Genomic DNA, 45,677 nt, shown 5'->3' with positions numbered 1-45,677 from the left:
AAGATGCCCGAAAACAACATCCACAACGTGAAGCAGAAACCCTTCACACCCCCAACAAGCCCACCCGCGGAGTTGACAACCTATATAGGAACACCCCCTAAAGCAGGAGCAACTTGAGTGTTAGGCCGATCATGATGACGCCGATGCCGAAGTTGATCCAGCGCCATACCGTGGGCCGGGACAACACGTGGGAAAAACGCGCGGCACCGAAGCCGATAAACGGAAACCAAGAGAAGCTGGCACAGATTGCACCCACGGCGAAAAGCCAGCGTCCCGATTCGCCATATTGATTAGCAATGCTGCCGAGCATGACCACTACGTCCACGTAGGCGCCTGGGTTAAGCCACGTTAAGGCCAGGGCGGTCAATAGCGGCTTAACCCACGAAGGGGAGCGCTTGATCTCGACGCGAGCTGCGGTCTTGGTCGTGCTGCGTGCCTGAGAGCCATCGAAGGAAGCGACTTCCTGCGGAGATTTCGGCTCTGTCGATTCCACCTCGATGGCCTCGCCTTTGGTCTTGACCGCATCGCGGAAGCAGGTAAAGGTGAAATACGCCAGGTAAGCGGCGCCAACATATTTCAGAACCTTAAGGGCGTTGGGGAATTTTTCTACCAGGTACCCCACTCCGGCCGTGCCGGCGGTAATCAGGAGGACGTCGGAAAGCGCGCAGACGGCAATGATGAGGCCAATGTGGTCGCGGCGAATGCCGTACTTGAGCAGCATGGCATTTTGCGGGCCAACGGCCACGATGAGCGATAATCCCAGGAAGAAACCAGCAAGCACGATGGACATGCCTTCCAGTGTGAATTCTCGGCCTGAATTAGTCCAGTTAATGAATCTACAGTTGGTTTAGAATAGCTTCATGAACCCGGTGCACTTAGAAACATTGCTCGCCATCGTGGACGAAGGCAGCTTCGATGTCGCCGCTGCTGTACTCGGTATATCGCCGTCTGCGGTAAGCCAAAGAATTAAGGCCCTAGAATCGAGCACCGGTCGCGTGCTCCTTCGCCGTGCTACCCCGGTAACCGCCACGGAAGCGGGGGAGATCCTGGTTCAATCCGCACGCCGCATGGCGTTGGTGCAGGCGGAGACGGATGCCCGCCTAGGCCACCGCTTGGCCCGGGTCCCGCTCTCTGTCGCGGTGAACTCGGATTCTCTAGCGACATGGTTTCGTAGGGTGCTTAGCGATACCGCGCGGCAGGGTGATGTCGCCCTGCGCATCCGGATTGAGGATGAGGCCCGCACCTTAGCCATGCTGCGGCGGGGCGATGTGCTTGGCGCGGTAACGAGGGAAGCCACGCCGGTCTCGGGCTGCGAGTCTAGCTTTTTGGGTACGATGCGGTATTTCCCAGTCGCGGCACCACATATTGCAGAAAGCTTCCATAGTGGCCGCCTGACCTGGGAAACTATGCCCCTTGTAGGCTATGGGCCCAACGATCAAGTACTGGATGATGCGATGCGCGAGCGCTTCATTGATTCGGCCGTGGTGCGTGCACGGGTATCACAGATTCCCTCTTCCGAGGGCTACCTGGAGGCCGTTCGCGTTGGCCTGGGGTGGGGATTGTTGCCCCAGGCCCAAGCGCTGCCCCTATTGGCGGCAAAAGAGCTGGTGCTTCTCGACGACTCGCCGCTCGATATTGACCTTTATTGGCAGCGTTGGCGCTTGGAGTCAGAGGTTTTGAGCGAACTTACGCGTTCGGTAATCGAGGCTGCGGCCGATCTAGTGGCGACGTAGTACGCGTGCTCGCGCGGCGCGCCGTGGTGGGTACCACAAAAGTGCAGGCACGTCCCCTAAGTTGGAGCTATGAGCGATAAGCAGCAACCGGATAAAGCCACCCCGTTTGATGAGGATATGGACGTCCCTACCTACAACGCGAAGCCCGCTAGTAAGGATTCTGTCTCCGGCCAGGGAAAGTCGAAGCCTGGCCTCTTCGAGCGCGCCGGCCGCGCTGAGCCGCAGGAGATCAAGCCGTCCCAGGCGCAGCAGGACCACCCGGAAACCGAGGTACTGTCCTATTCCAGTGCTAATGAAGCTGCACGTCAGGACAGTGACGCCGGCGAGGAGACCGTAGCCTTCGCGCAACCGGAGTCCACCACGCCGGCTAGCGTGGAGCAGGAGACGGCACTTGCTACTGCCGACGCCCCCGTGGACAGTACCCTCGGCACCGAAACCGCAGAGGAGCGCGAGGCACGCCTACGGGCGGAACAAGAAGAAAAGGAAGGCTATCAACGCTATGGCCGCCGTGGCACCATCGATTTTGGTCTGCTATTCATTCGCATCGCACTGAGCGCCTACCTGATCATTGCCGGTGCAAAAACCTTTTTCGAGCTCGGTGATAGTCAGGGCTTGTCCGGTCTAGAGGGCGACTTTGCTAACTATGCCTGGGATACCGCACTATCCATTGCGGTTCCGACCATGCAGCTTATCGCTGGTGTATTCCTGTTGCTGGGTCTCATTACGCCTCTGGCTGCCATGCTCGGATTGGTAGTGACCGGCTTTACCGCTGTGCATGAACTAGCGCAGGCCGGCGCCGGCTTGGACGTCTTTAGCTGGCCAGATTCGGTCTGGCTTTCCTTGGTCCTCTTTGTCATCGCAGTAGGCCTGCAGTTTACTGGCCCGGGCTTTATTTCCCTAGACTTCAAGCGCTCCTGGGCACGCCGCCCGCTGGGCACCTCCTGGGTCTTTGTGCTTATCGGCGTAGCGATTCTCGTAGGACTCTGGTTCTTCGGTGCGGGAGTTAATCCGCTGAACTAATCGCCAGTAGATTATCCGTCGCACTCGCGGCGGATTTTCTTTTACCCCTTGCTTTCTCGAGTGGAAAGTATGATACTTTCTAAAGTGGAAAATAACGGAGAACCGAGGACGAAAGGGATGGCGACTATGGGTGACAGCGTGCACGAGGCACTGGCCTTCAATGAAGAAATGGAGCAGGACCAGGGCGCCAAGCGGAAGACTGGGCTTAATGCTTTGTTTGCTGCGGCGCTAGCGGGACTGTGGTTTGTCCTGAGTCAATTTGGGAAAGGCATGCCGCTGTGGTTATCCCTCGGAGTCATAATTGCCTGCCTGGGTGTAGGCCTCTGGGTAGGCGCTAAAAAGCGTGACGTGCGTGCAGGCTATAGACAAAATCCTTTTGACCAGCCGCAGCCGGATAAGAAATACTATTTCGGATTTTTTCTAATATTTGCCCCTACGTTTTTCCAGACCTTTCTCGAAGGGCATATGGTAATTGCGGGCATCGTATTCACGCTGTGGGGCTTGGGTGTGTTTTGGGCTCTCAATTCGGGAGCAATGGATATGTCCACGCGTGATCATGGAGATGACAAGCAGGCGAGCGGTGATGAGTGAGCTTGATCCAGTAATTCACCCGCTCAACCGATTTAAGATTTGTGCGGTGCTCAACGCGGCTGGGGCACTGGAAGGCGCCATCAACAAAGAGATGCGCTTTGCCGCGATTCGAGACAAGGTGAATCAATCCGATGCCACGCTGTCTAAGCAGCTAAGCGCACTGGAAAAAGAGGGATATGTCAGTCGCTTTCGTGAGTATGGATCCTCGCGCGGCAAGGACACGGTGTGGGTGATGCTCACGGCCAAAGGCAAGGCCGCATTCGATTCGCACCTTGCAGCGCTTAAGACGTTAGCAGGGCAGGAGTAGCGGTATTCGCGTTCCGGTTATTGTGCTGGGAGGCATAGAAAGCGGCTGCGAAAAGTGCGCCGGTCACTATGGTTAGCCACACGAAGTCATCCACCCAGAACTTCTGGTAGCGCTCCATGGCGTGGACATCAACTTGATCGCCCCACCACCACTTGGGAGGTACGGTCAGCAACATGCCTGTCCAGGCGAGGAGGACAGCAAGCAGGCTGCCCGCGGCCCATCCAGACGGCAACCAGGTCCAGGCGCGGTAAACAAGGACCGGGATGATGAGCGTGAGCCAGACCCAATGGTGCGACCAGGAAACAGGGGAGATGAGCAGGAGGGTGAGGGCGGTGACCATTTGGGCGTCGACAAGCAGATGCTCCTCGCACAGTCGCTTGGTAAGCCACGCCGCGAATGCAATAACCACGAGGGAGGCGGCGATCCACGCAATATTGATGGTCAGTCCATTTGCGTCCATGGCTTCCGTAGAGGAATACATGCGCTGAATGGCTCCTTTGATGGAACTATTGGACTGGTACTCGGTTGCGACGCCGAAGTCGCCGCCAGAGCCCATATCGAGCAATTTAGAGCTGAAGAACTCTACGAATGCGTCCCAGCGGAAGGCTGCGGCGAGGAGAGTGGCAGCGACTGCGGAAAGGAAAGCCGTGGCAATCTGCTTCCATTCCTTGCGCACGAGGAAATAGAGCAGCATCGCCAGTGGGGTAATTTTGATAGCGGCGGCCAAGCCAATCAAGACGCCTTGCGGCAGTAAGCGCTTACGCGGAACGAGGTCGAGGATAACCAGCGCCATCACCACGATATTGATCTGTGCAAAACCATTGTTGAGGTCAACCGGTTCGAAGCGCAAGGCAATGGCCCAAGCAATGGTGGTAATTGGCAAGAGAAAATCCGGCTTCTTTAGCACCGCCTTGAAGACAAAGTAGAGGCAGACAAGCAGGAGTAGATCGGACACGACGATCATGATGTCGCCCGCCATATCGTGGTCAATGCCGTCAAAGGCCGTGATCGGAACCATGACGAGCGCGCCAAAGGGCGGATAAATGAAGGGAAGTTCAATGTCCCCGGCCAGCATGGGCTCGCTATAGACAGAGCGATGCTCAAGGAAGGCCTTGACGCCTTCGCGGTAGATCACCATATCGATGGGGAAGTCCGTGATGCGGGTGTCCTGAACAACCTTCCGGGCGCCACAGAGGAGCCCCAGCAGAGCTAAGGCATAACGGAAAAATGGGGTGCGCGCGAGTTTCATCGCAGTACACTTTATGCGATCTCCAGGTAAACGGGCGTGCACCCCATCGAGGCACAGCAATTTAGCAGCTATCTCCTGCTAATTCACATAACCGTCAACCACGCGTACCGCGCCGCGGTCGGCAGAGGTTGCCATGGCCGCATACGCGCGCAGCGCCTTGGTGATCGGTCGGTTGCGGCTCACTGGAGTCCAGGGGTGCTCGCGCAGTTCTTGGGCGGCTCGGCGGCGCTCCAGCACGTCCTCGTCCACATCCAGGGTGAGTTGGCGCTCGTGGATGTCGATGGTGATGGTGTCGCCATTTTCGATGAGCCCGATAAGGCCCTGGTGGGCCGCCTCGGGGGAGATGTGGCCGATGGAAAGGCCGGAGGTGCCGCCGGAAAAGCGGCCGTCGGTAATCAGGGCGCATGCCTTGCCCAGCCCGGCGCCCTTGAGGAAAGAGGTTGGGTGGAGCATCTCCTGCATGCCAGGGCCGCCGGACGGGCCTTCATAGCGAATGACCACCACGTCGCCCGGCTGAACTTCCTTGTTCAGGATTATCGATACGGCCTCTTCCTGGGATTCGACCACACGAGCAGGTCCAGAGAAGGTCCACAGCTCTTCATCGACGCCCGCTGCCTTTACGATGGCCCCGTCGGGGGCCAGGTTTCCGCGCAGGACAACGAGGCCGCCGTCGGAAGAAAAGGCATGATCGGCGTCGTGAATGCAGCCATTAGCGGCGTCAGTATCGAGCTCGTCCCAGCGGTTGGATTGGGAAAATGGTTCGGTGGTGCGCACGCCGCCGGGGGCGGCGAGATAAAGCTCACGGGCCTCATCGGTGGCGTGCGGGTTGCGGATATCCCAATCATCGAGCCACTGCTCGGCGTTATCGTACAGCGCCGTATGCACCTTCAAGTTCAGGTGCCCGGCGCGGCGAAGTTCTCCCAAGATGGCGGGGATGCCGCCGGCGCGGTGGACATCCTCAATGTGGTAGGTGCCATTGGGCGCGACCTTGGACAGGCAAGGCACGCGGTAGGAGATGTCATTAATGTCATCGAGGGTGAAATCCACCTCGCCTTCCTGTGCGGCTGCAAGCGTGTGCAGGATGGTGTTGGTGGATCCGCCCATGGCCATGTCTAGCGCCATGGCGTTGGTGAAGGCTTCCTTGGTGGCGATATTGCGGGGGAGAACGGATTTGTCCTCCTCGCCGTAATAGCGGCGGCACATATCGACGATGGTGGAGCCGGCCTTTTCAAATAGGCTGCGCCGAGCCGTGTGGGTGGCCAAGGTGGTGCCGTTGCCGGGCAGCGCCAGGCCAAGGGCCTCTGTCAGGCAGTTCATCGAATTGGCGGTAAACATGCCAGAACAGGACCCGCAGGTGGGGCAGGCGGATTCCTCTACCTGGGACAAGCCTTCATCAGATACCGCGTCATTGGCGGAGGCGGTAATGGCAGTGATGAGGTCAGTGGGGGCGTGGGCTACGCCATCAACCACGACGGCTTTGCCGGCCTCCATCGGTCCGCCGGAGACGAAAATGGTGGGAATGTTCAGGCGCAGCGCCGCATTGAGCATGCCCGGGGTGATTTTATCGCAGTTGGAGATGCACACCAGGGCGTCGGCAGTGTGGGCATTGGCCATGTACTCGATGGAATCGGAGATGATTTCGCGCGAAGGCAGCGAGTAGAGCATGCCGCTGTGTCCCATGGCGATGCCATCATCGACAGCAATGGTATTGAATTCCTTCGGTACGCCGCCGGCCTCGCGTACGGCGTCGGCGACGATATCGCCAACGTTTTTAAGGTGTACGTGGCCGGGGACGAATTGGGTATAGGAGTTGGCAATGGCGACGATCGGCTTGCCAAAGTCATTTTCCTTGGTGCCGGTGGCCCGCCAGAGGGCGCGGGCTCCAGAGGCTTGGCGGCCGACGGTAGTTACTTTTGAACGCAGCGGGAACATGGTTTTCAGTCACCATTCCTTCAAGGATGTGGGGGAGTGTAGGCGGCGTATTTAGTTTTCGGCCGAAGGCTTGAGCTCGGGGTGGCGCTCGAGGTAGTCCTCATACTCTTCTTTGCTGAGGAGGACTTGTTGGCCGTCACGGTGGACAATTACCACCTTGTCATCTGCCGCTTCACGGCCCTGGGTAAGGGCGTCAGGGATGCGGCCGCGGGAGGCCTCCGAAAGTCGCGGGAGCGAGTTAAAGGTAACGCCGGGCAGGCTGTGCTCCGCGCCGGCCTTGGTGCGGGCGAAGGCGCGGGCGCGTTGGAAGCCGATTCCGGCAAAATCGTCCCATGCGATCTGGATATTTTTCCGGAATGCGTAAGAGATAGCGATTCCAGACTCGGAGACTTTGGTACGGGATTTTATGACCCACCACAATCCGAGGATGGGGATTATGAACAGCCATGCGAGGTATTTGGGGGCCCATCCGATGCTCAGCAGAGCAATGGCGGACAGGATGAGGATGCCCAAGATGTGGTCGCGGGATGGCTTGAAAACCTCTGCCTGGGTGGTGGACTGACGAGGTTTGTTGTCCTTAGGTGGTGGAGTCATAGTGTGCAAGCCTAATTCACTAAGGCCGGCAAGGGCGAACCTATTTTTCAGGCGTGTCCCACCAGGTGGGAATGCGATCTCAAAAGGGGGTAATCTCCACGAGTGTAATACCTATCAAGGTATAGTCATGCCCATGATCATTATTCGACTTCAGGTAGGACCAACGCGGTGGTGACCGCGACGCCTCATGACGTCGACGCATTTCGCCCCCGCAGACAGAAAAGCCCGCGGGGGCTTCGTTCATATCTGGAGCCGGTGCCAATGATGATCAGGACCACTAATAGACCATTTCAAGGAGCACATTAACCGTGGTTACGACAACTTCGCCCACGCCCGCTTCGGTGGCTGCAGCCTCACGCGCCCACGCTCCGGAGCGGATGAGTGGTGCCCACGCCATTGTCCGCACTCTCGAAGACTTGGGAACCGATCTCGTCTTCGGCATTCCAGGCGGTGCCGTGCTTCCTCTATACGATGCCTTGCACACCTCGACCAAGCTGCGCCATGTGCTCACCCGCCATGAACAGGGTGCCGGCCACGCCGCCGAAGGCTACGCCCAAGCTTCCGGCAAGGTAGGCGTATGCATTGCCACCTCCGGGCCGGGTGCGACCAACTTGGTGACAGCGCTTGCCGACGCCAACCTGGACTCCGTTCCCATCGTTGCCATCACCGGCCAGGTGGGTAGCAACCTCTTGGGAACCGATGCCTTCCAAGAGGCCGATATTCGCGGCGTGACGATGCCGATTACCAAGCACAACTACATCGTGACAGAACCGAGACAGATTCCAGCTGCCATTGCAGCCGCATTCCATCTGGCGTCTACGGGCCGTCCGGGGCCGGTCTTGGTGGATATCCCGAAGGACGTGCAAAACGGTGAATTGGAATATTCCTTCCCGGCTACGTTTGATCTGCCTGGATATAAACCGACGACCAAGCCACACCATCGCCAGATCGCGCAAGCGGTTGAGCTCATTGCACAGGCAGAAAAGCCGGTCATCTATGCCGGCGGCGGTGTCATCAAGGCCGAGGCGGCCAAGGAGCTGCGCGAGTTTGCGGAATTCTCCGGAATCCCTGTTGTTACTACGCTCATGGCCTTGGGGGCCTTCCCAGAATCTCATCCGCTCCACATGGGCATGCCGGGCATGCATGGCACCGTCCCTGCAGTTGCGGCCATGCAGCGAGCTGACCTGTTGATTACTATCGGCGCGCGATTTGATGATCGAGTAACCGGTGATACCTCCACTTTTGCCCCTGAGGCCCAGGTAATTCATGCTGATATTGACCCGGCTGAAATTGGGAAAATCCGCGACGTTGCCGTGCCAATCGTGGGTGATGCCCGCAACGTGTTGGCAGGTCTCTTAAAGGAGTACCGTAAGAACTCCGCGGTGAAATCTCCGGAAGTAGGCCCATGGCGGGATTACCTCGATGGGCTCAAGGAACGGTTCCCCCGTGGCTATGATCCCACTCCGGATGGGCAGCTCAATCCCCAATTTGTGTTGGAAAAGCTGAGTGAAACCGTAGGTCCTGAGGCTATTTACTGTGCCGGTGTGGGACAGCACCAGATGTGGTCGGCACAGTTCATTGATTTTGAGCATCCACGCTCTTGGATCAACTCCGGCGGTGCCGGAACCATGGGCTATGCCGTGCCGGCGGCCCTCGGCGCCAAGGCAGCGTGCCCGGATAAAGAAGTGTGGGCGATTGACGGTGACGGTTGCTTCCAAATGACCAACCAGGAGCTCACCACCGCGGCATTGGAGGGCTTTCCGTTTAAGGTTGCCGTCATTAATAACGGCAACCTCGGTATGGTCCGTCAGTGGCAGACACTGTTCTTTAATGAGAACTACTCCAATACCAAGCTGCGAGAACGAGATGTCTATACCCCAGACTTCGTCCGCTTGGCAGAGGCGCTGGGATGCGAGGCCATCCGAGTCACCTGTGAGGAAGAAGTAGTGCCGGCTATTGAACGGGCCCGCGCAATCAATGACCGCCCAGTGGTCCTTGACTTCATCGTTGGTGAGGATGCCCAGGTCTGGCCAATGATTGGCGGTGCGGCGTCCAACGAAGAAATTCAATATGCCCGTGGCTTGCGCCCGCTGTTTGATGACAATGAATCGGCAGCAGAAGCTCCTGCCGATATCGACGAGACTATCCAGGAGGTATAGGCATGGCACCCAGTGACGTTTCCCGGCATACTCTGTCGGTCCTGGTAGAAGACGTCGAAGGGATCCTGTCCCGTGTGACCGGCATGTTTTCCCGGCGTGGGTACAGCATTATTTCGCTGGTTTCTGCCCAGACGGAAAATCCAGGGATTAACCGGCTGACCATCGTGGTCGATGCGTCCGAAAGGATTATGGAGCAGGTAACCAAGCAGCTCAACAAGATTGTGCCGGTCATCAAGGTGGTGGAGCTCGAGCCGGACTCGACCGTGGCGCGTGCCCTGATGCTGGTCAAGGTGGCTGCGAATAACGCCAACCGGCCGCAGGTGGTCGATGCCGTTAATATCTTCCGTGCCCGCGTGGTAGACGTGGCACAAGAATCCGTGGTGGTGGAGGCTACCGGTACTCCTGGAAAGCTAGCGGCGCTTCTCGACGTCCTGGAGCCATTCGGTGTGCTCGAGCTGGTGCAGTCTGGTGACGTGGCCTTGGGGCGTGGTCCCAAGGCGATGGCACCCCCGCGAAATTAAATCCCACTATATGGTCACTGCGTCTCGCACGGTGGTATAGTGCTAGGTGGGACGTTAACTCATTGAACTTACAATCACTACAGAATTGAGGACTACGACATGGCTATTGAAACCTTCTACGACGATGATGCGGAGTCGCAAGGTAGCCGTTATTGGTTACGGCTCCCAGGGGCATGCACACTCGCAGAACCTGCGCGATTCCGGCGTCGAGGTTGTTATTGGTCTGCGTGAAGGTTCCAAGTCGGCGGCCAAGGCTGAGGAAGCAGGCTTTGCGGTCAAGACCGTTGCAGAGGCCGCCAAGTGGGCAGACGTAATCATGCTGCTGGCACCAGATACCTCTCAGAAGCAGATCTTTGAAGATGAAATTGCCCCCAACTTGGAAGACGGCAATGCGCTGCTGTTTGGGCACGGCTTGAATATCCACTTTAAGCTGATTGAACCGCAAGCCAATGTCACCGTTGGCATGGTTGCACCTAAGGGGCCTGGCCATCTGGTTCGCCGCCAGTTCGTTGATGGCAAGGGCGTTCCGTGCCTCATCGCTACCGAACAGGACCCTAAGGGCGAAGGCCACGATCTGACCCTGTCTTATGCAGCAGCCATCGGTGGTGCGCGTGCTGGCGTTATCCCGACGACCTTCGAAGCAGAGACGGTTACTGACCTCTTTGGCGAGCAGGCTGTCCTGTGCGGTGGCGTAGAGTTCCTGATTCGCGCCGGCTTCGAGGTTCTGACTGAGGCTGGATACGAGCCAGAAATGGCCTACTTTGAGGTGCTGCACGAGATGAAGCTCATCGTGGACCTGATGTTTGAGGGCGGCATCGCCAACATGAACTACTCGGTATCTGATACCGCCGAGTTTGGCGGCTACATTTCTGGCCCTCGCGTAATTGATGCTGATGCCAAGCAGCGCATGAAGGATATCTTGTCCGATATCCAGGACGGCACCTTCACCAAGCGCCTGCTGGCCAATATTGAGGGCGGCAACAAGGAGCTGGAGAGTCTGCGTGAGGAATTTGCGCAGCACGAAATTGAAAAGACCGGCACCAAGTTGCGCGATTTGATGAGCTGGGTCAAGAACCCGCTGGATGCTACTGCCTAGGAATAAAAGGCGGTGTCCGTAACGCACCCCACGGTGAACAGGCATGTTTACCGTGGGTTTAGCTTTATTTGCTTCAGGTAAAACTCCAGTGCGGGGAGTAGGATGAGGGCCATGGGTTTTACGACGCCAAGCTATGACCTCAAAGACCTCTTTGCACGAATTGATCGCGGGGATATCCAGTTACCTGACTTCCAGCGCAGCTATGCCTGGGATGAAGATCGTATCCGTTCTCTCATTGTCTCCGTGCTGCGCGGCTATCCCATCGGCGCGCTCATGGCTCTTAATACCCGAAACGAAAAGATGCGCTTCCGTCCCCGTGCCCTTGCGGGCGCACCTGAAACCGGCGTCGACCCCGGCTTGCTCCTTTTGGACGGGCAGCAGCGCCTGACCACCCTGTATCACTGCTTCAACGGCGAGGGCTTTGTAGACACCACTGACTTCCGCAAGAAGAAGATTCACCGCCGCTTCTTTATCGATATTCGCGCGGCCGTTCGCGGCGATCTAATGCCGGATGATGCCATCTTCGCGGTCAATCAAGACGGTAAGATTCGCTCGCACTTTGCACCAGCAATTGAGGGCGATGTCCTAACGCGCGAAGATGCACTAGAGAATATGTGCATTCCCGTGGCTTCTTTGCTCAGTGAAGACGGCGTCGGCATGCTTTTTGAACTTGCGGCGACCAAGCAGGAATACAGCGCGGAACTGGCTGCCTTTAATAATCGCATCATTCGACCATTGTCCGGCTATGACCTGCCAATGATTCGACTTTCCCGCGAGACGGAGAGAGCCGGAATAGGCTCGATTTTCGCTCAAGCGAACTCGGCCGGTTTGCAGATGGACGTATTCGATCTGCTAACTGCCGTCTTTGCCTCTGAGGACCCCAGCTTCCACTTGGCCGCTGATTGGCACGAAGTGGAAAAGGACCTGCGGAAGTCTCCAGCCTTGGACGGAATTGGCCGCACCGAGTTTCTCTCCGCAGTATCGCTTCTGGTCTCCGGTGAAAAGGGCTGTGCCGGTGGCCAGCGCGAGGATATTTTGAAATTGTCATTGGCGGAGTACAAGTCGGCAGCCAACGATCTGCGCATCACCTTCCGCGAGGTATCAGAGTTCTTGGCGCAGCGCTGCATCCTTAGCATGGATCAGGTTCCGTTTAATGAGCAGATTGTTCCCCTGGCAGTCATTATCGCCCGCTTGGCCAAGCGCGGGGGAGCGCTTTCTACCGAGCAGTCCTGGAACCGCATCAACCAATGGTTCTGGTGTGGCGTCTTTGGCGAGCTCTACGGCTCTTCTGCAGTACAACTGCGTGCAGCTCGCGACGTGGATGAGGTCACCGAATGGGTAGCCGGTGCAACGGATGAGGTGCCGAAGACCGTTACCGATGCCACCTTCCGTGAATCCCGTTTGCTTTCCGTAGATGACAAAGATGGCGTATGGCACGGACTCTATGCCCTCCTCATGGCGCGCGGCGCGAAGGACTGGCGCACCGGAAAAGCCTTTACCCGGCATACGTTTGAAGAGCTCAAGCCAGGCTTTTTCCCTGTGTTCCCGCTCAATTGGTGCAAGCGCCACGGCGTCGATCCCGTCTTGGCTGAGTCGGTGATGAACTACACCCCGATGGGCAAACGAACCGAGGTAGTGCTCGACGGTTTCGCCCCCAACCGCTACCTTCCCCGCGTTCAGTCCAAGTCCATCATGGAAGATGCGCAATTTGATGAGGTGCTAGCATCCCACGAAATGAACCTGGACTATCTGCGCGCATCCCAGCCGCGTGAATTCCTCGCAGACCGCCGTCGCCGGTTCTTGGACATCGTGGAATATGCTTTAGGCAAACCCGTTATCCGCGATGTGGATGAAGCAAACCTGTGTGGTGGAGAGGAAGGTCCGCAAGCTTTTGATCGCTAAATCTGTGCGCTTGGCCGCTACAGTGCTTGTTGCTTCCCTAGCGCTAGCAGCCTGTGGCACTCCGGTCACAGAATCCAAGCTGGTCAGGCGTGGTCTGTCCGATTTGGATGAGTCCGAAATCGATCTCAGCAAGGCCAAGGCGGAAAACCAAAACCGTCTTATTGATCCGAAATTTGATGGCAAGTTGGTCATTGTTAATGACCCCATTGGAATTGAAGCCAGTCGCCTATTTTTTGAAGATTCGGATTCGCTGGTCCTTTTTTCCCCGGATGATAAATCCATTCTTCGTGCAGCAACCTTGGCGGTAAACCAGCATTTGCCGGCGGTGCAGTATGACGATGCTAGGCGTTTGGAAATCCATAAGCTGCTCACGGACTTGGGAGTAAGTCGCCTGGTGGTAATCGGTGACGTGCCGTGGACGGAAACCTCTGGTGAATTCAGCGTGATCAAGGATCCAGGAACGCATAGGGCACTAGGGGAGTTCACGGCATTCCAGTATGGTTCCAAGGTGGTAGCCTCGCCGGAGCAGATGGTAAAGGATATTGCACGGCTGGATAAGACTCCCCATATGGAGCTGCGTCCTGCCTGGGTGCCGTATGAAGGCGAACTTGATGCTGGCGAGGAAAAGAATCAACCCATCCCAGCACAGTCCCGCAGGGACGGCCAGATGGCGCCAAATATCGTTGCCACTAAGGATAGCCCCATCGCAAACGTCATTACTGCGGCAGCCTACGGTGGAAGAGTTTTGGTCATGCCGACTGCCGATCCGCTAGCGGATAAGCACAGCATGGCTGCTGTAGCGGGCCTGGAGGACGGCGCCTTAGTAGCCTTGGGGCCGGAATTCGGTCGAGTGAAAGAATTTAAGACAAAAATCAAGCAGGGCACTCCTGACTGAACTACACTTCCTTGACACGCGGACAACCCGCGTGCACCGCATTTCACTTAAGCGAAGGAAGATATGTCGAAGCCGGTAGTCCTTATTGCCGATAAATTAGCCCAGTCCACGGTTACGGCCTTGGGGGACTCTGTTGAGGTCCGCTGGGTGGATGGGCCGAATCGCGCCGAGCTCCTTGCCGCGGTTCCGGAAGCCGAGGCTTTGCTGGTGCGCTCTGCCACAACCGTTGATGCAGAGGTATTGGAAGCGGCCACAAAGCTCAAAATTGTGGGCCGGGCCGGAGTAGGACTGGACAATGTCGATATTCCGGCAGCCACAGACAAGGGCATCATGGTGGTCAATGCGCCAACATCGAATATTCACTCTGCGTGTGAACAGGCCATCGCACTGCTCTTAGCGACGGCGCGCCAGGTACCAGCGGCCGACCGGTCCCTGCGCGAAGGGGAGTGGAAGCGCTCTTCTTTCAAGGGCGTAGAGGTCTACGGAAAGACCATCGGCATTGTTGGCTTTGGGCACATTGGCCAGCTTTTTGCCCAGCGTATGAAGTCCTTTGAGACGACCATTATCGCGCACGATCCCTATGCCAACCCAGCTCGCGCGGCAGCGTTGGGCGTGGAATTAGTTGAGCTAGAAGAGCTGATGTCGCGTTCGGATTTCGTGACCATTCACCTGCCAAAGACTCCGGAGACGGCCGGAATGTTTGATAGGGAACTTTTGGCCAAGGCGAAGCCAGGACAGATTCTCATTAACGCAGCGCGAGGAGGTTTGGTAGATGAAGCGGCTCTGGCTGAGTCTATCGAGTCGGGACATCATCGAGGTGCGGGCTTTGACGTTTATGCCACGGAACCGTGCACTGATTCTCCGCTCTTTAAGCTGCCGCAAGTCACCGTGTCCCCGCACCTAGGCGCCTCCACTGTAGAGGCCCAGGACCGTGCGGGAACCGATGTAGCGGAGTCTGTCTTGAAGGCGCTTGAAGGAGAGTTTGTGCCGGATGCGGTCAATGTCTCCGGTGGGGCAGTGAGAGAAGAGGTTGCTGGTTGGTTGGACCTCGCCCGCAAGCTAGGACTTACTGCTGGCCGCCTTTTGGGTCAGGCCCCCGTTGCCGTCGAGGTGGAGGCCTGTGGCGAGTTGTCTACCGAAGACGTGGAGGTGCTAGGACTTTCTGCCGTCCGAGGTCTGTTTAGCGGCGTGACTTCGGAGCCGGTGACCTTTGTCAATGCAATGCAGATCGCGAATAGTCGTGGGGTAGAGGTGGAGGTTTCTACTAATGCGGAGTCCAAGGGGCACCGCTCTTCCCTGCAGGTGAAGGTTATTGGTGCCGATGGCGAGATCTCCTCGCTCACCGGCGCACTTATCGGCATCGATGGAACCGAAAAGTTCATTCGCATCAACGGCCGCGGCGTAGATATGCGTGCTAGCGGCCGCAACCTCTTCTTCCGCTATGCGGATGCCCCAGGTGCATTGGGAACGGTAGGCACCAAGTTGGGGGCTGCGGGAATCAACATCGTGGCGGCCGCTCTTACACACGGTAAACAGGAATCTGATGCTGTGTTAATTCTGCGCGTGGAAGCCGAGGTGCCAGAGCATCTCATCGCCGAAATTAATGCGGCCTTGGGGGCTGAATGCGAACAGCTGAACATGGAAGCATAAGGCTGCGGACTATAACAGAATCTCAACCCGCGTGGTGCTAGGTAATTTCCTGCGCTACGCGGGTTTGTTTTGGTAAGGTAATTTCATATCCACTCTGTGAGAAAGGGATCTTACATAATGAAACTTGCGGTGATTGGCGGCGACGGAATTGGGCCAGAAGTGACGGCCGAAGCGCTCAAGGTGCTGCGAGCCGTTCGCTCCGATGTCGAGACTACCGAGTATGACCTCGGTGCGCGGCGTTATCTGCGCAATGGGGAGCTTCTCACGGACGCCGATGTGAAAAGCCTGCGCGAGCACGATGCGATCCTATTGGGAGCGATCGGCGCTCCAGGTGAGGTGCCACCAGGTGTGCTGGAGCGGGGACTGTTGCTTAAGATGCGGTTTGCGCTGGATCATCACGTGAACCTGCGCCCCTCCAGGCTCTATCCCACCGCTTCCTCGCCGCTCGCTGAACCGGGCGATATCGATTTCGTTGTGGTGCGCGAAGGTACCGAGGGTTTGTACTGTGGAAACGGCGGTACCTTGCGAGAGGGAACTGAGTACGAGGTGGCCAGCGAGGTATCGCAAAATACTCGTTTCGGCGTGGAGCGTGTAGTACGCGATGCGTTTGCGCGGGCAGCGCAGCGCCGTAAGCATCTGACCTTGGTGCACAAGACAAATGTCTTGGTCAATGCTGGTGGGTTGTGGCAGCGCACCGTTAATGAAGTCGCCGCCGAGTTTCCAGAGGTTCGGGTGGATTACCAGCATATTGATGCTGCGACTATTTATATGGTGACAGAGCCGGCGCGCTATGACGTTATTGTCACCGATAACCTTTTTGGAGACATTCTGACCGATTTGGCGGGCGCGGTAACTGGCGGTATTGGCCTTGCTGCCTCCGGAAACATCGATGCCTCTGGCACGAATCCTTCCATGTTCGAGCCGGTGCATGGTTCTGCGCCAGATATTGCGGGTAAGGGGATTGCAGACCCAACGGCGGCAATCTTGTCCGTCGCCATGCTTCTTCGTCACCTGGGTGATGAGTCTAATGCGCAGCGGATTGAGGATGTGGTGGCACAGGATGTTGCGCACCGCGATGCCGAACCAATAAAGACCGTTGAAGTCGGTGACCGGATCGCCAAGCTTCTCGTCACATAGAGGTGGGCCTCTTGTGCCAGGCGCTTGCCGACGCCCCGGGCGCCCAGCGTTTCCTGGTGTAGTCCGCAGTAGGGCCAGCAATGGCAATTAAAAGGTAAAGGAAATTTACTCAAATTAACTAATTAACACCGTATCCTTTGCACACATGTGAAGGTGGCTATTGAGTAGGATTACCGCTATGCGTTTAGGACGAATTGCACACCCAGAAGGAATCTGTTTCGCCATTATCGATGGGCCCAAAGACGCCCCAATGGAAGAGCTAGTAGCAAAGGAAATTGCCGGCACGCCCTTCACCCCACCGGAGCCGACCGGCCGCGAGTGGAAACTTAACGAGGTTCGCCTGTTGGCGCCGACCCTTCCCACCAAGGTGGTAGCGCTTGGACGCAACTATGCGGACCACGTTGCCGAGGTTTTCAAAAAGTCTGCTGATAGCCTGCCTCCCACTATTTTTATCAAGCCATCTACCGCGGTCATTGGCCCAGATGCCGCGATCAAGATCCCGGACTACGCCACCAACGTCGAGTAAAGACCACGTGTTGGGATACACCATCTGTAACGACGTTTCCTCCCGCGACCTGCAGTTCAAAGACGGTCAATGGGCTCGTGCCAAGGGCATTGACACCTTCTGCCCGCTCGGCCCGTGGATCGAAACCGATCTGGATAGCTTGAATCTAGACGATCAGAAGATTAATGCTTATCTGACGCACGAGGGTTCTCGCGAGCAAAAGCAGGATTCCAATACGGACCAGATGATCGTGAAGATGGGCGGAATTTTGGAGGAGATCTCCGCTGCCTACACCTTGCTGCCCGGCGATGTCATCACCACCGGGTCCCCAGCCGGCACCGCTCCTATGGTTCCAGGAGACACCATCGAAATCGAGATCCCAGGCCTCGGCACCCTGCGCAATTCCATTCACCGTGCATAACCCATGCCACCAAGAACACCGCGCCTACGTACCCACCTCCGAGGAAATAGAGGCACGCTACCAGAGTACTGAGCGGCTGTGGTCGGCCAATCCCAATGAGACCCTTGTCGATTATGCTGCGAAGCTGACCCCTGGCACGGCCCTTGATATCGGGTGTGGAGAAGGCGCGGATGCGCTCTGGCTAAAGAACCACGGCTGGGAGGTGTTGGGCATTGATTTCGCTCCGACTGCTGTGGCGCGCACCAACGCCCACGGCGTCGCAGCGCGGGGCACAACGTTTAATGACTTTAGCCATGAGCCCTTTGACTTGGTCAGCGTCCATTATGGTGGGGTAGGCGCCACGCCAAAAGAGGTGGAAGAGCTAGAGCGATTGGTGGCTCCAGGCGGAACACTGCTCTTTGTCCATCACGATATGGAGTCGGCAGAGGTAGCGATGCCGGAATGGTTAGCGGAAAACCTGCGCGAGCTGGAGACGGTCGAGCTAACTCGTCGTGAGCGTCACCTGACGGAAGGCGCGGGTGCGCACCACCAAAGCGATGTCGTGCTCGTCGCCAAGCGTGCAGCCTAGAGGCTGAGCGCCTTCAAAATGGTGCGCAGTTTAGCGGTGGTTTCTTCCAACTCCGCTTGGGCATCAGAATCGCCGACGATGCCTCCACCGGCCCAGGCGCGCGCCGATAGCCCATCGCCGGCCACTTCTGCGCAGCGGATGGCTACCATGTACTCGCCGTCGCCGGAGCTATCGCACCAGCCGACCGCTCCGGCATAGAATCCACGGTCCGTTTCTGCAGTCTCAATGAGGGCTTGGGCGGCCTCTGCAGGGGTGCCACAGATGGCTGGTGTGGGGTGTGCTGCCAGGGCAAGCTCAAGAGCAGTCAAGTCTTTATCCTTGAGCGTTCCGAAAATTGGCGTGCCAAGGTGCCACATCTCATTGGTGCTAATGAGCTGCGGGGTGTCCGGAATGTCTAGCCGCTCGCATAGCGGGCTAAGCACCCTGCGCAGGTGTTCCACTACGAAGGAGTGCTCGTGGAGATCCTTGGCAGAATGCAAGAGATCTTGACCTGCGATGTGGTCCTCAGCTGCTGCGGCGCGGCGCGGTGACGATCCGGCCAAGGGAAAGGCAGAAACGGTCGAGCCCTGACGCTTGACCAAAACCTCTGGAGAAGAACCAACCAGCATCGCGCCCGGCCGGCCAGCGGGGGAGAGATCAGCAATGAAGCCATCGCGGTTGGCGGAAAGATCGATAAGGCGCGCCGCCACGAGGCGTGGATCAATAGCCTCAGGGAATTCGATTTCTACGGCACGGGCCAAAACCACCTTTTCCAGCTTGGAGGTCTCGATCGTGCCGATGGCCGCCTCTACTCGGCGCAGGTGCTCTTCGGGTTCTGGATCGAATCCGACCACTCGGGAGTTCAGGCTCTTATTGCGGTAGTAGGCGTGCGGCTCCAAAGGGCCCTCTTCGCGGATGATGGCCTCCGGCACCGTTAGCGCGGCGGGTGTGTCAGAGTCGAACGGAATCGCACCGACGACCATGTCAATATCCTTGCTGCGAAGGGCGGAAATCGCCGCGTCGGTGTCATTGAAAGTGTGGCGCGCACCTTGGGTACGGACAGACCCCGTTGCTCGCGAGAGCAAAAAATCGGGGGCGGTGCTTGGTCTGTCTTCGTGCATGAAAATATAGCTTAATGCCTTGGGCTTTTCTTACAGAATTGGGTGTGCACTGGGCGTGTAAACAGTGAATTAAGTGAATGATGTGGTTAATTTTAACCTTGTGGCTAATGTTACTAAGTTTCTTCACTATTCCCTGTACCTGATCCTTGTTGGTGTGCTGGCTAGCGGGGCGTTGCTGAGCGCTTCTCCTGCCCGCGCTCAAGAAGCGCCTGCTCCTGCACCGGCTCCAGCGCCAGCGCCAGCACCGGCCCCAGCTCCGGCACCCGAAAACGCGAAGCCGGTTATTCCGCAGCCAGATGGATCCCACCTTGTTCCAGAAGGCGCTAAAGAATCTACCCCGGCGCCAGCAGGAAAAGGTAGCGGAGAAGACAACCCAGCACCTGCGCCTGAGGGTTCATCGCTGCCGGAGCCGGCGCCGCGGCCAGCGATGGTAGATACCAGCATTAATCCCAACCCCCCGTTTAAGCCGGGTTCCATACAGTCGCTCAATATGGAGCATGAAGGAAAGACCCGCAGGTATCTATTGCGTATTCCCAATAACTATTCGCCGGATAAGGCTGCGCCTGTTCTCTTCGGCTTCGGTGGGTGGGGAGATTCCCCGGAGAACTACTCCAGCTACGCGCGCATGCAGACCACCGAGGCCAATAACGAGGCCATCATCGTCTATCCAGAGGGATTTGAGCGAGCTTGGGAGGCAGCGCCCTATGCCAAGACCCGCGATGGGGAGGACATCCGCTTCATCAAGCGCATTCTTGACTCTGTGGACAAGGACTACCATGTTGACCGCAACCGCGTATACGCCATGGGCATGTCCAACGGCGGCGGCTTTACCTCTGTGCTCGGCTGCCACGCCCAAGATACCTTCGCCGCTGTAGCCATGGTCTCAGGTGCATTTTATAACCCGGTCGAGGTCAACTGTGCAGATGCGCCGATGAATACCCTCATCATGCACGGCGTTAACGACAAGATGATGACCTATGAAGGCGGTGACCGGCACGAGGCTGGTTACTTGCCAGTGCGCACCGTGCTTGGTAGCTACCTGAAGCGCAATCGATGCGATATGACCTTCCAAGCCACTCCGGAGGCTGGCGGTTCCGAACGCCTGAGCTTCAACGGCTGCCAGAAGGATGTACAGCTGGTCAAGGTTCCACAGGACCACACCTGGTTCTGGCAGCCAGATACTCCACGGGTGGTCTGGGACTTCCTCTCGTCCAAGACCAGGGTATAAAACAGCGGTGCTTAGCCACGGATAAGGCCCAGAGGATATCTCCTCTGGGCCTAGTTTCATTGTTGGCTGCTAAAGAGCACTGTGCTAGTCGACGCGCGGCAGGTGGGTCGTAGCATCATCGGCAGGCTGCTGGGCTGGCGCCTTCTTCTTGCGGAAGAACTGGACATAGACCAACAGACCGATGCCGAGCACCAGCGCGAATGCGCCTAGTCCGGCTAAAAGGCCCGCCCAGAAGCTGCTTTTTGCCAGGGTAGCGGTATACGCAGCGGCATTAGTCAGTACATTCTCAGAGTCCCTGCCTTCCCCAGCGCCGGCATCCGGAACCTGCTGTGCACTAGCGGAGCCCGCAGCCTTGCCCTTAGTACGCTTAGTAGATTTTGCGTCCCGGGAGCCGGTGGACTTTTTGGCCGTCGAGTGGGAAGAACCGCTGGTGGAAGCAGAACGGTGCGAGCTTGTGCCAGTGGCCGCGCTTTTTCCGGTTTTCGCAGTGGAAGCAGAATCATTCACACGAGTAGCAGAGTGGTGGGTCGTAGCCCCAGAACCAGAACCAGACTTTCGCGGAGTACCAGAGGCTTGAGCTGAACCCGTGGAGGGCGTGTTATGCGGCGCTCTAACCTTCCCAGCGTCTTTTGCCGTGGTGCGGGAGGCCTGCTTGCGCTTGCCTGCGCTATCCTCGCCAGAGTCCTTGCCGCCTTGTTGCGGCTTACCACCTTCTAGGAACTTCTGACCCTCTTGCAGGGTCTTGTCGAGCTCTTTGTCCAAGCCAGCGATGGCTTTGTCTACGTCTTTAACGTCTTTTTCAAGTTGCTTGGGCTGGCTATGTGAGTCGCCTCCGTTGCCGGTAGCAGCGTCAGCATCGGTATAGTCCACGCCGCACAGTTCTGTCTCCGTGGCCTGCTCTCCGACGAGGAAACCGGCATGGAGGTGGTGTCGGGAGCCGTCGGGAAGCTCAAAGGTAAAGCTCACCGCGTAGGTTCCCGGCTCGGTAAACACAAAGGCCGGGTGGGAATGGGAATTGCCGGGGTAGTCCCAGGCAGAGCCATCGGCAGTATCCATAAGTACCTTGGGGCCACCAAGCTCCATCTGGTAGGCCACGATACGGCCATCCTCGGGGCCCCGTGCGATAGCCATGCTCAAAGTAGCGGTGTCTCCGGCGGCGAGGAGATCCTGAGATAGCTCTTGGGTATTAAAACCTAGCCAGGGGGCGTTGGGATCTTGCGTTTGCGGCAGTACCCAGCCTTCATCGGGCAGGGAACTATCGCTGAGCTCGGAAAGCGGCTGCTTAAGGTCATCAGATACCTCTATGGCAAAGGACTCAGAGTCATGCTCGATGCCCTTATCATCATCTTTGACCTTGAAGCTGAGAGCGCCGGAATCGCCGCTGAGCGCCATGTCCTGGTGTCCCTTGGTGATGAGGTCGAAATCGCTGGAAGTGCATGCTTCGGTGGATTCTTCTGCATATGCGGTGGCGGGCTCGAAGAGTTCTACCCCCGCTCCCGGAAGGGCGCTGAGGCTTATCAGTCCCGCGGCGCCGAGGGCCACCGCGGTGCGGCAGACAGGTTTCATGAGGAGACGGATTCCTTTCGTGGGGTGGGGTGTGGGGCGTCGGAAAGCGAGGCACCTGCGTGCTTGCGGGCGCCGAGAAGTGGATGGATGGCCCATACAACCAAGAAAATGGCGGTGAGGGTGAGCACGATGGTGGCGCCGGCCGGAAGATCAATGGCCCATGCCAGGTAGATGCCGAGGAAGCTGGACAGCGCGCCGATGAGGGCGGAAAGCCACATCATGGTCGTTAGATTTGTGCTAAGCAGGCGTGCCGTCGCGGGCGGAGTGATGAGCAGCGCGAGGACCAAGATATTGCCGATGGTGCTCACGGAAATGACCACTGCGGCCGTGACACACAGGTACAAAATGATGTCCAAAACAAAGACAGGCAAGCCCATTGCGCGGGCAGTTTCCCGGTCCAAGCACGTGGCGTTGAGCTGGGGTCCAAAGGCTATAACGATGGCGACAACTACGGCGCATACGCAGCCCGCGACGATAATATCGGTGCGGGAAACGCCGGTGAGTGAGCCGAAGAGGAAGCTTGTCAGCGAGGCACTATAACCATCGGTGCGCGAGATTATCACCATGCCCAAAGCGAAAGCAGCGGCGAAGAAGATACCGATGATGGAATCCGCTCGCACGTGGCGACGCTGCGAAAAGGCGGCGATGAGCAAGGCCACAACTGCACCGGCGACTGCGCCACCCACGAGCACCGAGGCTTGCAGGGCGAAGGCTATGGCTAGGCCCGGGAATACGGCGTGGGAGACGGCGTCGCCAATAAAAGCCATGCCGCGTAGCACGACATAGCAGCCGATGACGCCGCATACGATGGCCGCAAGCAAGGAGATGCCTACCGCGCGGGCGAGAAAGTCAAGGTGGGGATTGACCAGGTCGCGCAGGAAATCGAGGAAGGAAATTTCTATCATGCGGTGACTCCAATGGCAGAAAGCAAAGGGGAACCGGCACGCACGCCAAAGGTTTTTGTCCACGGGTCCGTCTGTTGAAGAAGGTGCGAGGCGGAATCATCGGCTACCACGGTGCCGTTAAAGAGAATGAGGCGGTGGCAAGAATGTGCGGCTTCAGAAAGGTTATGAGTGGACATAATGATGGATGTGCCGCGGTGGGAAAGCTCTTCAAAAAGCTCGAGGAGCGATTCGGTATTGGGCGCATCTAGTCCGGTAAAGGGCTCATCGAGCAACAGCACGTGTGGTTGTGTGGAGAGGGCCCGGGCGATGAGTACGCGTTGGCGTTGACCACCGGAGAGTTCTTCGATGGGGCGGGTAGAAAGTTCTTCCATGTTCACCAAACGAAGCGCCTCTGCTGCTGCGGCATGATCCTTAGCGCGCGGTCGCTTCAGCCAGCCGATAAGGCCGGTGCGGCCGCTGAGCACGGTGCGATAGACATTGATGGGAAAGCCCCATTCCACTTCGTGACGCTGGGGAACATACCCCACGGTGCCGGAGATGCTCCGAGTTCCGGAGGAAGGGATAAGCCCTAAAATGGCGCGCATGAGGGTGGTCTTACCAGCACCATTGGGCCCGAGGAGCCCGATGAATTCGCCGGGGTGGACCTCTAGATTGGCAGCGGTGATAACGCTGCGGTGCGAGAGCGAGACGTTTAGATCAGCAACGGAAATGAGCGGTTTAGCCACGGCTATCGCCCCGCTTGGCTGAACGCAGGGCGAGCCCTAGGGCCAGCAGTAGCACTACGGCGCCAACGCCGGCGAGGACAAAGACCCAGGTGGGAATAGAGGAGCCTGCGGTCTGAGCGTTGTCTGGATTCCAGATAGTGTCTTGGGCCGCTTGGACGTCGGCATCATCGCCCACGGCGAAGGTGAGTACGCCATCGGTGCTGAACTCGGCGCCGTCCTTGGTCTTGCCCTTCACCCTGATGCCTACCTGATGGGTGCCTGGCTCCGTAAACGTCCAGTTGGCGTGGGTGTGGGTATTGAGGTCTACCCAGAAGTCCTCGTCGCTCTTCTGCGCGGTGGACCACAAGAGCTGTGGCGCTTCAAAGCCGCCGTTTTGTAAGAAGAGGGAGAAATCGCCCGGCCCGGAGTGGCCGAGGAATTCCATGGTGATGCCGCGGTCGGCGGCGTCGACAAGGGAGGGCGCCTGGGTATTCCAGCCCAGCCAGGGAACGCCGACTTGCTCGGTTTGGGGAACCACCCAGACCTTATCGCCGGACTCAGCTCCAACGAAGCCAAAGTCATCCGTATCGGGAAGGGCTTGCTGTGCTTTATCGCCCACGGAAAACACGAGGTCGTCCAAGTGACGCCAGACTGGCTTATCGCCGGCATCATCGCGGGCCATAAGCTCAGAATCCGTGCCATCAAGCAGGGCACCAACGTCTACGTGACCGGTGTCGATGACCTTTTCTTCGCCCTGGGGGGCAACGTGTTCATCGGCACCGACCACCTGGGCGAGGTCGCCCGCCCAAGCAGGGCTGGTAGAAAGTGCCAGACCTGCAGTAAGGACGCAGGCGGCGGTGCGGGTGGCGGTACGAGTAGCGAATTTAAGCATTTTTATCTCCATGGGTGGGGTTGGGGTTCAGACAACGCTGCAGGGAATCAGCGTTAAATTTCATGAGGTCGATGTAGGAGCTGACGGTGTCATCGAACGTGTCGCCGTAGATGGGGCACAGCTCCACGCCTTGCTCCGCGGCAGCCTGCTCCAGGGTCTCGGCGCTTGCCTGCTGTACAGGTTCGACGAAGACGGCGGGCAGGTGGAGGTTTTCCAATGTGCGGCGCAAGGCGATGACTTCTCGCGGGGAGGGCTCGATGGCCGGATTGGGGGTGACAAAGCCCGCCACAGAAATGTCATATCCTTGCTCCAGGTAGGCGTAGCCGTGGTGGGTGGTCACAAGGTGCAGGTTTTCTTGAGGAATGGAAGAAATGGCGTGCTCTACGTAGGAATCCGTATCCCGCAGGCGCTTGGTGTAGGCCTGCGCTCGCTGGTGATAAGAGGCACCATGAGAGGGATCTGCCTGCGCCAATTCCTCGGCAATAACATCGACGTAGGCGATGGCATTGTCCACGTTGTGCCACAGGTGAGGGTCCACCTCGCCGTGAATGTGCTTTCCTAGTACGGCCTGCGGCAGGAGGTAGGTATCCTCGCCTGGCGTGCCCAGGAAGCGGTAGGCCGGATCCGGCGGGATGGGCTGCAGAACCGAAGAGGGGATTGACACCACGGTGGTGGCAGGGTCGAAGCGCTTGTCCTGATCGCGCAGGTCAATGCGTCGCTTGGCTAGGTCTCCTGCAATATCCAGGTGTCCGGAATCTATCACTTGCATGCCTTTAGGCGGGTTTACTCCCACGGCCACAGTGAGGTGTTGAACCTCGGTGCCCTCTGCTTGGAACCCGAGGTCGTAGATTCCCGGCTGGGAAAATCCCCAAGACACGTGCGTGTGGGCGTTGTCCGGCAAGGTCACTGAGTCTTTTCCATCGATGCCATCGGCTGAGTTAAAAAGGACCTCCGGGGTGCCGAAGGTAGAGACCACATAGGCCGCGACGTTACCTGGCCCATCGGCAGAGACCATGCGGAAGTCTACTCCGGAAGAGCGCTGCTGTGCGCCGCTGATGCGCAGGCCCAGCCAAATTGCCTCGAGCGAGACATCTTCTACCAGCGGCACCAGAGTGGCACCGCGGGTGGAGGCAGCATCAGCGACTTCCACCACGGGGGCATCGGTGGATTCGTGCAGCGTATCGATGAGAGACTGTGGCTCCAGCAAGTAGCCATTGCTCAGCGCCAAATCGGCATTGGCAACATCGCGCACCGTGCGCAGCGTTGGCTCAAAGGTATGCGGATCTTTTCCGCTGGGGATAAGGCTTTGTACCCGGGCATCTTCTCCCGCGACGTTGCGCGCAAGATCCGCGAGGATCGGGGTGGTGGCCACCACGGCGAATTTTTCTCCGCTTCCGGTATCCAACGCAGCCGAAGTGGCACAACCAGTGGCCAGCAGGCAGGAGCCCAGCAGCGCGCCTATGGTCCGAAGCCTGCGTCTATGGGAAAGCGCACGCGCCATTAGTCCGCTGCCTTAGCTACAGCTAGACGGGCAATGCCTAGGCCGAGGAAGAGCATGCCCAAGCCCAACGCTCCGATGCCGAAGGGAACAATAGGAGTCCCCGTATTGGCTAAAGAACCGCCCTTGCTGTGTGCCTGCCCGGACTGGCCAGTGTTTGATCCGGTACTTGCGGTAGAGCCACCAGCGCTTGCCGACGCCCCACCTGCCGCAGCACCATGCCCGCAGTCGCCGCCCTCCGGATTTACCGCAGCGCCCAAGTCGAAGTGCCCGTTGTCAAAGGCTTCAGCCGGCTTGTCGCCGCCGACCACGAAGTGAAGTGTCGCTTCACCGGCAACTTGCTTGCCCTCATTGGTCTTGGCCACCTGGCGGATGGTGACGTCATAGGTGCCCTGCGCACCAAAGACCCAGTTGGGGTGCACGTGCGTATTGGGGGCAATCGAATAGGTACCCTCCGCCGCATCTGCATTGCCGCGGAACCACTCATCGCCCACGATCTTTCCCAGCCCGCCTTGGGAGTAGACCATCATCGGGCCGGGTCCCTTGAAGCCTGCTAACTCCCAGGTGACATCGCCAGGGATATTCTCGCGCATGGTCGGACTTTGGGTATTTGCGCCGAGCCACGGCACACCATCGACCTGGGTAGAACCAATCATCCACGCCTGACCAGCTGGCACCGGACCTACCTCTTGCGGCAGATCGACGCTGGATTTATCGGAGAGATAAAAGGTAGCGCCATCAGCATCGCGCCACTGGGAAGGGGAGACCGTATCGTCCTTGATTTGCGGCGTCATACCCGGGGTGCACTCTTCGTCCCCGGAGGCGCCGGACTTATCGGCAGCTGCAGCGCCGCCCTTGTCTGCTGACCGTTGGGCGCTCGAGGCTTCTTGGTCATTGTTTACCTCGCCCGTGTCAGCCGATCGATCCGCTGTGGACGCATCGCCGCCGTCGCCCACATCCCAGGTGTAGGTCACAGCATTGCTGGTTTCGCCGTTGGAGTGGGCTCGCACCGTCATGGTGTAGGTGCCGGCCTCGCTAAAGGCCCAGTTGACGTGCCGGTGGGCTGGATTGGGTTGGTTGATGACCTCACCGCTGGTGAGCTCCATTGAACCGGAATCTGTAACCGTCTTGACATCGCCAAAGCCGCTGGTTTCAAAAACATACACTGAACCAGGTCCAGAGACTTCGGCGAATTCTAGGTCAACGTTGTCAAAGCCGCCATCGCGTGCAGGCTGGGTATCCCAGCCCGGCCAAATGATGCGCTGATCTTGCGTCTGCGGCAGGAAGTAGGTGGGCTGGCCTATCTCCGGCACGGCCTCGGTGGCATCCGACCAGGCATCCTCGACAACCTTGAGCACCACATCATCGCCGGAGCGTGGCACGCCCGATCCAGTGATGTCTTCCTTCATTGACAGATGTAGCTGACCATCTGGGGCCGTGACATAGAAGGCGTCTACATGCCCAGAGTCGAAGACCTCATCAAAGGCAAGTGCCGCGGCGGGGGAGAAGAAGGCCAATGCTGTGGCAAAGACGGCGGCAAATACCTGAATAAATCGGCGCCGCAGCGGGACGCGCTGGGAGGCAAAAGATGGTGAATAGTGCATTGTGGTTTCCCGTCTAGTTGGTGGGGTAGAAGAGGCTTAAAAGTTGAAGCCGAAGCGCTTGCGGATGAGGTCCTCGTTATCTCGGAAAAAGTTATAAAAGGCCTTGAAAATCACCACGAGGACCGCTGGTAGGACCAAACTCCACGGGCTAAACGAGGACCCTGTAGGCTCTTCTGGCCGGCCGGGGTGGGCTGGTGCGTCCGGGGTATCTGGGGCGGACGGTTGCGTGGAAGGCTCCTGGGAAGGCTCCGCTGAAGGCTTATCTGTTGGACTTTCGCTGGGCTCTCCGCTCCCAGCCGTGCCCGGCGCGCGGAAGGAACAGGAATCCAATGTCTTATCGCCTACGGCAAAGGTGAGGGTTTGGGGCGCGGACTTTAGTTCCTTGCCGTCCGTGCCCGTGGCCGTATAAGTAGCCTCAAAGGTATACAAGCCAGGCTTGGAAAAGGCCCAGTGCGTATGGGTATGGGCCGGAAAGTTGGTTTCGATGGTGTAGTCCTTAGCCGCAGAATTGGCGAGGACCGAAAAACCTTTGCCATGGGTGCCATCGATAAATGCGCCCCATTCGGCACCGTCCGGCGTGGAGGTGGGCTTCAAGTTGAGGTTGACGGCATTGTCCTTGGTTAAGGAATAGTTCAGATCTTGGGTGTTATAGCCTGGCCAAATGATGTTTTGGTCCTGGGTTTGTGGCAGGTGATAGAAGCGCTCACCAGGCTTTCCTAGGAAGTCGAACTCTTTGCCTGCGAGCTTCTTATTGCGCGGGGTGAGTGCATTATCGTGTACGCCGAGCACCACGTCATCGAGTTTGCGGTCAACAGATTTCTTGTCCACCTGTGCCGTGTCATCGCGCAGAACCGTTGCAAAGCCTCCCTCGGCAGGCTGGGCCTTGATGTCTACATGACCACGGTCTAGTAGGTACTTTTCGCTGCAGTGTGCATTGCCGGCTTGCGGTTCTTCGGTGCCTGGCTGCGGCGCGGAAGACGGAGTGTCTTCCTTGCCTGGGGTAGCCTCCGGTTCCTCATTGGAAGTGGAGAACCTCCCACTGACTTCATAGTTTTCACCAAAAGCAAAAGACTCCGTAATAACGCTGCTAGCGTGTCCGGCCTTAACAGTGGAATGGGGGAAGAGGTTAACCTTGGCAAAATAGCCTTCGAAGTACTCGCCCTCATCAAAGGCGACCTCGCCGTGGCCGTTAGTAATAGGGGTTTCCAGATCCACGGTGGGGTATTTAGCCCCCTTCGTGTCATAGAGCCCGCCGGTGAGAAGGCCATTGAAGTTTTTATCCTCGGTATCCACCACAATCTTGGTGCCCCCATTGCCCTGCTTGCGCATGCGGATGGTGTAGCCGAGCTCCTTTAGCTCGGTTTCCTCGGTGGGGGCAAGCTGGCGCGGCTGGGAGGTTTCCTGCCACGTATCAGCGGCGGCAGAAGAATCGGTGTGGCTGGATTTGCCGGGTTGGAAGTCAAGGGGCTGGGATATCCAGCGTGGGGAATCGCCCTCAGGGGTAAAGACGGCCTGTACCTGGGAAGGTTCGGGGCCCATATATTCGTCCCACTGAGCATGCCCGTCCTTAACGGGAAGGTCGGTGAGGAAGTAGCCGTCGATAAGCAGCGTGAGGGTGCCTTGTGCCTTGTTCTTGGCGTCGAAGGAAATGGTGGTGAGCTTGTCGTCACCGTCTTTTTCGGGATTGGACTTGGGGGCCATGCGCAGGCTGTAGCCAGCAGTAGCGGCGTTGCCAGCCGCGGACTGTGCGAAGCGCTCCTTGAGGCTCGGCGTTTTTTCCTTTTTGGGCTTTTGCCCGCCTACTTGGATGGTGGTGGTCTGTGGCTCATTGGCTATGAGCTTGCCGTCCTTTCCGCGCGCACTGGTGCGGTAGGTCAGGCGGTATCGTCCTGGCTTGGTAAACAGAGTGGAGTTGTGCGTATGTGTGCCGGCAACAATGTAGGCAGAGTGCGGCGAATCCGGGAAGGAACCGAGCATGCGGTGCAGCTGGGTGCCTGCCTCATCATCTTTATTGGTAAAAAGCTCCACCTCGCCGGGGCCATCGACGCTGAGCAAGTCAAGGAAGGCTACGCCGTCACGGAATTTGTCCGTGGGCAGCGAAGCATCTGCGCCAAAGCCCAGCCAAATGGGCGAAGTATTACCGGATACCTGGTGCGGCGCTGTGTAATAAGTCGTGCCAGGGGCCCCAATGTAGTCTTGGGTCCCGTTTGCCGGAAGCGTATAGAGATACTGGTTGCTGTTATCCGTAGCGCTGTAGCCCTTGCCCACCCAGGCAACAGTGTCTGCAATCGGGGGCTCTTGACCACCAAACTCGGACTTTAGGACGAAATCGTTGTTCTCCCAGAAAGACTTGGGGGAGTCAACGTGGGTATTGGTAGCGATGTGCTTGCCATCATCGGGGCCTGCGACAGCCGTGGCGGGAGTGATAAGTGCCAAAGTGCTCAGCGTGGCAAGGAAACGGATGCGTGGGGAAGCCACAGTTGGGAAGGCCTTTCTACAGTTCTCACAAGTTCACCAGAAACTATAGAAAATGATTCTCATAACCTGTTAGCCGTAATGGAAGTCAGTTTCATTGACCTGTGGTTTTGTAGTGAAACTCGTTTCCAATTACCCCAATTTGCGTGTAGGAATAGACTGCAAACCGCTAGGCGCCGGGCAGGTTTTAAGGGCGCTTGGGCTGGTGCGGACTGGAATCGGCGGCTCCACTACGATGGTTGGCATGACTGAAGTACGCGTTAGATTCTGTCCATCCCCAACCGGCACACCGCACGTAGGCATGGTGCGCACCGCACTATTCAACTGGGCCTATGCCCGCCATACCGGTGGCAAGCTGGTATTTCGCATCGAGGACACCGATGCCGCCCGTGACTCTGAAGAGTCCTACCAGGCCATCATTGATTCCCTGACCTGGCTTGGGCTGGGCTGGGATGAAGGCATCGATGTCGGTGGCCCGCACGAGCCTTACCGTCAGTCCCAGCGCATGGACATCTACAAGGAAGTTTTGGACAAACTCATCGAAGGTGGCTTTGTCTACCCGGCATATTCCACTGCCCAAGAGGTAGAGGAGCGCCACAAGGCGGCCGGCCGTGACCCGAAGCTGGGCTATGACAACTTTGACCGCGATCTCACCCAGGAGCAGATCGATGCTTTTGAGGCCGAAGGTCGCAAGCCTGTCTGGCGCCTGCGCATGCCGGAGCAGGACTGGACCTGGACTGATCTGGTGCGCGGGGAAATGACCTTCAAATCTGAAACCCAGCCAGATTATGTGGTGGCTCGCTCCAATGGTGCGCCGCTCTATACCCTGGTTAACCCGGTTGATGACGCCCTGATGCGTATCACCCACGTGTTGCGTGGTGAGGACCTGCTGTCTTCTACTCCGCGTCAGCTCGCGCTTTACGACGCCCTTAAGAAGATTGGCGTTGCCGAGTTCACCCCAGAGTTTGGCCACCTACCCTTCGTGATGGGCGAGGGCAATAAGAAGCTGTCTAAGCGCGACCCGCAGTCCAACCTGTTTAACCACCGCGATAACGGCATCATCCCGGAGGGCATGCTCAACTACCTGTCCCTGTTGGGCTGGTCCCTGTCCGCGGACCAGGACATCTTCAGCATGGATGACTTGGTAGAAAACTTCGACGTCCACGACGTGCTGGGTAATCCCGCACGCTTTGACCAGAAGAAGCTCGAGGCTATCAACGCGGATCACATCCGCCAGCTAGACCCAGAAGAGTTTGCCTTCCGTCTGCGCAACTACCTGACCGAATACACGGATTTCCCGGCCGACTATGACGGCGAGAAATTCGCTTTCGCCGCAGATCTTGTGCAGACCCGTATCAAGACCCTGTCTGATGCCTATGGGCTCATGAGCTTCTTGGTCACCCCGGATGCCGACCTAAAGCTCGATGAGAAGGCGGCGAAGAAGAACCTCAAGGAAGAGGCCATTCAGCCACTCGAGGTCGGCATCGAGACTCTCGAGGGCATTGCGGAGTGGAAGACCGAGAATATTGAGGCGGCACTATCCAAGGCGCTTATTGAAGACCTTGAGTTGAAGCCCCGTAAGGCTTACGGCGCACTGCGCGTAGCTATTTCCGGCGCCCAGGTTTCCCCACCGCTCTTTGAGTCCATGGAGCTGCTGGGTAAGGAGTCCACCCTGGCCCGCCTTCGTGCGGCCCGTGAAGTGACTCCTTATGTGCCGGCGGCACAGTAGGGGGAGCGCCTCCCGTAAGGCGGCGACAGATATCTAATCCCGCCCTTCGATGCGGCGAATGACGGCTAAACTACAGCGCTGTCATTCGCCGCATTTTTATTAACCATTCTACTGGCCTGAAAATGCGTCGTGCGCTGGCGATTTGGCAGTTTGCGCGATGATCATTATAGTTATTACACGTTGCAGCGAGCAAGGGAGAACAGCCGAAAGGCAGTAAGCTTCCAACGCAAGTTAGCAAATGGCCTATGGTGTAATTGGCAACACAGCGGTTTCTGGTACCGCCATTCTAGGTTCGAGTCCTGGTAGGCCAGCAGTGAAAATGCTTTAAACGGCAGGCTCACTAGTTCTATGCCCCGTTCGTCTAGCGGCCTAGGACGCCGGCCTCTCACGCCGGTAACACGGGTTCAAATCCCGTACGGGGTACAAAGACCTCCAACCTAAAGGTTGGAGGATTTTTCATATCCGGGGCAATGTCTTTTTCTAGCGACAGTCTGGGGCGCGACCACGGCGCAAGCAAAACTGGTTATAACCTACCCCCAGACCATTGGGCTCGTCCGTGCAGTCAGCCGCGTCCTGCCAATGGAACCAGGGTTAAGACCACCGCGAAGTTGCGCAAAACCCTTCCTGTCCTGCACGTGCAGGCATAGACTGCAAGTACAGCAGAAAAAAGACAGAAAGGAGAGCGGGTGACAGAAAGCGAAACGCACCACAGCCAAGGCGCACAGCCCGAAAGCACAGCCAGGTAGTAACGCTATAATCCACAACTTCCTTCCCACCAACGTTTGCATGAAGTATAGGAGCCTGCAGCATATGCACTTCGACGCACAGCGCCATCCCGAGTCCTACTAGCACAGCGTTCTCGGCCACGGACTATCCACAGATTGCTTGCGGAATAACCACTGATTCGATCCGCACCTCGGCCACGAAGAACCCTCACTGCAGTACCGGACTCGGGAATTTTTGCGTTTTCCTTCGCTTGCCCTCAAAACCCTCCTTGACCGCGCGATTTGTGCTGAATTAACCCATCGTTTACTCTTAACAAGTCCGCAACGCACAGTGTGCGATTGCTGCGAACGCGCCCCGTTCGTCTAGCGGCCTAGGACGCCGGCCTCTCACGCCGGTAACACGGGTTCAAATCCCGTACGGGGTACCAACGGAAAGCTGCGAGCCACATGGTTCGCAGCTTTTTCTTTCCCTAAGACCTGTTCGGTCTAGCGGCATGTAGGGCAGGCCTCGATGTCCAAGGGCTAACCGTCTTGCCCGCGGCACGGTATAGGAGCTGAGGTAAAGAGCGGGGCCACAGATTCCCGTAGCGGTCCTTCAGTAGCGACTCAGGTGGGCTGTAAGTGGGTTACGTGCCCGATAGCTGTGTTCGAGGGAATCCCTTAAGAAGGAGCTAGACCTAGCGATAAAGGGTATCCGAGGCCTTCCTAGCGGATGCGTATTCGGCTTTTCCAGCCCCTTCTAGGTCTTTCGGGCACTAGCGTGGGACCCGACCATGAAAAAGCCCACCAAACCGTGAAAAGGGCTTGGTGGGCGGTGTAGGAAGGGTGGGAGGGGAGACGTCGGCAGGCGTGGCTACGCCATAACCTTCGTCTTCTTAATCGCTTTCTGCAGGCGCTTGTGATAGGCATCCATGGCGCGGCGGAGAACGAGGCCGACGATGAGTGCAGGGATGGTAAATAGCAGTAGCATGCCCAACTCGCGCCAAACGTCGCCGTGATAGGTGCCCGCAATGGCGCTGCGGAAAGCATCAATGGCGTACGTTGCTGGCAGCCACGGGCTCACGTTCTGGAACCATTCAGGCAGCAAAGGCAGCGGGTACGCGCCGCCGGAGCCCGAGACTTGTATCACGAGCAACAACACCGCTAAGGCCTTGCCGGCACTATCGAGTGTGATGACAAGTGCATAGATGATCAACATAAACACCAGCGAGACTATCCATGCGGCAAACATGAGCATGAATGGGTGAGCAGGCTCGATCTGGACGAAGAAGATGAGGCTGAGAATCACCAAGGTGGCCTGCGCGAGGCCGACCAGGCCGAGTGTGGCAAAGCGGCCGAAGAACGCTTGACCACGGGTGAATTCGCTCTCGTCGTACTTCCCGTTCTCGTCCTTGCGCAAGTATTTACGCTCGGCGTTGGTATGCACCAGCACGCATGCCAGAAGGGCGCCTATCCATAGCGACAAGGTGAGGTAGAACGGAGTCATACCCACGCCAAAGGCAGCGACAGGGTAGACCGGCTGGCGGTCTACAGCCACGGGAGCGGCGATGCGAGAGGCAAGCAGTTCTGGATCGTTGCCGACGATATCCGCCAGCTTGGCCAAATCGCCGCCACGGCGCACCTCGTCGATCTTGCGGCCCATGTCCGCAAAACGGCCGCTTTGCTCCCGCAGGGTGCCGGCAAGGCCGGCAGTGGTATCGCGGGCGCGCGCCAGGCTTTGCTGTGGCGACTCGTCATTCTCGGAAACCGAGGAGCGAATGCCTGCGATGTCCTGCTTGACAGCATCAATATCGTCCGCGACAACCGAGACGCTCTGGTTGAGCTGATCTAGCTGCGGTTTGAGGTTCTCGTTATAGGAATTGCGTGCCTTTTCAGCAGCCTGCTTGGCATTGGCGATGGCATCCTTGGTGCGCTGCCGGGAGTCTTGGGACGTGCCACGGCCTTGCTCAAGGTCATCGGCGGTAGATACGAGCGAGTCATGCAGAGCGTTGCTCTGGGCAATGGAGGCATCAATCTGGCCCATCATCGCCTTATATCCACCCGCGACCGCGGCAGGTAGGGCTACTTTATCGGCTTGGTCCTTGATGGAAGCGCGAACTCCCTCAAAGGCCTGAGTTTGCTCATCCACCCGTTCAGCAGCGGTGCGGTAGGTCTGCGCCGTTTGTGCGCTGGTGTTGCTTGCATTATTGAGCAACTCATCGACCTGGGCAGAGAGTGCATCGTAGCTTTGCGTTGTAGCCGCCAAGGAAGCGTCGAGCGAACCAGCCGAGTCATTGAGGGTAGAGCGCAGAACGTCGATGGGGTTTTCGCCTTGGTCATTGTTGGTCTTCGTAGCCTGGCGTCCAGCCTCGGCGAGAATATTGTCCGCAGCCTGCGTAAGAGGCAGGGTGGAGTCGACCAGATTGCTTAGCGCACCTACGGTGCCAGCCGCAGCATCAAGGCGGGTGCTGACGTTATTGACGCGATTGTGCAGGTTATTGAGTGCAGTCTGGGTATCGTCCTCATTAAGGTATTTATCAAAATTCGAGACGACGCCAAGGCCGACATTGGCTACCACGCGGGTGAAGGACTCGTCGATTTTCTGGATGACGCCGTCCGCACTCTTTTGCGTGATGATGGTAGACAGCGCATTCTTTTTCTCATTGGTATAAAGGTTGAGCTTGCTTGGTTCGGTTCCTTCTACATAGAACGTGAGAAGGTCCGTGCTGAAGTCTTTGGGAAGGACAATGCCGGCATAGTATTCGCCGGACTTTGTTCCTTCAACTGCATCGGCGCTATCAGTAATGACCCAATCGATATCGTCATTGCGGCTGAGCTGCGAGAGCACCTCATCGCCCAGATTAAGCTTCAGGGAGGCGAGGTCGCTTTCGTGGCCTTCATCCTCGCTGGCCACAGCAATCTTGAGCTGGTTGGTATTAGCAAAAGGATCCCAGCTAGCCAGCACGTTGAAGGAAGTGAAAAGCAACGGGATGATGGCAAGGCCAAAAATGATGACCGCGGTCATTACATTGGTGCGAATGGCGTGGAGGTCATCGCGGAGGATGGTCAGAATGTTTTTCATGACTTACGCGCCTCCCTTTCCGGAGTCATCACCATCAACGGCGGGCATTTCCTTGGTCTCGCTGGTATTAGAAGGTGTGGATTCTTCGTCTAAGTCCTCTAGGAGGTAGCAATTTGGGTGTTCCTGTTGGTGCTCGAGGTGCTCCTGGATTTCCTCATCGCTGAGATCCGCCAGGCGGTTATCGTGCGCGATGCTCTGCTTGACGTACTCAAGGGAGCAGATAACACCCACCGCAATGAGCGTGACCAGGCAGGCCAGGCCGAAGATGATGGCCTTTTCTTCAGGATTAATGCGTGAGTAGATGCCTAAAGCGACGACTAACGCTAGGCCTACCGCGACGGTAATCTTCATCAGCTGGGAGTAGTTCCTGCGCGCCATGCTCCATTTATCTTCCAAGCTTTGTTGATACGCCTCGCGGTCATTCAAGGCATAGAGGAGGTCGGTAAAGCGGTACCGGCTGCCGACCAGATGGACCTGCTCATTGATCACGAGACCGCCCTTATGCAGTTCGTCGTTGACCAGCATGTTGACGTTGGACAGGCCGCGGCGCAGCACAGTACCGATGAGGTAAGCGATCGCGGCCATGCCGATGAGCGCGGCAAGGTTGCGTGCATAGTGGTTGCCGTAGAAACCACCAACGGTCTCGCGCATGGCATCGATGCCGTAGGTAAAGGGCAGGAATGGGTGTACGGCGCGGAAGAAGTCCGGCGTCATTTCAATGGGGTAGAGGCCGGATGCGCCCGGAATTTGGATGAAGGCGATGACCACCGCGATGCCGCGGCCTACGTGTCCAAACGTAGAAACCAAGCTATAGGTAATGCTCAGGTAGCACAGGCCTACGATGACTGCGGTAGCGACGTAGGCCAATGCATTGACATGTTCAACTCCAATGGCCAGGTTGCCGATGGACACGATGAGTGCCTGTGCGATGGCAAAGAAGGAAAGCAAAAGGAAGCGGGCAAGGTAAGCCTTGGTAATGGTGAGGTTCTTGCGGCCCTGCGGGTCTACCTCCGCGCGGAAGATGATGAGCAGCATGAACGCGCCGATCCACAGCGTGAGGTTAATAAAGAGCGAGGACATGCCGGAACCGTAGTGCTTTACAGGGAATACGGCGTGGCTTTCCATCTCTGCAGGGGAGGCAAGGAAGGAAGACACCTCATCGGTGTTCAGGCCCTTCACAGACTGCAGGATGGAATTGTTATTGGCGGTATTGCTCAGCGCAATCACATCGCTGCGGGAGGCGCGAAGCCCCTCCTCAATACCGTCGAGGTCCACAGAAAAGCGCTCAACTACTTGCTGGGCCTGGCTTAGCTGCTCGTCGACGCCGCCCAAGAGCCCATCGGTTTGCCCTACCAGTGCCTGCTGGCTTTCGAGTGAGGCGGAAAGTTTGCCGGTGGTAGCGGTGACGGCGGAAAGCGCAGCATTGAGCTTGGGCAGGCCTTCGGCCACATTATCGCGCAGCGCGTGGGAATCATCGCGCGTTTGGGCGGCCATCTTTTCCAACATGCCCGTGGTCTTATTGAGCGAATCGATGGTGTCGTTCGTATCGCTGTTGAGAGTATCTAAGTCACCGAGAACGGCCTTATTCTGGTCATTGCGTTCGCGGAGGTCTCCTACCTGATCCTTAATCTGTTGGGAAACCTGTGGGGGCAGGGCCGGTGAAGACGCAAGCTTTTCAAGCTGATCGATAGCCCGGTCAGCTTCACCGACGATTCCTGCCGCGCCCGCAGAGGCGGCACCGACGCGATTGAGCGCGCCGCGTAGTTTGCCAGAGACCGAGCCTACGGTGGCATTGGCGGAGGCGGTGCCGTCCGCCATGGCGGTAGTGCCTTCTACATAGGCAGCGGTGGCATCGTCCGAGAAAGAAGTGACTTCCCGCTGGACCTCTGCAATAATGGAGTTAAGTTGATCCAGGGCGGTCTGGGCATCATCGATGGTCTTTTGCACCGTGCCCAAAGACTCACGGGCTTGCGCGATAGTTGGGCGCGCTTTCTCGATGGTGGAATGCACGTCAGCAAGCTGGCTGCGGGAGTTAGCTACCGTATCTGCAGTCTTCGAAAAAGAATCCGCGGTCTTGTTTGCAGTACTGTTAATCTTCTGGCTCAAATCGCCACCGGAGTTTTTAAGCTCCGTAGCCACCGAATCCGCTACCTGCTCATTAAAGGTAGAGCTAATGGTGGTGTCTAGGGTCGAAGCGCCAGTATCAGTAATCTTCGGTGCAATGGCGTTCAGCTTTTCATTGACGTGATATTCCAGCGTGGGCTGAGAATAGGTACCTTTAAAAAGGCTAACGAAATCGGCTGAGAAGTCCTCGGGGACGATCACCGAGGCGAAGACGTCACCCTTCTTAACGGCGTCTTCGGCTTCCTGGCGGTCCATGAACTGCCAGCCCAGCTCGTCATTGTCATGCAGCTTGTCAATCATCTGCCCGCCGACGTCTAAGTGGCCGGTCATCTCCGAGGATGCGCCTTTGTCCTCATTAACTACGGCGACTTTGAGGTGTTCCGTGTTTCCGTATGGGTCCCAGAAACCGGAGATGTTTACCCAGGAATACAGGGCTGGGGTGATCATCAAACCAATGAGGATCACCCAGACCTGAGGGGTCCGCCACAAGCGGACAAAATCTTGGAGAAAAATCTTCCAACTAGTACTCACTCGAAGAACCGTAGCACGCAACCGGAAAGAACTAATAGTCTGACTGTCAGTTTTAACAGAAATGAGAGAGCGCGTCCTGTCGAGCTTGCAGATATGTTTCTGGTGTGAATTTCGGGGATGAGTTCAGGAGTAGGGGTGGGCATAGAAAGGCCGCCTGGGCTCACAGTTCAAGGGGCCTAGGCGGCAAGCGATTTGGGGCTAGGCCCCGATAGGAGCTTAGTGCTCGTCGTAGTGATCGCCGTGGGCGGCGTGGCGGTGACCGTCATGCAGGTAGTCCACGTGGTCGCCGTGCGGGATCGCTACGTGGCCGCAGCCTTCACCATGGGTGTGGTCGGCGTGCGCCTCGGCTTCAACGTGCTCGGTGGTCTCGCACTCATCCCAGTGGCCATCATGCTCACGGTGAATGTGGCCCTCGTGGAGATAGTCGGTGTGGTCACCGTGCGGGAAGGAAACGTGGCCGCAATCGGCGCCATGGGTGTGGGTATGGTCTTCGTGGGTGTTGTGGGTCATGATGCCTGATCCTCTCTGGTTGGGGGGACGTTCCCCGTTGTTTTCAGTGTGTTTTCATTAAAGCGTATTTTCATTTGAGTTTCAATAGGTGTGGGCGCGTTTCTCTAACTTTCTGGTTTGGGAAATAAAAGGGCCCGCCTCCTTGGGGCAAGGTGGAGGCGGGCGTTGTAAAGCTGGGGAGGGCCTTAGAGGAGATTGCTCAATTCGCGTGCGGCGGAAGTGAGAATGTCGGCGTATTTCTGGGCCGGGGAAGGTTGGAAGCGCTCGACCGATCCGGAGATTGACAGTACTGCGAGGAAAGTTCCGGAACCATCGAAAACCGGCGCTGAGATGGAGGCTAAGCCGGCTTCGCGTTCCTCAATAGACTCGGAATAGCCTTGGTTTCGGGCCGCCTCAATGTCTTCTTGGGTAAACGAGGCGTCTTCGGTATTGATGTCTACATATGCGGCAATGATGCGTGCGGCAGAGCCGGAGCTAAGTGGTAGCTGGCGCCCGACTGGCACGACGTTGTGGAGGCCGGATTCCGGCTCCCTGGAGGCAATGCAGGTGCGGGTATTTCCGGTGACCTCATAGAGCTGGATGGATTCTCCGGTATGCTCGCGCAGTTTCTCCATGATTGGCCCGGCTGCCTCGAGGAGGTGATCGCGGTTGCCGGGAAGGGCTGGGCCGGCCTTCCACTTTCCATCGGGGGTGCGAACGAGAATGCGGTGTGCTTCGAGTGCGGTGGCCAATCGGTGAGCTGTCGCCCGAGGTAGCCCCGTGGTTTCGCATAATTCATTCAGGGTGGAGGGGTGGTTGGCGGCGGCCATCATTATGGCCATTGCTCGATCCAGCACCTTAATTCCGGAAACTGCGCTATACTCTCCCATACAATGAAATCTACGTCCCAACTTATGAGATTTCAAGTGTAGAGAGATGTTTATGAACCAGAAGCTGACATTGGCAGAAAAAGTGTGGCGAGATCACGTCGTCCAACACGGCGACGCTGGGGCACCAGACCTCATCTTTATTGACTTTCAGCTATTACATGAAGTTACCAGTCCGCAGGCATTTGATGGCTTGCGGCTGGCCGGCCGCACGTTGCGTCACCCTGAGCTGCACTTGGCCACCGAGGACCATAACGTTCCCACGCAAGGCATCAAGTCCGGCAACCTCTTGGAAATCAAGGATGAGGTTTCACGCACCCAGGTATCGACCCTGCGCAAGAATTGCGAGGAATTTGGAGTGCGCTTGCACTCTATGGGTGATGCCCAGCAGGGCATTGTGCACACAGTTGGCCCGCAGCTGGGGATCACCCAGCCGGGTATGACAATCGTGTGTGGCGACTCGCATACCTCCACGCATGGCGCCTTTGGTTCTATCGCCATGGGTATTGGCACCTCTGAGGTAGAACACGTCATGGCTACGCAGACGCTTTCTTTAAAGCCATTCAAAACCATGGCTATTGAGGTGACTGGCGAGCTGCAAGAGGGGGTATCTGCCAAGGACCTCATCTTGGCCATTATCGCGAAAATCGGTACCGGTGGCGGGCAGGGCCACATCATTGAATATCGCGGTGAGGCCATCCGCAATATGTCCATGGAAGCGCGCATGACCATCTGCAATATGTCTATTGAGGCAGGAGCCCGCGCTGGCATGGTCGCTCCCGATGAGACGACCTTCGAGTATGTCAAGGGCCGCGAGTTTGCTCCCACAGGAGCAGACTGGGATGCCGCGGTTGAGTATTGGAGGACGCTTCCCACGGACGAAGGCGCAGAATTCGATACCGTCGTAGAAATTGATGGCTCCTCGCTGACCCCATTTGTTACGTGGGGAACTAATCCTGGACAGGGCCTTCCGTTAGGGGAGAAGGTCCCAGATCCGGAAGATTGTGGTGGCGATAATGAAAAGGCCACTGTGGAAAAGGCTTTGCAGTATATGGACCTGCAGCCAGGTACTCCGCTGCGCGATATCAAGATCGACACCGTCTTCGTCGGTTCCTGTACCAATGCCCGCATCGAAGACCTGCGCGCTGCGGCTGACGTGGTCAAGGGGCGCACCATCGCTGCCAATACGCGGATGATGGTCGTGCCGTCCTCCGCCGTGGTCAAGGCCCAAGCGGAGGAGGAGGGCCTCGACGAAGTCTTCCGACAGTTCGGCGCGGAGTGGCGTACCGCCGGCTGCTCGATGTGCTTGGGTATGAACCCGGATCAATTGGCTCCAGGCGAGCGATCCGCCTCCACTTCCAACCGCAACTTCGAGGGGCGACAAGGCCCTGGTGGGCGCACGCACCTTGTCTCCCCGCAGGTGGCTGCCGCGACTGCCGTAACCGGTTACCTGTCTAGCCCTGCAGATCTGGATTAAGCGCTTAGAAAGGCATTGACGATGGAGAAATTTATTACGCATACGGGAACGGGCGTGCCCCTGCGCGCTTCCAACGTGGATACTGACCAGATCATCCCCGCGCGCTACTTGAAGTCGGTCAAGCGTACCGGCTTTTCAGATGGTCTATTTTCAAATTGGCGCTCTGATGACAACTTTGTACTCAACCAGGCGCAATTCAAGGATGGCTCGGTGCTTTTCGCGGGCAGTGATTTTGGCACCGGCTCCTCCCGTGAGCACGCAGTGTGGGCGTTGAGCGAATACGGCTTCCGCGCGGTGTTTTCTTCCCGCTTTGCTGATATTTTCCGCGGCAACGCTGGAAAGTCCGGACTGCTTACTGGATTGATGGAGCAAGAAGATATTGAGCTCATCTGGAAACAGCTGGAAGCAGGAGAAACCCAGGTCACCGTGGATCTGGAGGCTCGAACAGTCACAGTGGGTGAAAATACCTACCGCTTCGATATTGATGACTACACCCGTTGGCGGTTGATGGAAGGGCTGGATGATATCGGCATTACGCTCCGCAACGAGGATGCAATCGCTACGTACGAATCGCGTCGCCTCAGCTTCAAGCCTGCTGTTCACGCCCAATAGTAGAAGAATCGATGGCGATCGGCGGGCCAGCAGTGCCCCTACAGTCCTGCTACGCGAAGAGGCCGTAGGGGGCGCTGTGCGCTCACACGTGAACTTCAAACTTCTGCCTTGGGGTAAAAGGGGGTACAACTCGGTAACGTATAGGTAACAATTGCTTGCTCGAGTTTTCCGCACCAATGTATGCCCCTAGCTTTAGATTTATGAGCAATCCCTATTCGAATAATGATTCCTTTAATTCAGGAAACAACGGTGCAGAGTATCCCGGAGCTGGCAATGAGTCTGCATCTCGTGGGCACGACGCGAATGGCCAGTCTGGCTACGGACAACAGCACTTTGGTCAACAGCAGTTCGGCCAGGAACAATATGGACAGCAGCAATACGGCCAGCCTGGATACGCCGGAAGCCCGTATCCGGGAGACGATTCCCTGTTTGGCCGGGATGTAGATGCCATTCAGGTAATCGGCGATAGCTTCCGCTATTTCGGCCGCAATTGGGCGCAGTGGATTTTCGGTCCGCTGGTGCAGATGGTAGTTGTCTTCATCCTCTATTTGCTAATGTTCGCCGTCCTAGCAGGCAGCGGTGCATCCATTGATGCTCTAGCTAATAGTGGCTCGGGTTCCGATGCCGCGCTTACCGGTGGGCTCATTGCGGTAATGGTCCTAGCGTTTATCGCTATGTTCCTCGTGCTTATTTGGGCAGTTAGCACCTGGTACAAGGCTGCTAATAAACAGGTTGATACTGGGACGCTGGAGATAATGGACTTTTTGAGCTTTAAAAATGTCGCCGGTCTCATGGCGGTGTATGTGCTTTCGACCCTGGTTATTACCCTGGGCTTCATTCTCCTGGTTATTCCGGGCCTCTTCGCCGCTTTCTTCTTTACCTGGATGCCGGCTGTTAAGGCCGTACGCCCTGAGCTATCCGTTGGCGAGACCTTCGGGGCTTCCATCGAGGTCGCGAAGAAGAATGTCGGAGTGACCATTTTGGTAGCCGTCCTGATTTCCGTCCTGTACGCCGTGCTGAGCTTTACCCTAGTCGGCATGCTTGTGTTCCCAGCACTGAACACCCTCATTTTGGTCCTCTTCGTCCGTCGCACGCTCGGCTTGCGCGGTTAGAAACCCGCAGCCGCACGATAGTTGCGCAAATAAGGCCCTGCTCGTCCACCGCATGAGATGGAAGGCAGGGCCTTAATTGTTGGTCGGGGAGAAGCCAGGAAACTAGCGCACCGGCAGCGGGCTAGCCAGGTAATCGGCACCGGTCAGCTCGCCGTTGTTAAAGGAAAGGACCCATACAGAAGCCTTCTTAAACTTCAGCTTGTCTACCGGCTTTTTAAGGAACTTTGGGGCGAGGTCTTCAATGATCCCAGGAATAGTGGCGCCCTGGCTTACGATGACGGGGACGCCGCCGTCGTTGACCACGCGGCGGAAAGCTTTCTTGGCTGCTTCTGGGTCGTTCTCCCAGGCCTCGTCGCCAAAGTTTTTGTTGATGGAAATGTCTTTGCCCAGTTCGTCGGCAAGCGGGGCAGCTGTCTGCTGGCAGCGCTGGGGCAAGGCCGAGTAAATCGCGGTGGGCTGGAAGGCGCTCAGCATCGGCACCAGCATCTCTGCTTGGCGGCGGCCCTTTTTATCCAGTGGCCGCAGGTTGTCATCGCCTTGCCAGCTGCCGCTTTCATGCGCGCGTGCGTGGCGCACATAAAGCACGCGGGTAGCGGGTGCGATGCGTAGGCGCTTAGCCGCCTTGGCCACTACCGCGGTATCAACGTCGTAGGACAGGAGGTCTTGCGCCTTGTCGATGGGCAGCCACCGTAGCTCATCGGTTTCACTATTGGCGGAATAGGTTCCGCCTAGGTACTTGGCAACCCAGTAGTAGACCACCTTAGTGCGGCCCTGGACTGGGTACGTTACCTTGCCGATGAGCTTGCCTAGACGCACGCTAAAGCCGGTTTCTTCCAGGATTTCCCGGGCTGCGGTAGTGGGCAGGGATTCGCCGGGATCGACCTTGCCCTTGGGCAGGGACCAATCATCGTAATGGGGGCGGTGGATGAGCGCGATTTCTGGGTCCTGCGGGGACCCGCGCCAGATTACGGCGCCGGCCGCAAGGGTAGTGCGGTGGAATTCCTTGGCGGGGTCCACCGGGATTTCCTGGTGGCGGCCGGAAATAAACTCCTCGTGCTGCTGATCCTTGTCGGTTTCGTGCATCTTTTTAATATTGGGCATCGTCTGCCTCCACGGGGCCTTTCCACAGAAATTGGGTGTTTGAAAACAACGTCTAAGCGCCCATTGTCCCACGGGTAAGGCGCGTTGTGCATCCTCGCCCCACGGGAGACGGGCATGCTTTAAGGTTGGGGTTATAGATTTGCACGTTTGGAGGAGACACCATGGTTAATGTTGCCGTGATGGGTGCTGGTTCTTGGGGAACTACCTTGGCCAAGGTCTTTGCGGACGCCGGAAATGACGTTCGCCTGTGGGCGCGCCGCGCGGAATTGGCGCAGGCCATCAACGAGACCCACACCAATCCGGACTATTTGCCGGAGACCCGGCTGCCGGCCGCAGTGAGGGCCACCCACATTGATACGGAAGCGCTGGCGCTTGCCGACGTCGTCGTGTTCGGCGTTCCCTCCCAAACCTTGCGCGCCAACGTGGAAAAGTGGGCACCGCACTTGCCGGAAGACGCCACCTTGGTCTCCATTTCTAAGGGTGTAGAGACCGCCACGCTCAAGCGCATGAGCGAGGTCATTATGGATGCGGCCGGCGTGCCAGCAGACCGCGTGGCGGTACTGTCTGGCCCGAACTTGGCCAAGGAGATTGCTGCCGGCCAAGTGGCCGCCACGGTGATTGCCTGCTCCGATGAAGACCGCGCTCAGCGCGTGCAAGCAGCGGTCGCCGCGCCGTACCTGCGGCCCTACACCAATACCGATGTTATAGGCGCGGAAATCGGCGGCGCCTGCAAAAACGTCATCGCCTTGGCCTGTGGTATCGCCTCTGGCAAGGGGCTGGGCAATAACACCATGGCCACCATCATCACCCGCGGTCTGGCGGAAATTACTCGCCTGGGAGTAGAGCTCGGCGCGGATCCATTTACTTTCTCCGGCCTCGCAGGCATGGGCGACTTGGTGGCAACGTGTACCTCGACATTGTCGCGCAACCGCACCTTTGGCTATCGCCTGGGCCAAGGCGGCACGATTGAAGAGGCCAAGGCCGCGACCAATGGCCAGGTCGCGGAGGGCGTCTACTCCTGTGACTCCATCTATCGCCTTGCCCAGCAGGCCGGGGTAGAGATGCCTATCACGCACGCGGTTTATGGCGTGTGCTACGAGGACATGGCGGTGGAAGATATGATCATCGCTTTGATGGGTCGGTCCAAGAAGTCGGAGTAGGTCGAGGGTAAAATCTGCGGGCATGACTGAAAAGACCCGCGTGGCCGTTATCTATGGCGGCCGTAGCACCGAGCACTCCGTATCCTGCGTATCCGCAGGCGCGATCATGAACCACCTCGACCCAGAGAAATTCGAGGTCGTGCCCATCGGCATTACCCGTGAGGGCACGTGGACGCCCGGCACCACGGAGGGCTTAGAAATTGTCGATGGCGTTATGCCGGAGGTCAGCCCAGGTGTGGAGCTGACCCTTTCTCTTGATCCCAATGCCAGGGGACAATTCCACAACGTCACCGACGGCACGCTCTTCGCAGAGGTCGACGTGGTATTTTCCATTCTGCACGGCCCCTTTGGCGAGGACGGTACTGTCCAAGGCCTCTTTGAGCTTTCCGGCTTGCCCTATGTAGGCCCAGGGGTATT

Annotated in this window: 35 protein-coding genes, 3 tRNA genes and 2 pseudogenes (1 of these 40 only partly in view); 23 read left to right on the top strand and 17 right to left on the bottom strand. The window is 57.6% G+C overall.

Going from position 1 to position 45,677, the window contains the following annotated elements; translation table 11 throughout:
* Positions 1-97: 97 nt before the first annotated feature.
* On the bottom strand, positions 98-790 hold the full coding sequence (locus BKN05_RS04580; protein WP_286688061.1) for a LysE/ArgO family amino acid transporter: 693 nt from the start codon (positions 788-790) through the stop codon (positions 98-100).
* A 70-nt stretch (positions 791-860) separates the two neighbouring features.
* Between BKN05_RS04580 and BKN05_RS04575 the strand changes: the two genes are divergently transcribed.
* The 4 genes from BKN05_RS04575 to BKN05_RS04560 all read left to right on the top strand — a co-directional run bounded on the left by BKN05_RS04575 (position 861) and on the right by BKN05_RS04560 (position 3,651).
* Complete coding sequence (locus tag BKN05_RS04575; RefSeq protein ID WP_286688060.1) at positions 861-1,733, top strand: LysR family transcriptional regulator ArgP; 873 nt, start codon at positions 861-863, stop codon at positions 1,731-1,733.
* Between the two features lie 69 nt (positions 1,734-1,802).
* Positions 1,803-2,753: a DoxX family protein gene (locus tag BKN05_RS04570; protein WP_286688059.1), complete on the top strand. Its 951-nt coding sequence runs from the start codon at positions 1,803-1,805 to the stop codon at positions 2,751-2,753.
* A gap of 84 nt (positions 2,754-2,837) precedes the next feature.
* Positions 2,838-3,344, top strand: coding sequence for a hypothetical protein (locus BKN05_RS04565; protein WP_286688058.1), 507 nt, complete (start codon positions 2,838-2,840; stop codon positions 3,342-3,344).
* Positions 3,337-3,651 carry a transcriptional regulator gene (locus tag BKN05_RS04560; protein ID WP_286688057.1) on the top strand — a complete coding sequence of 105 codons (315 nt, stop codon included), beginning with the start codon at positions 3,337-3,339 and terminating at the stop codon, positions 3,649-3,651. Before BKN05_RS04565 ends, BKN05_RS04560 begins: the two co-directional genes overlap by 8 nt.
* Here the strand turns inward: BKN05_RS04560 and BKN05_RS04555 are convergent.
* The 3 genes from BKN05_RS04555 to BKN05_RS04545 form a co-directional block, all read right to left on the bottom strand.
* Positions 3,626-4,900, bottom strand: coding sequence for a glycosyltransferase family 87 protein (locus BKN05_RS04555; RefSeq protein ID WP_286688056.1), 1,275 nt, complete (start codon positions 4,898-4,900; stop codon positions 3,626-3,628). The two genes, BKN05_RS04560 and BKN05_RS04555, sit on opposite strands and share 26 nt — an antisense overlap.
* Before the next feature lie 78 nt (positions 4,901-4,978).
* Positions 4,979-6,832, bottom strand: a complete 1,854-nt coding sequence (gene ilvD, locus BKN05_RS04550) for a dihydroxy-acid dehydratase (RefSeq protein WP_286688055.1) — start codon at positions 6,830-6,832, stop codon at positions 4,979-4,981.
* 51 nt (positions 6,833-6,883) lie between these two features.
* Positions 6,884-7,426 (bottom strand): PH domain-containing protein, encoded by a 543-nt coding sequence (locus BKN05_RS04545; RefSeq protein ID WP_198492929.1) that lies wholly within the window; start codon positions 7,424-7,426, stop codon positions 6,884-6,886.
* A gap of 308 nt (positions 7,427-7,734) precedes the next feature.
* Here BKN05_RS04545 and BKN05_RS04540 point away from each other — a divergent pair, with 308 nt between their 5' ends.
* The 9 genes and pseudogenes from BKN05_RS04540 (at position 7,735) to BKN05_RS04500 (ending at position 18,280) form a co-directional block, all read left to right on the top strand.
* Positions 7,735-9,585 carry an acetolactate synthase large subunit gene (locus BKN05_RS04540; protein ID WP_286688054.1) on the top strand — a complete coding sequence of 617 codons (1,851 nt, stop codon included), beginning with the start codon at positions 7,735-7,737 and terminating at the stop codon, positions 9,583-9,585.
* A 2-nt stretch (positions 9,586-9,587) separates the two neighbouring features.
* Positions 9,588-10,106, top strand: coding sequence for an acetolactate synthase small subunit (gene ilvN / locus BKN05_RS04535; RefSeq protein WP_198492931.1), 519 nt, complete (start codon positions 9,588-9,590; stop codon positions 10,104-10,106).
* Positions 10,107-10,205: 99 nt separating this feature from the next.
* Positions 10,206-11,202: pseudogene (gene ilvC, locus BKN05_RS04530) on the top strand (ketol-acid reductoisomerase).
* A gap of 111 nt (positions 11,203-11,313) precedes the next feature.
* Positions 11,314-13,104: a GmrSD restriction endonuclease domain-containing protein gene (locus BKN05_RS04525; protein ID WP_286688053.1), complete on the top strand. Its 1,791-nt coding sequence runs from the start codon at positions 11,314-11,316 to the stop codon at positions 13,102-13,104.
* The gene (locus BKN05_RS04520) at positions 13,094-13,999 is read left to right on the top strand and encodes a hypothetical protein (RefSeq protein WP_232619519.1); all 906 of its coding nucleotides are present in this window, start codon (positions 13,094-13,096) and stop codon (positions 13,997-13,999) included. Before BKN05_RS04525 ends, BKN05_RS04520 begins: the two co-directional genes overlap by 11 nt.
* A 63-nt stretch (positions 14,000-14,062) precedes the next feature.
* Positions 14,063-15,649 (top strand): phosphoglycerate dehydrogenase, encoded by a 1,587-nt coding sequence (serA, locus tag BKN05_RS04515; RefSeq protein WP_198492935.1) that lies wholly within the window; start codon positions 14,063-14,065, stop codon positions 15,647-15,649.
* 117 nt (positions 15,650-15,766) lie between these two features.
* Positions 15,767-16,786: a 3-isopropylmalate dehydrogenase gene (locus BKN05_RS04510; RefSeq protein ID WP_049377172.1), complete on the top strand. Its 1,020-nt coding sequence runs from the start codon at positions 15,767-15,769 to the stop codon at positions 16,784-16,786.
* 178 nt (positions 16,787-16,964) lie between these two features.
* Positions 16,965-17,712, top strand: a pseudogene (locus tag BKN05_RS04505) (fumarylacetoacetate hydrolase family protein).
* Complete coding sequence (locus tag BKN05_RS04500; RefSeq protein ID WP_286688052.1) at positions 17,705-18,280, top strand: class I SAM-dependent methyltransferase; 576 nt, start codon at positions 17,705-17,707, stop codon at positions 18,278-18,280. The pseudogene BKN05_RS04505 and the gene BKN05_RS04500 overlap by 8 nt, the downstream one beginning before the upstream one ends.
* On the opposite strand, the gene BKN05_RS04495 is transcribed toward BKN05_RS04500, so the two are convergent.
* Complete coding sequence (locus BKN05_RS04495; protein WP_049377174.1) at positions 18,277-19,380, bottom strand: isochorismate synthase; 1,104 nt, start codon at positions 19,378-19,380, stop codon at positions 18,277-18,279. The two genes, BKN05_RS04500 and BKN05_RS04495, sit on opposite strands and share 4 nt — an antisense overlap.
* A 490-nt stretch (positions 19,381-19,870) precedes the next feature.
* On the opposite strand from BKN05_RS04495, the gene BKN05_RS04490 reads away from it, so the two are divergent.
* Positions 19,871-20,608 carry a CE1 family esterase gene (locus BKN05_RS04490; protein ID WP_286688051.1) on the top strand — a complete coding sequence of 246 codons (738 nt, stop codon included), beginning with the start codon at positions 19,871-19,873 and terminating at the stop codon, positions 20,606-20,608.
* A gap of 84 nt (positions 20,609-20,692) precedes the next feature.
* Here the strand turns inward: BKN05_RS04490 and BKN05_RS04485 are convergent, their stop codons facing one another.
* From BKN05_RS04485 to BKN05_RS04455, 7 genes are read right to left on the bottom strand one after another with little or no spacing between them, the layout of a single operon-like run.
* The gene (locus BKN05_RS04485; RefSeq protein ID WP_286688050.1) at positions 20,693-22,174 is read right to left on the bottom strand and encodes a choice-of-anchor M domain-containing protein; all 1,482 of its coding nucleotides are present in this window, start codon (positions 22,172-22,174) and stop codon (positions 20,693-20,695) included.
* The gene (locus BKN05_RS04480) at positions 22,171-23,079 is read right to left on the bottom strand and encodes an anchored repeat-type ABC transporter permease subunit (RefSeq protein ID WP_286688049.1); all 909 of its coding nucleotides are present in this window, start codon (positions 23,077-23,079) and stop codon (positions 22,171-22,173) included. The genes BKN05_RS04485 and BKN05_RS04480 overlap by 4 nt, the downstream gene beginning before the upstream one ends.
* Positions 23,076-23,810 carry an anchored repeat-type ABC transporter ATP-binding subunit gene (locus tag BKN05_RS04475; protein WP_396334659.1) on the bottom strand — a complete coding sequence of 245 codons (735 nt, stop codon included), beginning with the start codon at positions 23,808-23,810 and terminating at the stop codon, positions 23,076-23,078. Before BKN05_RS04475 ends, BKN05_RS04480 begins: the two co-directional genes overlap by 4 nt.
* Positions 23,797-24,675: a choice-of-anchor M domain-containing protein gene (locus tag BKN05_RS04470; RefSeq protein WP_286688047.1), complete on the bottom strand. Its 879-nt coding sequence runs from the start codon at positions 24,673-24,675 to the stop codon at positions 23,797-23,799. Before BKN05_RS04470 ends, BKN05_RS04475 begins: the two co-directional genes overlap by 14 nt.
* On the bottom strand, positions 24,668-26,176 hold the full coding sequence (locus BKN05_RS04465; protein WP_286688046.1) for an anchored repeat ABC transporter, substrate-binding protein: 1,509 nt from the start codon (positions 26,174-26,176) through the stop codon (positions 24,668-24,670). The genes BKN05_RS04470 and BKN05_RS04465 overlap by 8 nt, the downstream gene beginning before the upstream one ends.
* Positions 26,176-27,777 carry a choice-of-anchor M domain-containing protein gene (locus tag BKN05_RS04460; RefSeq protein ID WP_286688045.1) on the bottom strand — a complete coding sequence of 534 codons (1,602 nt, stop codon included), beginning with the start codon at positions 27,775-27,777 and terminating at the stop codon, positions 26,176-26,178. Before BKN05_RS04460 ends, BKN05_RS04465 begins: the two co-directional genes overlap by 1 nt.
* Before the next feature lie 36 nt (positions 27,778-27,813).
* Positions 27,814-30,255 (bottom strand): choice-of-anchor M domain-containing protein, encoded by a 2,442-nt coding sequence (locus tag BKN05_RS04455; RefSeq protein ID WP_286688044.1) that lies wholly within the window; start codon positions 30,253-30,255, stop codon positions 27,814-27,816.
* A gap of 232 nt (positions 30,256-30,487) precedes the next feature.
* Here BKN05_RS04455 and gltX point away from each other — a divergent pair, with 232 nt between their 5' ends.
* From gltX to BKN05_RS04435, 4 genes are all read left to right on the top strand, one after another.
* Positions 30,488-31,981, top strand: a complete 1,494-nt coding sequence (gene gltX, locus BKN05_RS04450; protein ID WP_286688062.1) for a glutamate--tRNA ligase — start codon at positions 30,488-30,490, stop codon at positions 31,979-31,981.
* Between the two features lie 239 nt (positions 31,982-32,220).
* Positions 32,221-32,292 (top strand) — tRNA-Gln (locus BKN05_RS04445).
* A 39-nt stretch (positions 32,293-32,331) separates the two neighbouring features.
* Positions 32,332-32,404: transfer RNA gene (locus tag BKN05_RS04440), tRNA-Glu, on the top strand.
* A gap of 654 nt (positions 32,405-33,058) precedes the next feature.
* Positions 33,059-33,134, top strand: a tRNA-Glu gene (locus BKN05_RS04435).
* Between the two features lie 425 nt (positions 33,135-33,559).
* Here the strand turns inward: BKN05_RS04435 and BKN05_RS04430 are convergent.
* From BKN05_RS04430 to BKN05_RS04415, 4 genes are all read right to left on the bottom strand, one after another.
* Entirely contained in the window at positions 33,560-35,767 is a 2,208-nt protein-coding gene (locus tag BKN05_RS04430; protein ID WP_286688043.1) for a YhgE/Pip domain-containing protein, read from the bottom strand.
* 3 nt (positions 35,768-35,770) lie between these two features.
* A complete protein-coding gene (locus BKN05_RS04425; RefSeq protein ID WP_198492947.1) occupies positions 35,771-38,422 on the bottom strand; it encodes a YhgE/Pip domain-containing protein in 2,652 nt (883 codons plus the stop codon).
* Between the two features lie 216 nt (positions 38,423-38,638).
* Positions 38,639-38,932 carry a hypothetical protein gene (locus BKN05_RS04420; protein WP_083798063.1) on the bottom strand — a complete coding sequence of 98 codons (294 nt, stop codon included), beginning with the start codon at positions 38,930-38,932 and terminating at the stop codon, positions 38,639-38,641.
* Positions 38,933-39,117: 185 nt separating this feature from the next.
* Complete coding sequence (locus BKN05_RS04415) at positions 39,118-39,801, bottom strand: IclR family transcriptional regulator (protein ID WP_286688042.1); 684 nt, start codon at positions 39,799-39,801, stop codon at positions 39,118-39,120.
* 52 nt (positions 39,802-39,853) lie between these two features.
* Between BKN05_RS04415 and leuC the strand changes: the two genes are divergently transcribed.
* From leuC to BKN05_RS04400, 3 genes are all read left to right on the top strand, one after another.
* Positions 39,854-41,275, top strand: coding sequence for a 3-isopropylmalate dehydratase large subunit (gene leuC, locus BKN05_RS04410; RefSeq protein ID WP_286688041.1), 1,422 nt, complete (start codon positions 39,854-39,856; stop codon positions 41,273-41,275).
* A 21-nt stretch (positions 41,276-41,296) separates the two neighbouring features.
* Positions 41,297-41,887: a 3-isopropylmalate dehydratase small subunit gene (leuD, locus tag BKN05_RS04405; RefSeq protein ID WP_198492951.1), complete on the top strand. Its 591-nt coding sequence runs from the start codon at positions 41,297-41,299 to the stop codon at positions 41,885-41,887.
* Positions 41,888-42,087: 200 nt separating this feature from the next.
* Complete coding sequence (locus tag BKN05_RS04400) at positions 42,088-42,999, top strand: hypothetical protein (protein ID WP_286688040.1); 912 nt, start codon at positions 42,088-42,090, stop codon at positions 42,997-42,999.
* 102 nt (positions 43,000-43,101) lie between these two features.
* Here the strand turns inward: BKN05_RS04400 and BKN05_RS04395 are convergent, their stop codons facing one another.
* The gene (locus BKN05_RS04395; RefSeq protein WP_286688039.1) at positions 43,102-44,100 is read right to left on the bottom strand and encodes an NUDIX hydrolase; all 999 of its coding nucleotides are present in this window, start codon (positions 44,098-44,100) and stop codon (positions 43,102-43,104) included.
* A 161-nt stretch (positions 44,101-44,261) separates the two neighbouring features.
* Here BKN05_RS04395 and BKN05_RS04390 point away from each other — a divergent pair, with 161 nt between their 5' ends.
* On the top strand, positions 44,262-45,260 hold the full coding sequence (locus BKN05_RS04390; protein ID WP_286688038.1) for an NAD(P)H-dependent glycerol-3-phosphate dehydrogenase: 999 nt from the start codon (positions 44,262-44,264) through the stop codon (positions 45,258-45,260).
* A gap of 22 nt (positions 45,261-45,282) precedes the next feature.
* A protein-coding gene (locus BKN05_RS04385) for a D-alanine--D-alanine ligase family protein (protein ID WP_286688037.1) crosses the window boundary here: on the top strand, positions 45,283-45,677 show its 5' portion. 667 nt of this gene lie beyond the right edge of the window; only the first 395 of its 1,062 coding nucleotides appear in the window; it begins with the start codon at positions 45,283-45,285; its stop codon lies off the right edge, out of view.

It is taken from the genome of Corynebacterium sp. S5S1, from assembly GCF_001913985.1.
GTDB classification, from domain to species: domain Bacteria; phylum Actinomycetota; class Actinomycetes; order Mycobacteriales; family Mycobacteriaceae; genus Corynebacterium; species Corynebacterium marquesiae.
Note: the sequence above shows the minus strand (reverse complement) of the source record. Positions and strands in the feature narration are given on the sequence as shown.

Coding starts and splice junctions, on each gene's coding strand:
- BKN05_RS04555 (WP_286688056.1), bottom strand. CDS start 4,900: ATGAAACTCGCGCGCACCCCATTTTTCCGTTATGCCTTAGCTCTGCTG.
- BKN05_RS04545 (WP_198492929.1), bottom strand. CDS start 7,426: ATGACTCCACCACCTAAGGACAACAAACCTCGTCAGTCCACCACCCAG.
- BKN05_RS04485 (WP_286688050.1), bottom strand. CDS start 22,174: ATGAAACCTGTCTGCCGCACCGCGGTGGCCCTCGGCGCCGCGGGACTG.
- BKN05_RS04560 (WP_286688057.1), top strand. CDS start 3,337: ATGAGTGAGCTTGATCCAGTAATTCACCCGCTCAACCGATTTAAGATT.
- BKN05_RS04525 (WP_286688053.1), top strand. CDS start 11,314: ATGGGTTTTACGACGCCAAGCTATGACCTCAAAGACCTCTTTGCACGA.
- BKN05_RS04420 (WP_083798063.1), bottom strand. CDS start 38,932: ATGACCCACAACACCCACGAAGACCATACCCACACCCATGGCGCCGAT.
- BKN05_RS04460 (WP_286688045.1), bottom strand. CDS start 27,777: ATGCACTATTCACCATCTTTTGCCTCCCAGCGCGTCCCGCTGCGGCGC.
- leuC (WP_286688041.1), top strand. CDS start 39,854: ATGAACCAGAAGCTGACATTGGCAGAAAAAGTGTGGCGAGATCACGTC.
- BKN05_RS04510 (WP_049377172.1), top strand. CDS start 15,767: ATGAAACTTGCGGTGATTGGCGGCGACGGAATTGGGCCAGAAGTGACG.
- serA (WP_198492935.1), top strand. CDS start 14,063: ATGTCGAAGCCGGTAGTCCTTATTGCCGATAAATTAGCCCAGTCCACG.
- BKN05_RS04580 (WP_286688061.1), bottom strand. CDS start 790: ATGTCCATCGTGCTTGCTGGTTTCTTCCTGGGATTATCGCTCATCGTG.
- BKN05_RS04490 (WP_286688051.1), top strand. CDS start 19,871: ATGGAGCATGAAGGAAAGACCCGCAGGTATCTATTGCGTATTCCCAAT.
- BKN05_RS04390 (WP_286688038.1), top strand. CDS start 44,262: ATGGTTAATGTTGCCGTGATGGGTGCTGGTTCTTGGGGAACTACCTTG.
- BKN05_RS04400 (WP_286688040.1), top strand. CDS start 42,088: ATGAGCAATCCCTATTCGAATAATGATTCCTTTAATTCAGGAAACAAC.
- BKN05_RS04480 (WP_286688049.1), bottom strand. CDS start 23,079: ATGATAGAAATTTCCTTCCTCGATTTCCTGCGCGACCTGGTCAATCCC.
- ilvN (WP_198492931.1), top strand. CDS start 9,588: ATGGCACCCAGTGACGTTTCCCGGCATACTCTGTCGGTCCTGGTAGAA.
- BKN05_RS04470 (WP_286688047.1), bottom strand. CDS start 24,675: ATGCTTAAATTCGCTACTCGTACCGCCACCCGCACCGCCGCCTGCGTC.
- gltX (WP_286688062.1), top strand. CDS start 30,488: ATGGTTGGCATGACTGAAGTACGCGTTAGATTCTGTCCATCCCCAACC.
- BKN05_RS04495 (WP_049377174.1), bottom strand. CDS start 19,380: ATGCACGAAGACAGACCAAGCACCGCCCCCGATTTTTTGCTCTCGCGA.
- BKN05_RS04570 (WP_286688059.1), top strand. CDS start 1,803: ATGAGCGATAAGCAGCAACCGGATAAAGCCACCCCGTTTGATGAGGAT.
- BKN05_RS04575 (WP_286688060.1), top strand. CDS start 861: ATGAACCCGGTGCACTTAGAAACATTGCTCGCCATCGTGGACGAAGGC.
- ilvD (WP_286688055.1), bottom strand. CDS start 6,832: ATGTTCCCGCTGCGTTCAAAAGTAACTACCGTCGGCCGCCAAGCCTCT.
- BKN05_RS04395 (WP_286688039.1), bottom strand. CDS start 44,100: ATGCCCAATATTAAAAAGATGCACGAAACCGACAAGGATCAGCAGCAC.
- BKN05_RS04430 (WP_286688043.1), bottom strand. CDS start 35,767: ATGAAAAACATTCTGACCATCCTCCGCGATGACCTCCACGCCATTCGC.
- BKN05_RS04415 (WP_286688042.1), bottom strand. CDS start 39,801: ATGGGAGAGTATAGCGCAGTTTCCGGAATTAAGGTGCTGGATCGAGCA.
- leuD (WP_198492951.1), top strand. CDS start 41,297: ATGGAGAAATTTATTACGCATACGGGAACGGGCGTGCCCCTGCGCGCT.
- BKN05_RS04465 (WP_286688046.1), bottom strand. CDS start 26,176: ATGGCGCGTGCGCTTTCCCATAGACGCAGGCTTCGGACCATAGGCGCG.